This is a genomic window from Rufibacter sediminis (assembly GCF_014269285.1).
In the GTDB taxonomy this organism is placed as follows: Bacteria; Bacteroidota; Bacteroidia; order Cytophagales; family Hymenobacteraceae; genus Nibribacter; species Nibribacter sediminis.
Map to the genome: position 1 here is coordinate 324,428 of NZ_JACOAF010000041.1, position 57,671 is coordinate 382,098.

Consider the following 57,671-nt stretch of genomic DNA (forward strand, 5'->3'; position numbering starts at 1 on the left):
TCTGTCGCCTGCTGTCATCGGGCATCATGTCTACACTAATAATATCCGGTAAACCATCGTTGTTGAAGTCTGCTATGTCCGTGCCCATTGCAAAGTGGCTCGTATGTTTCAGGTAACTGCGGATGCTCTCGGTAAAGGTGCCGTCCTGGTTATTGATGTACAGCAGGTCATCGTAAATAAAATCATTCGTAACATAGATGTCAGGCCAGCCGTCCTGGTTCAGGTCACCAATTCCCACACCCAGTCCATACCCTTCTTTGACAATGCCGGCTTCTTCGGCCACGTTTGTAAAGGTGCCGTTCCCGTTGTTCCGGTATAGCCGGTCTGTGCTTGAGTTTTCGCCCTGGCGAGGCTTTGTGGAAATTACGTTCGGATTAATATCAGAGCGATTTACGGTGGCGATGTATACATCTAGGTGCCCATCGAGGTCATAATCAAAGAAGGTAGCCTGGGTGCTAAACCCTGTGTCGGCAAGTCCATATTTTTCCGCCTCCTCCTCAAACAGCGGCATGTTGTCGGCACGAAGGCCTTTGTTTATATACAGCAGGTTCTTCCGGCGTTGCGGGTCTTTGTATCCGGACATGCAAATGTAAATATCCAGCAGTCCATCGTTGTTAATATCTACCATGGATACTCCTGTGGCCCAGTTGGTAGTTTCCACGCCTGCCTGCTGTGTCACGTCCTCAAACTTTAGGTCGCCTTTGTTCAGGTAAAGCTTGCCAGACACCATATTGCCTGTAAAGAAAATATCCTGCAGTCCATCGTTGTTTACATCGCCAACGGCTACGCCTCCCCCGTTATAGAAGTACTCGAAATTGAGAAGATTAATGGAGTCGTTGGAGGTAAGCTTATTCTGAAAAGTGATACCGGTGTCAGCTGAAGATTTTAACTCAAACATCTTTTCTTCCTGACTACAGCTGGCAAAGCTTAGCGCGGCGAGAGAAAGCAGCAAAGCTTTGAGAAGTGCGGGAATGAAGGGAGTGGTCGAAATCATGTCAGGTGCAACTTGTAAACGGATTGACCTCTTTCAGAAGTTAATGTGCGTGCTGGTACAAATGTATACCGGCAATGAAGGCTATTATGGCTTAAGTGCCTCTCGGTTCAAAAAATTAACAATTCAGGCAGTGCTTAAAAGGTAATATTCTGGATTTTGCCGGCAACCACTGTATAAGTGGTTTCGCCTGAAGCAGACATACTGAATGCGAAATTGCCTGTTACTTTATAGTTAGCGGCATCGAACTGTGTAACCTGCAGTTCTCCATTGGTAATGCCGCCATTGTATTTCTTCTTCGTTTCCTGTAGTGCTGCTGCCGAAAGCCCCCGTACAAAATAAGCCTTTCCGTCGCCAGTGGCATTACTTCTAAATCTGTAAGTGCCCACTCTGTCGGTTCTAAGCTTTACAGAAAGCACAATGGCTGTTGTGTCAGAGCCCTGCACCTGCACCCCCATTACAGTCAGCGTATCACCGGATCCGACAAAGGCACTTGCACCGTTGTTGATGACACGTGTTCCTAACCTGTATGTGCCAGGTGTCGCTTTCCAGTCAGTTCCGTTCACCACGGCAGTTATATCAGATGGGGTATTGTTTACTAAATCAGGTAACTCTTTCTCTTCACAGCCAGCTAGCATCGGGCCAAAAATAGAAGCCAAACCCATTAAAAGATTTCTGCAAAATGTATTTTCCATAAGCTGGTATTCATCAATTACCTAAAAATAAGAATAAGGATCACAACCTGCGATCCTTATTCTTATTTACTATGGCTGAACCTAATGTAAGTTCGCCTAAAAATTCACTTAATTAAAAACCAGGATTCTGATCTCCCTGCAGGGCAGGGTTCCTGTCGATTTCTGCCTGAGGGATAGGCAGCAACTCGTTTATACCTTTCTTAAACGGCCTTCCCATCGGAATCAGCACATCAGCCGCCCGGCAGGTTCTAACAAGGTCGTAAAAACGGTGCCCTTCAAAAGCAAGTTCCTTGCGGCGCTCCTGCATGATAAGCTCGCGAAGCTCGGTCTGGCTTGATGCGGTAAGCGGCTGTGGGCAGGTGGCTCCTACTCTGCTTTCGCGCGCGCGCCTTCTAACTTCATTCAATGGCACTAGTGCCTCTGTTGTTCTGCCTAACTCATTCAGTGCTTCCGCGTTCCACAGCAGCACATCAGCATAGCGGATAAGCGTTATGTCGAGAGGGGAGTTTGCAGTTCCCGTTAACTCAGATTCCGGTATTAGAAACTTCCGGATGCTGTAACCGGAGCGCGCCCAGGTCGCGTCGTATTTCAGGCCGTTAATTACATCTCCCGGCTCTAAGATAGACTGCTTCAAACGAGGATCGCACGGTTCAAAAGCCTGGTAGATGTTGTTCACTCTGATGTTTGGGTTACCGCTGTAGTTATTGGGCGTGTTAGGCCCAATAGGCGTGCTGAAACCCCAACCAGAGGTTTGACTTGTACGAGGTGTAAGCCACTGGTTAAGGGCTAATCCATCGTTTTCGTTGTTCCAGCCACCTGTGCCTCCTATGCCCTGTATGGAGAACACAATTTCTGCACTATTCTCCCCTTCCAGACGAAACAAACTTTCGAAATTTTGTAACAGCCTGTAATTACCTGAATTGATTAGGGCACTGGTCAGGTCGGCCACCTCCTGGTACTTGTCTGCTGTAGCCCAGGGAGTTTCCGTACATCCGCCAGGGGTAGACTGCCAAAGCAGGGATTTAGCCAGAAGTGCCTGCGCAGCACCCTTGGTTGCTCTACCTACGTCAGCTCCTGAGTATGTTGCCGGCAGTACTTCAATGGCCTCTCTTAAATCCCGTTCTATCTGAGCCCAGTTCTCTGTAATAGACTTGGGACGAGGAACGAAAACTTCATCAGGGTTAAGCACATTCGTGATAAGGGGAACACGTCCGAAAGCTTTCACCAGGTCAAAGTAATACTGTGCTCTCAGGAACTTGGCTTCACCCAGGATTCTGGCTTTAAGTGTTTCGTCCATTTGAATAGGTGGCACACGCTCCAGCACTAGGTTAGTTCGGTACACACCGTCATACGACTGGCTCCACCACTCCCCTAATTGCTCGAAGTTTGCTGTGTGCGTAAAGTACTGGAGTTGGCGGATGTAAATTTCATCCCCGTCATCGGTACTTCCTTTGTCCGTATCACCACCTACCACATCACCCATAATCCAATCCATACGGGAGTGTACATCCCATTGAATGGGGTCATAAGCAGCATTTAAGGCAGCCAGTGCGTCTTCAGCTGAGGTATAAAAGTTTGCCGTTGTTAAGTCTGCAAGCGGCTTTCTGTCCAGGAAATCGTCTTTACAGGCCTGCAATGTCAGGCCCCCGGCTATTAACCCACCAGCCATCAGGGACAGGTAGATTGTTCTTCGTATATTTACCATTTTAAATTTGTGTTAATGCAATTAGTTAAAAACCAACGTTTACCCCAAGCATGAATGTTCTAGCCTGCGGATACACCCCGCGGTCAACACCTATTTCAAGTACGCTGTTGTTTTGGCCTGCTAGGTTCCTGGAAGAACCAATTTCCGGATCAAATCCATCATCGTATTTTGTCCACGTGAACAGGTTAGCAGCACTCACATATACTCTCATTCGCTTTATGTAGGCTTTGTTAGAAAAATCTGCTGGCACATTATATCCAAGCTGAAGGTTCTTCAGTCGTACAAAAGAACCATCTCTTATCCATCTGTCTGTGTCTTCCCTGAGGTTGTTATTAGGGTCACTGATTATCAATCTTGGATATTCTGCATTCGGGTTTTGCGGTGTCCAGGTATTGTTGATCATGGAAGAAAACTTATTACCAGCTACTGAACCATAACCGAAGCGTCCAACAGCATTTAATATGTCGTTGCCGAAGCTGCTGTTGAACAGGAAGTTCAGGTCGAAGTTCTTATAGGTGAACTCTCCTGTTAAACCAGCCGTGAAATCCGGAAGCGGGTTACCGATAAAGGTTCTGTCATCACCGTCTATCTGGCCGTCTCCATCACGGTCAACATAGATGATGTCTCCTAACCCGGCATCCGGCTGCACTGCTCTTACGACATCCAGCTGTTCCTGCGTTCTGATAATGCCGGCCGTCTGGAAACCAATGAATTGGGCAATAGGCATACCTTCCTGAGTACGGTTGAAAGGTTGCGTTAGTACTAAGCCGTTAAGATCCAGCACCTCGTTATTGATCTTGGTAAAGTTTACACCAAAACCATAGCCAAAGGCTTTGTCCATGTTACGGTAGCCAAGCGCCAATTCTAAGCCCTTATTCCGAATGGATCCGGCATTAGTAAAGGCAGCGGTGGCGCCGGTACTCTCCGGAATAGGAAGCTGCAGCAGCAGGTCTTTTGTGGTTTTTACAAAGTAATCTGCTGAGAAAGTGAGCTTATTGTTCAGGAAACCGGACTCTATACCAAAGTTCAGCTGCTCAGTTGCTTCCCATCTGATGTCTGAGTTAACCTGGGTACCCTGGAAAAAGCCTGGAACCTGAACACCGCCCAGTGCATACCGGCCACCACCCTGGATTACACCATAGGTTGGGTAATTGCTAAAGATGTTCTGGTTACCTGTCTGTCCCCAGCTGGCTCTTAGCTTCAGATTATTCACAAAACTTATGTTATCCTGAAAGAATGATTCTTCTGACAGTCTCCAGCCAATGGAGGCTGAAGGGAAAACACCATAGCGGTTGTTGGCAAATTTAGAAGATCCGTCTCTTCTGATAGAAGCGGTAACCAGGTACCTGCTTCCAAAGCCATAGTTTACCCTGGCTAACTGAGAGAAGATGGCAAATTCGCTGGCACCACCACTTACAAAGTAGTTAGTGGTGGCCTGGTTTAAGAACTGGATATCTGAATTTTTGAGAAACCCACCACCCCTGGCAAGTGCATTCTGAAAATAGTTGTCCTGCGCTTCTATACCCGCCAGTATGTTCAGGTCGTGCTCCCCGAAGGTTTTGGTATAGGTAAAGAGGTTGGCCCACTGCCATGATCTGTTCGTGTTGTTCTCTACACTCAGTTGGTTGGCAGCACTATTTCTGTTACCAATAGCAAAGGCAGGGTCAAAATTCTGATTTCTGAAGTAATTGAAATCCAAGCTAAAGCTGGATCGGAAAGACAAGCCATCCAGAATTTCTACCTCCCCGTAAACAGAGCCTAGCATACGGTAGTTTCGGTTTGTATTGAAAGACTCTAACGCCAACCATACCGGGTTTTCAGCTTCTCCTTCAAAGTTACCCGAAGGGCCTGCGAAAGAGCCATCCGGGTTACGAACTGGCACTGTAGGCAATTGGCGTACACCACGTGCAAGCACATCGGTGTTCAGGTTCTCGTTGTTAGGGATAAGCGACTCCTGCGTAGAACTTAACTGCAGGGTATTCCCGATCTTTACTCTGCCCCCAATCTTATGGTCTGTATTGAGACGGAAGGTAAATCGCTCAAAATCAGTGCCTATGATGATGCCATCCTGCTGGAAATAGCCGCCTGATACATAAAGGGTCGAATTGTCGCTACCACCTGACCAGGATAACTGATAATTGGAGATAGGAGCTGTTCGGAATATTTCCTTCTGCCAATCAGTTCCTTCTCCTAAAGACTCAGGATTCGCCCAGGCAGGATTTGTTTCAGCTCCTGCAGCCTGCCTGGACAGGTTATCAAGCCGGGCATATTCTGAGGCATTTGTCAGATCCAGCGTGCGCCAGGCCGTTTGTATACCTGTGTAAGCAGAGAGATTAACCTCGGACGTACCCGCTCTTCCTTTCTTGGTGGTTACAACCACCACCCCGTTCGCCGCTCTTGAACCATAAATGGCAGTGGCAGAGGCATCTTTCAATATTTCAATGGAGGCAATGTCATTACTGTTTAGGTAGTTGATATTTCCTTCCACCTGAACACCATCCACCACGTAGAGCGGGTCGTTGTTACCAATGGTGCCGGCACCACGGATGCGTATGCTTGATCCAGCGCCCGGAGAACCAGAGTTAGAAGTTACTTGCACACCTGGTGTCTGTCCCTGCAAAGCCTGGGCTAAAGTTGGCGTAGGAATTCTCTCAAGAGCTTCCCCCTGCACCGAAGAAATGGCGCCTGTTACGTCAGCGCGCTCCTGCGTACCATATCCGACTACAACAATTTCACGTAACGTTTTAGTATCTGTCACGAGAGTAATGTTAATCGTAGATTGGTTATTTATCGGAACTTCCTGTGTGGTATAACCAATAAAAGAAACAACCAGGGTGCCGGTACCGCTTGGCGCATCTAATGTATAGTTGCCACTTTCGTTTGTGGAAGTAGCTACTGAGGTTCCTTTTACCAAAACAGTAGCGCCCGGTATGCCTTCACCATTGTCGCCTACAACCCTTCCGCTTATAGGCACTGTTTGCATAAACACATCATTTGTAGCCAGTGTGTTGCCAAAAATGTTGGACCCGGTAAAATTGCTCTCTGCCAACACAGGGCTTTGTGATAAACAAGCCGCCGCCAGCAGCATAGCTAACACTTTTTTCTGGTATGGCGTTTTCTTATGACTGCTGTTCGTGAGCAGCCACATATTAAAGTAGTTTTTTTTCATATAGTAATTTGTTATTGTTTACAGTTTTGTTTGCATTCTATTGATTTTGCTTAAGCTAATATGAGGTTTCCATATGCAAGAGTTCTAAGAAAATTTTAGAGTCAAAGAATCGTACTATATAAGAATTAGAGCTATTGTTTTATAATGCTCCTAATTCTTAGTTACTCAAATGCATACAAGAAGAAGGATAAATCTTCTTGCATTTTCTGATCAATTTATTAGAGGAATTAGTGCATTACATCCTACTCTTCTGCACGGTAACATGCTGAAGCATTTAAGAGATATGTAGTTTGCAGGAACTATTGACTACATATCTCTTAAATATGCCAACGTTGGCATAATCATTCATGTTTTTTGATCTGCCTACGTTAGCATATTTAGTTATCTTTTTTAAAATTCGCAAATATTCGTTCGATTATTTTTAATTTCACAAATGTTCGTTCATTTTTTCTCTTCTTGCTCTGAATTTAAAATTTTCTTGACCAGAGTTCCTCCAACTTATACACGGCGTTATAATTTATCAGAATCCAAAATTGTATCACTTGTCCCGTCTTGGAATAGGTTGACAGGATTAATTTAAGATTATAACTTTATTTGAAGCCTCCACAGTGCGCACTTTGGAGGCTTTGTTTCTATGTTGCCATTTTCACTTTTCTCTGCTCATGCATTTGCTTGGTGTCAGCAAATTGCAGCTCTGGTGGGGCCTGAGGCTTCCCTAAAACAAGTGAAATCTGCCTCGGTGGCCGGGCGGTTCACGGCATGGCGCTCCACGCGGACGTGATCAGAACGCAGGCGCAGGTGCTCTTCCATCGGCCGCTCCACAATTCTGCTGCGCAGACGGGCCCCGCCAGTCTCTATTTCACGTTTGCCTACTTGCAGGTTTTCCTCTATAATTAGATTAGAGGTAGAGGCGGTGAGGTCGTTGCGGGTAGTGTCTGTGGTGGAACCAGTGTAATCTGACGTTGAATTAGAAAGTATAGTATTGCGGGAGCTTCCTGTATAGGTTTCATCTACGCCGCCAGGGTAGGTGCCGGTGCCTGACGTAGCGTCTGAACCTCCGGTCAAGCCTGTGCCGCTGCCATAAGTAGAGCCTATGCTACCGGTCTTTTGTTGAGTTTTTGCCTTTCCTTATTTCATTTAAACGATCGTATAAATGAAAAATCCGATCGTACCTAGATACCTCCGCGCCCCCCCTCGGTTTTCCCTTTCAGGATTGCCTTTTGTTTAAACAAATTTCATGTCTTGGGACTTTATTGAGTTTCTTGAAAAATGGCAAAGATAGGGTACGCACGCGTCTCCACGGTAGACCAAAAGTTAGACCGGCAGGTAGACGCCCTGGAGAAATACGGCTGTTAGCAGATCTTCCAGGAGAAGGTCACCGGGCGCTAGGCAGACTGGCCCGAGCTGACCCATCTGCTTAAAGTACTCCGGAAGGGGAACCAGCTGGTCATCTACAAACTCAACCGTTTGGGGAGGAACTTCAACCACCTCATCAAGCTGATGGGGGAGCTGGAGGAAAGGGGCATTGACCTGGTCAGTTTGACGGACGCCATCGACACCAGCTCCAGCATGGGACGCTTCATTTTCCGCATGTTCGCCTCCCTGGCCGAGCTGCAGGCCGACTGGATCAAGGAGGACACCTCCCTAGGCCTCGGCCCGGGCCCGGGGGAGAAAAGGGGGGGCGTACCCCCGGCTTGTCAGAGAAGGCCAAAAGGAAAACCTCCAGCGCGTCCAAGCTCTACACTTTCCTTTTAGAGAAGCAGGTAGTTTTCCTCACGAGCCTTCTGTTCCTTGCCCTCAAGCAGGTATTTACCCCCTCTCTATTCTTTGCGTAAGCTTTGCCGACCCTGTGCCTATCTTGCGGTGTCACTTGGGCAAAAGCTTTTCAATGGTCGGTGCAGTATTCCCCAATGTCCACTTCCTCCAGCTTTTTGAGCAGTTCCCCTACCGTTTCGGCGCTCCTGCCGCCGCAACGGTAGGCCAATACTCCATGTGTCTCAGGGCAGTAGGCATACAGCAGCCAATATTCGCCCTTCTTGCGCCTGCCCCCGAAGCTCCACAGCTCATCGATCTGCACCGATCTATAAGCCTTGAGCCCAGGGCTGATCCTGGCCCTGCCCGCCTGTCGGCACAAGTTGTCCAAGACACATTCCCTGCTCACCCCCAGCAGCGCCTCGATGTCGCGCATGCCGTCGTTGCGCTCCGAAAGCCGCGATATCATCTGCTTTGGGCAGGATGAGCACCCTTGTAACTCTAGGAGGCCTGGAACTGCTTTTTTCAGGATCGGCACAGCAGGTTCTGCGAGCCGTTCTTTTTCTTCCCGTTTTTCACAACCTTACTACTCTGGCAGCGGGGACAGTTTACTTTGATGAGGACTTCGAACATTCCATCATTTTAAACACTCCGCTGCCAGCTTTTATCCCATCATACTTTATAAACCACTACCAAATTAATAAATGAGGAATGGTTTTGAGTTAGTGCCTACCCACTGGCAAAAGCGATTTTGTTTTGGAGCAATTTTTATGAAAACGGCCCATAAACGAAAGCCTCCGATTCCTATGTGTGTGAATATGACTGTGTGCGGTGCTTGCCAGAATAGCGCATCAGCACATTAACTCATTAGCACATTAAATAGTTAACCGATACCCTACGCCGCGGACGGTTTCCAGCCAGTCAGTGGTGGCGAAGGAGGAGAGTTTCTTGCGGAGGTTTTTGATGTGCACATCAATGTAGTTGGAGTCATAGTCATCTTCCAGGATGTTGCCCCAGATGTGCTCGGTGAGTTGCAGGCGCGTTAAGATGCGGTTCTTGTGCAGCAGCAGGTAATGCAGAATGTCAAACTCTTTCTTGGTGAGCACAATCTCCTGCGCGCCAAACGTGACCCGGCGCGTGCTGCTGTCTATCTCAAACCCGTGAAAAGCCACGCTAGACGATTTCAGCTTGAATTTGCGGCGCAGCACGGCTTGCATGCGGGCCTGCAATTCCAGTAGAGAGAACGGCTTGGGTAAATAATCATCGGCCCCCAGCCCTAAGCCTTTGATGCGGTCTTCCAGGGCACCGCGCGCGGTCAGGATGATAATGGCCGGATCATGGTCAATGGCTTTGATTTCCTTGAGCAGGTCCAGGCCGTCATAGTCGGGGAGGCCCAGGTCCAGCAGGATGAAGTCATAGCGGTTCACGGCAATTTTCTCGGAAGCTTCGCGTCCGTTGGAAGCCCAGTCGCAGATGTAGTGTTCCTGCGCCAGAAAGTGCATCAGCTCCGTAGCCAGACTGGTTTCGTCCTCTACAATCAGGATGTGCATAGGGTGGGGTGGTTTTGTAGCGGGTTAAAAGGTATAGCCGAGGTTAAGCGACACAAAGGATTGGGCTTTGGACTCATCGCCCTCCAGCCGGTTCACCGGCAGCGAAAAGCGGTAAGCAGGCTCAATGTCCACGTTGTACAGGCTGAACACCAGCGGCACCGTAATGGAATAATTGAGCACTTTGAACCGTCGGTTGATCTCGGTGGTGGTCGTGGTAGTGGTGCCGCCGTTTCCTTTTCCGTTCCCGTTGCCTTTTCCGTTGCCGGGTTTTAAAGGGTCCAACACCGTTCCCAGGCCGTTTTTCTTTTTCTGGGTCTCTACGGTGTAGGTCTCGGCAAACTCCTGGGTACCGGCAATGATGCTGAATTTAGGGTCTATGCCCACCGGGTTCTTGCCTTTCCAGAGGTTTTGCAGCGGAATATAGCGCGAGTTGTCCAGCACGGTGAAAAGGTCGCTGCTGCCCCCGAAGATGTAACTGGCGGTGAGGCCAGTCAGGAGGTATTTCCAGTCCAGGGAGCCCGAGGCGGTGAGCGCATTGGAAGTCACGGATTTCACCATGGGCGTGTTGGGGCCGAAAAAGAACCGCGAATAACTCACCAGGCCGTTGAACCGTTCGCCTACGTTGAAACTGTAGCCTGCCGTGACATCGGTCTCGTCAATGAAGTCTTCGGTGTCAAACAACTGGTAAGACATGGCCGAGATGAATAGCCCCGAGGTGTGGGTATAGGTCAGGGAGGCGGCCACGTACGGGTACTGGGTAGCGGTATTTCGCCCGAAAAAGGAAGCGTTATTGGCCGTTTCCAGCCCTACCGTCCAGAGGCCTTGCCGGGCCGTATCCTGGGCGGCTGCGGGAGAGGGCTCCAGATGGGTGGCGAAGGCAGCCGGAGCAATCCAGATAAGCAGCAGAAAACAGAATCCAAGCGGTTTTTTCATCTGAGTGGAGAGATAACGTAGAGTAGCGAATTTGTTTATCTGGCACTAGGACAGAAAACAAAAATAGGTACTTTCTGGGAAGGCTACGCCATTAGTGCTTGCCTACTTTGATGCGACCGGCGTTCACTTTTACCGGCTTGGCGGCTTTCATGGCTTTGGCAGCATTGCCACTGGCTTTCACGGCACTGCCAGCAGCTCCTCTGACCGGGCGGGCAGCACTCTGCGGCCGGGCGGCGGAAGCCCGGGAGTGGGTCACGTCCAGATCTGCCCGGTCAGCAGACACCTTCCGGGGTTTTTCCTGGCGACGGGCGGTCGCTACTTCTTTTACCTCCTGCTTTCCTTTTTTAGGCTGGGCATCGCTTTCGCCTTTCTTCGCCTTCCGGGGTCTGTCCTGCCCGAAGAGGTCAAGGTTTTCCGGCGCAGCCGTGGTTGATTCTAACGGTTCCACAGACATCGGAACGGCCAGATTCTTTTCTGACGAAGCCGCTGCTGTCAGGTAAAGGCCAGTCTCGCTGCCTGAAACGGTGTTCAGGTTTTGAATTGAAAGCGGTTTGGCGTATGCCGCTGCGGTGAAGAAGGTGGCCGCAATGCTTAAGAGAATTATTTTCATATAAAGTTAGCGCAATCCGGATAAAGATACTTCAAAGCTACTATGCAAAGAGGAAGTGTGGGGTAATAATTCCCGTGCTGTTCCAACTATTGTAGTAGACAGGGATTTCCTTTGATGGTTTAGGAGTGTTTCGCAAAAAAGAGGCCAAAAACAGTACTGCTTTGAAAGCCTCGGGTGTTTTCAGGAAACAAGGTTAGGTTACTGGACCGAACAGGCAAAAGTGCCTCCCTGCGGCTGACGGAGGGCCGTGCCATAGGCGGGGGAAGAGGAAGCCAGTAAACCATTGAAGACAAAGCAAAGGCTGATGAATACTTTCATGGTGATGTGTGTGTTAGGTGAGGAAAAGTTCAGCGGCCGCTGCCTGCACAGCGGCCGCTGAGGTAGAATTGGATTGGAATATTATTTACCTGCTTTCAGGTTGGCTCCGGCGTTCACTTTCACGGGTTTCACTCCTTTGGCGGAAGCTCCGGTGGTGACTTTGGTGTGACGGCGGGCACTGGAGGTACGGGTTTTGGCAGTTACGCTGGTTTCGGTCTCAATTCTGCCGGCGCGCTGGCGTTTCTCAGAGGCGGCTTGTTTGACCAACTGGCCTTTCTCTTGGCCGGTAACCTCGGTTTCCTTCGCCACGGTGCTGACGGTTTCGCCGTGGTTATCATGGTCCGGGCGGGCGGCTTTCAGGTTTGCGTTGGATTTTACTTTCGCTTCTGCCTCGGTCTGCGTCACTTTTTTGCGGGCTTTAGCCTTCTGTTCGGCTCTCTTTTGAGCGGCGGCCTCCAAACCTTCCTGTGTCTGGGATTTCGCTGCGGCTTTGCGGGTTTTGGTTTCCTCTTTCCTGGTGAGGGCGGCCTCCCGCTGCGAGGTTTCCTCGTCTTTCAGCGATTTGGTGGTTTTCTCTTTCTTCTCCTTGGTTTTCTCAACTTTCGCCTTGGCTACTTCGCGTACGGTTTCTCCTTTGCCGGAGGCATCGGCGGTGAGCTCGGTGTGGGCCGTGCTGCTGACGGTGGTGCCGTGGGTGGTTTGGGTTTTAGGTTCCTGAGAGGTAGAAGTGGTCTGGGCGAAAGAAGTGCCGGCTACTAAAAAAGCGGCAACTATGAAGGCTAGTTTTTTCATGTCAGTAGGGCGTTATTAATGGTTACTGCGTCAAAACTATTTTGTCAAGATGAAGAGAAGATGAAGAAATGCCTTCAGAAAAAATTTTTTTCAAATTTTTTCTGAAAAGCCGGTATCCGGCGTTTAGTGGCTGTTTTGGGTAAATCATGCTGAAAACCGAAGTTGTGTCTCTTCTGACTATTGGTGAACTTTAGACGTTTATCTATTTGCTGCTTTCGTCTATATGAAGATAATCCCCCGCTTCCTTTTGCTGTTGATGGCCGTTTGCACCTGGCTTATGTTTGGTTGCGACCAAGAAGAGGACGATCCCGCCTCCGATCTTGCCTTGCTGTATGGCAAATGGAAAGTGGTGCGGCACGAAGGAAAACCTCTCCTGACCGCCGGGCGACCAGCTCCTGTTGGCCCTTTCTATAAGCAGCCGTTTCAGATTGAAGGGGGAGACAGCCTGTTCTGGCAGTTTCACCAAGACAATCTGTTAACTGTCACCGATCCGTACATGCCTCTGATTACCGCACAAATGGGGGTGGGAGAGATCGTGAATAGCGACAGCGTTTCCTTTGACATGCGTGAACGGCCTTTTCAATGGACTTATAACCATGGCCTTCTGGAATTGCAGGAGCGTTCGCCCAGGTCCAGGTTTGTGGTAGGAGGGCAGTATAAAATAGAGCAACTGACCAATGACTCTCTGGTGCTGGAACATTACTCAGCCCTACATAATAACAACGGAACTGTGCTGCCTTACCCCGTCCGGCAAAAGACCTTTACGTACAAAGTGCGGTTGGCGCGCCTCCGCTAGGTGCTACTTTAGACCGGTTTTTCGAAAAACAGGCCCAAAACAGAAAAGCCGCTCTTTGGTAGAAGAGCGGCTTTTCTGTTTGGAGAGTAATCCCTTACAATACCTTCACTTTCAGATAAGAAGGTTGCTGGGCATTGTGGTACACGCGGTGCGTGGCTTTCTGAAAATCCTCGTCTTTGGCTTCGTAGATATTAGGCACAAACTTCTGCGGATTGCGGTCTACGAGCGGGAACCACGTGCTCTGCACCTGCACCATGATGCGGTGGCCTTTCTTGAAGGTATGCAGCACATCCTGCAGGGGCACGTTTACGGTGGTCACCTGGTTGGGGGTGAACGGCTCGGGTTTCTCGTAGCTGTTTCTAAAGCGGCCACGCAACACCTCGCTGCGCACCATCTGCTGGTAACCGCCCATTTTCACGCTGGCCGGGTTGTGCGCATTTTGGCGGGCGGTGTCTGGGTACACGTCAATCAGTTTCACCACCCAGTCAGCGTCTGAGCCGGTGGTGGAGATGTTCAAGGCCGATAGGATTTCGCCCGCCAGGGTGATGTCTTCGGTCAGGACATCGGTTTGGTACACCAGCACATCCGGCCGACGGCTGGCGAACCGCTGGTCATCGGTCATGTACTCGCGGGTCATGCCGGTGGTGGTTTCCTCAGAGAAGGGAACCGGTTTGGCGGGGTCACTGATGAACTCGTCAAAGCCGGAGCCGCCCGCAGCCGGTTTCTCGAAGCTGAGTTTACCGTTCGCCCCGAAGTACAACAGCCGCTCCTGGGTGTTTTTAGGCGGCCAGGCGGCAAACTCCCGCCACTGGTTTGCGCCGGTGTTAAACATGTAAGCCTCTGGTAAAGCCGGTTTGCCTTTGCCATTTTCTTTGAGGTAGTGGCGGAAGAACTTGGCTTCAATGTTAGGCCGATAGAACTCAGACGTGTTCTGCCGGAAAGAAACCTTCCCCAGGTTTTCGCCCGCAGAACGCGACCAGCCACCGTGGAACCAAGGCCCCATCACGAGGGTGTTGTACGCATTGGGGTTGTTTTTCTCAATGGTCTTGTACGTTTCCAGTGCCCCGAACAGGTTTTCGGCGTCAAACCAGCCCCCTACCACCATCACAGCGGGTTTGATGTTCTTGAGGTGCGGCCGGATGTTCATGGCTTGCCAGAAGGCGTCATAGTTGGGGTGCTGCACCATGTCGTTCCAGAACGACACGTTGTTTTTCAGGTACTTCGCGTTGGCGTTGGGCAAGGCTCCCATGCGCAGGAAGAAATCATAGCCGTCTGGGGTGCCGTGGTCAAAGCGCGGGGCTCCCGTGGGCGAGGGCTGCGGCCGAGGTTGCCCGAAAGAGGCCAGGAAGTTGAAGGCGTGCGGCAAAAAGAACGCACCGTGGTGGTGGAAATCGTCCCAGAACCAATCGGTGACCGGAGCCTGGGGCGAGGCGGCTTTCAGGGCCGGGTGATTGCTGAGCAAGCCCACCGTGGTGTAGTAACCGGGATAAGAGATGCCCCACTGGCCCACGCGACCGTTGTTGTTGGGCACGTTCTTCACGAGCCAGGCAATGGCGTCATAGGTATCGGTGCTCTCGTCCACGTCCTTCTTGCCCTTTTTGGCGATGATGGGCTTCATGTTGATGAACTCGCCTTCGCTCATGTACTTACCGCGCACATCCTGGTAGGCGAAAATGTACCCCTCGCGCAGCATGTCTGAAGACGGCCCGATGCTGGTTTTGTACTTGTCCGCCCCGTACGGTCCTACCGAGTAGGGCGTGCGGCTGAGCATGATGGGGTACTTCTGGCTTTTGTCTTTGGGCGCATACACCACGGTAAACAGCTTGGTGCCGTCCCGCATGGCAATCTGGTGTTCCGTTTTGGTGTAGTTTTCCCGAATGTAGGCTGAATCTGAAAGGGTTTGGGCAGCGGCAAGCGAGGGCCAGAGCAGAACCAGCAAGAGCCATTGCCAGAGGTTTGATTTCATAAGTAGTGTGTTTGTATCGTTTGGAGCAAGCAAAATAGAGAATTCAGCGCCAGCAGACAACCTTTGTTTCGGGGCTGCTTTTCAGAAAAGAGCCTTAAAACAGAGATTGTAGGCGCGGCGAGGTCCACGGCAAGATAGAGAGGGAAGCCAGGAAGATCTCTGCGTTTTTAGCCTGCTTTCAGGAAAGGCACACAAAAAAGGCCTGGAAAGCCAGGCCTTTTAGAGTTAGACGAACAGTGTGCTTGTTATTGGCAGGCATACTCCACATTGGAAACGGTGGTGGTGCCGCTTTTCGTTTTGCTGGTGATCTTGGTAGGATATCCGCTGGAGTTGTACTCATACGTATTGGTGTAGGATTCCTCCTGATTCACGGTGCTCCCGGTTTTAGCCTCGGCGGTCAGCACGTTGTTGGTGCTGGGCGGGGCAATAAACAAGCCGGTTAACAGCGACTGAAAGGAAGCCGCCATGTTCTTCTTGTCATCATAAGTGTAGGTAGTGGTGGAAGACGGCGTGGTGGCGTTAGGCAGGAATTCTTTCTCGGAGATCACGTTGCCTTTGCTGTCGTACTCAAACTTGGCGGTACCCATTGGCAGCACCAAAGGCGAACCCTCAGGCTCTTCTGAAGGCATCACCACAAAGCGCTCTGCGGAGATCACTTTCTTGGCAGAGTTATATTCATAGGTGATCAGCATGGCGGCTCCTTCTACGCCGGCTTCTCCGCTGATGTCCTCAGACTGCATGTACATGCCATCTGGTAATTTGCTTGTGTTGCCATCTTCGTACACGTACTCAATGGAGCCTTCCGGGAACTCCAGCGCCGTAGGTTGGCCGTTGGAACCATAGGTGACCGTGATCTGGCCCAGTTCTTCATCCGTGAAGGAGGCGATGCGGTCATTGGCGTACGTGAAGGTAGAAGTGCCCTCCGTGCCGGTAATTTTAGTGATTCTGCAGTCAGAGGCAATGGGGGTTGGATCAGATTCATCGTCCTCAGAGCAGGAGGCGAATACCAGTAAAGAAAGAGCGAAGAAGATAGTGGGTAATTTAATGAATTTCATGATGCGGTAGAATAAGTTGATACTTCGGTTCAAGTGAAAGATGGAATGCAAAGCGCTTTTGTGCATTTTCAAAAGTATAGACACAGGTACCTCGCTTTACCCCTAATCCAACCCCAACTTTTTTTAATGATATTTTTCTGTAGCTACATGTTCTGCTGAGAGGACATCCCGGAAACTGAAAAGGAAAGCACTGATAATCTGCTTGCCAGCATCAGTTTCACCAGGCACCCGCAGTACAGAGGGCTTTCTGGTGAGTTTGGTGTCTCTGTCCGGAAAAGAAGGGGTATTTTTTTAGGTGCTTTTTGAAAAAGCAGGCAGAAAACGTATGGGAACCGTCTTATTCTTTCGGCATTTTTTTTAAACTTTGGAAATCGCTTAACTCCCTTGTTAAGCTTATACAAGCCTATCTTTATGCTGAAAATTTTCTTGAAGCAGGTCGTTCTTTGGGTCCTGCTTTTGGGTGGAATGTCTGTAGGGCACGCCCAAACCACCACTGCCGCTTTGCAGACGCCGGAGCAGTTCCTGGGCTACCGGTTAGGGGAGCAGTTCACGTATCACGGTCGTCTGGTGGACTATGTCCGGTACCTGGCTGGCCAGAACCCCAACAAGATGCAACTGCAGACCTACGGCCACACCTATGAGAAAAGGCCCTTGCTGCTGGCTACCATCTCCTCGCCGGCCAACATGCAGCGCTTGGAGGAAATCAGAACGAACAACCTCAAGAGCACGGGTTTGATGAGCGGTCAGCCTACGGGTGGGAAGCAACCGGCCATTGTGTGGCTCAGCTACAACATCCACGGAAACGAATCTGTGTCTTCCGAGGCGGTGCTGCAGGTGTTGTATGACCTGTTAGACCCCAACAATGCCCAAACCCAGAAATGGCTGGAGAACACGGTGGTGATGATTGACCCCTGCGTAAACCCCGATGGCCGCGAGCGCTACACGCAGTGGTACAACCGGGCCCGCAACCAGGTGCCCAACGCCTCGCCGTACGCCTGGGAGCATAATGAGCCCTGGCCGGGCGGACGCCCCAACCACTATTACTTTGACCTGAACCGTGACTGGGCTTGGCAAACGCAGATAGAATCCAAGCAGCGTGCCGTGGTCTACAACCAATGGATGCCGCAGCTCCACGCCGATTTCCATGAGCAGGCCGTTGACAACCCGTATTACTTTGCACCTTCGGCGAAGCCCTACCACGATGCCATTACCCCTTGGCAGCGCGAGTTCCAGGGCATCATTGGCGATTACAACCGCAAGTACTTTGACAAAAACAACTGGCTGTACTTCACCCGCGAGAGCTTTGACCTGTTCTACCCCAGCTACGGCGATACCTGGCCCACGTACCAGGGTGCCATTGCCATGACTTACGAGCAAGGCGGCTCGGGACGCGCCGGGGTGGTCATCCAGAAATCCGACGGTGATAGCCTGACCTTGAGCCAGCGCATTGCCCACCACCACGCCGCCAGTTTGGCTACCGTAGAAGCCATCTCAGACAAAACCGACCAGGTGGTGAAGGAATTCCGGAAGTTCTACACCGATGCCCAAGCCAAACCCTTCGGGCAGTACCGCAGCTACGTGTTCAAGGTGAAAGGCGAGGAAGGCCGCATCAAGGAACTCACCGAGTACCTGGACCGCCAGCAGATCCGCTACGGGTACGCCAAAGCCGGAGGCAGCAGCAAAGGTTTCAACTACCAATCGGGGAAAACGGAATCCGTGAAGTACGAAAGCGGCGATCTGGTCATCAGTGCCTATCAGCCTAAATCCACCTTGCTGAACGTGTTGCTGGAGCCATCGGCCCGGCTGGAAGACTCGGTGACCTATGACATCACTGCCTGGTCTTTGCCGTACGCCTATGGCTTGCGCGGTGCCGCGTTTACGGGCCGGATTTCCATGAACGAAGCCAAACCAGCTGCTACCGTTACCAACGCTGCCGCTCCGGCCGCTTACGCCTACATCGCCCGCTGGAATGGCGTGCAAGACCTAAAGTTCTTGGCATCCCTGCTTAAGTCCAAGGTGCGCGTGCGCTATTCTGAGGTTCCTTTTGAGCAAAACAAGGAAAAGTACGCGCCCGGTACCCTCATCATCACCCGCACCGGCAATGAGAGCTTAGGCGCGAAATTTGACCAGATTGTGACCCGCGCCGCCGATTCTTTGGGCATCCAACTGGCATCCACCACCACCGGTTTTGTGACGTCTGGCTCAGATTTCGGGTCGCGCAGCGTGCGGTACGTGAAAGCGCCGCGCGTGGCCTTACTGACCGGCGAGGGAGTTTCTCCGTACGGTTTCGGGGAGATCTGGCACTACTTTGAGCAGCAGATTGGCTACCCGGTTACCGTGCTGGGCGGCGACTATTTCGGCAATGTGCCGTTGAACGAGTTTGATGTGCTCATCCTGCCCACCGGCTCGTACGGCCGTATTCTGGACGAGAAAAACCTGACCAAAGTGAAAGACTGGGTCCGCGCCGGGGGTAAACTGATTGCCCTGGAAAGCGCAGTTACCTTCCTAGCTGACAAGCCGGACTTTGCCGTGAAAAAGAAGACTGCAGATACTACCACCTCCAAGAAAGCGCCTTCGGCCGATGATCTGAAGAAGTACGCCAACCGCGAGCGCGAATCCATCTCTGAGGAGGTGCAGGGCAGCGTCTTCCGGATCAACCTGGACAACACGCATCCGCTGGCCTTCGGCTACGGCACTACGTATCCGGCCCTGATCAGAACCAATACGCTGCCCCAATTCATGAAAGACGCCTGGAATGTGGGCGTGGTGAAAGGCGAGGCCCCGGCCACTGGTTTTGTGGGTTCCAAAGCGAAAGCCGATCTGCAAAACGGCATGGTGCTGGGCGTGCAGGACCTGGGCCGCGGCCAAGTGGTGTACCTGGTAGACAATCCGCTGTTCAGAGCGTTCTGGCAAGGCGGGAAGCTGCTGTTCGGGAACGCCGTCTTTTTAGTGGGGCAATAAACGAGCACAACTTCAATAGAAAACAGGAACGCCCGCTGCATGCGGGCGTTCCTGTTTTAGGCAGTTTTTCAGGAAAATAGCCACAAAACGCGTCGCTTCGTATGTGAGTGCAAAGTGATCGTGAATCTGAATAGAAGTATTACTTAACCGGATATCCTCATGCGTTCTGTCCTGATTGTTTCAGCGCTACTGGTGGGCCTCAGCGGCTGTGTGAAATCAAATTCCTCTAACACTACTTCGGCAAGTCTGGCGCAGGTGAGCGAGCAGGCCTTGTCAGCGGCGGAGGTCACCAACGCCCGGGCGAACTACACCAACTATTGCGGCGGCTGCCACGGCCGTGAGCTGGAGACGTTTGTGAACCGCAAATGGCAGCACGGCGATTCGCCCGAAGCCTTGTTCAAGGGCATCAAACACGGCTACCCAGAGCAGGGAATGCCCGCCTACGCTACCACATTCTCAGACCCGGAGATCACCCAACTGGTCAGTTTCATCCGGCAGGGCATTGTAGCGCAGAAAGAGAAACCAAGCACCAAATCCAACGCCACGGTACATCGCTCAGAGAAGCTGAACTTTGAACTGGAGAAGGTCGTGACCGGACTGGATGTGCCCTGGGCGATGGCGTTCCTGCCCAACGGCGACATGCTCATCACTGAGCGCGAAGGCACGCTCTACCGCTTCACCCAGAACAAGGAACTGCAGAAAATTACCGGCGTACCCGAGGTGCTGGCGCAAGGCCAGGGCGGCCTGATGGACGTGAAACTGCACCCTGATTTCTCTAAGAACAATGTACTCTTCCTCTCTTATTCGGCTTTCAAGAAAGAGGGCGGGCAGACACTTTCCACCACCGCCATCATGCGCTCGCGCCTGGAGGGCAACACGCTCACAGACCAGAAGCAGATCTTTGAGGCGCAGCCCTACGCCAGAACCCGCCACCACTACGGCAGCCGTATAGAGTTCGGCCGAGACGGGTACCTGTACTTCTCCATGGGCGACCGGGGCGGCACCCGCGAGAATCCGCAGAACCTGACCGTGCACGCCGGTAAAACCCACCGCATCAAAGAAGATGGGACTATTCCGGCAGATAATCCGTTCGTGAACCGCGCGGGCGCGATGCCCTCCATCTTCACCTTCGGGAACAGAAATCCGCAGGGAATGGCCCTGAACCCCGAAACTGGTCAATTGTGGCTCCATGAGCACGGGCCCAAAGGCGGCGATGAAGTCAACATCATGCAGAAAGGCGCGAACTACGGCTGGGCCGATGTCACCTACGGCATTGACTACAACGGCTCCAAGATCTCGGACCTGAAGCAGAAAGCCGGCATCACGGACCCTATTAAAATCTGGGTGCCGTCCATCGCGCCCTCGGGGATGGCTTTTGTGACCGGCGATAAGTTCAAGAACTGGAAAGGGGATCTGTTGGTGGGTTCGCTCAGCTTTAAATTCCTGAGCCGCTTAGAGGTAGACGGAAACAAGATTGTGAAAGAAGAGCGCCTCTTGCAGGACATTGGTCGGGTGCGGGACGTGCGTGTGAGCCCAGATGGTTACGTGTACGTGGCCGTAGAGAACCCGGGCGTGATTTACCGGCTGGTACCCGTCAATTGAGAGTAACTCGCTGCAAACCCGCTAAACAGCCGTTATCCGTTTCTGGGCCGTTTTACAGAAAAGCGGCCCAAAACGCATCTACCCCAGAGATCGGAATGAATACCTTTTACTCTGGTAACTGCACGTACACGCCATCTTCCCGCACCTCCAGCGCATACCGCACCAGCGGACGGGTGCGGCCCTTGCACTCCTCCCCGGAAATCAGGTGGAAACGGTAACTGTGCCAGGGGCAGATGATCTCGTTCAGGTAATTGGTGGTTCCGCGGCTGAGGGCATCGCCTAAGTGCGGGCACAGGTTTTCTACCGCAAAAAGGCCCGAGGGCGTATGCGCGATGCAGATTTCCTGCCCGGCCGCCACTACGGCTTTGGAGCGGGTGACCGGAATCTGGCTTTTGGCCTGCGCTTCGCTTTCAAAAAGTTTAATCCATGGCATAGGAGTGGGTACGAAGAAAGCGCGAACCTGTTTTAGGCCTGGTTTTCGGAAAACAAGAGGAAAACGGAAGCGGAGGAGATTAGAATGGGCCGGAAATGAAAAAGCCCGGAAAAACCGGGCCCCTTACACCAAACTAACAAACAAAACTTTAAACCTAATTGAAGACCAACCGATCCCTTGAAAAGCAGCCAGCTGAGAGGGATTCAGGGGCTGTGATCTCGGTTAGTGATACAAAGATGCAGTCCTTTAGCCCCCACCACAACCCAAATGAGAGGAAACAGCCTTTTTCCTGTCTGAACCCCGATAAAGCCGGAGTGAAGTGGAATATGGGGGTGTGAACCCGCCTAAACCCGTACTGAACTGGAAAGCCAAAAATCCGGTTGTCCAGCTTATTTGTTGAAAAAAATGGCGGATGTTGCTCCTAAAATGTATTCTCGCTTTTAGCTGAAAGGCATTTTTACGCGATGTTGGCTGAAAAATAGAGAAGTTTTCTGGCAGACTATCATTTTCAATTCCGCGCTTTTTAAGCTACCAGACAGGATATCACGCGGTTGAATCTGCACCAGCGTTGGAGCCAGAAAGTATGCAGAACGGGTTTACAGGGTGCTTTTCTGAAACCAGCCTGAAAACAGAACCGCCAGCTGAAACACGGGGTGTACCTAAAATGAAAAAGCCCGGAAAAACCGGGCCCCTTACACCAAACTAACAAACAAAACCTAAATTCAAATGAAAGGCCGGCCGGAGCCAGCGAAGTACCAACCTCCTCTGGAAAGCTTTGGAATCTGAGACAGATCAGGGTTTCCGGGCTGATTGGTGATACAAAGATGCATCGGGTTTTAGCGGACCGCAACGGAAACTAGAAGAAGCGGGCCTTTTCCTGGGTGAAGCCCGAAAAAGAGGGAGTGAACCTGCCAAGCGTGACCAGAACCGCAGGTGGCGCATACAGATAGTTACATTTACGCGCATAAAAAAAGCCACTCCGGGCAGAATGGCTAAAACCTATTTCCTTTAAAAAAAGTGCTTAAAAGTAGTCTATTACCAGAGCGCAAGCGGATAGAACAAGACTACTTTTAAGCTGAAATAGAGTGTGAATGTATGTTTTTTACGGGGCTAAAACCTTAAGGTTTAAGAGAGTAGAAAGAAATTGTAGATTTTTTTTCTAAAACCTCTCTAGGCTGCTCCAGGAGCAATATTTTAATTGTTTTTTCTCCCGTGTTCCAGTTCTTGAATTGGGTAAGGTCAGTCCACAGGCGGTCGCCGGCTTTAACATTTACAATTTTCTCCTCCCCGTCTGGGGTCACCATCCGGAGGGTTCCGTCAGAACCGGCGTAGGCTTCCTGCTCCGGCGACGCGTGGAAATCAAGGTGTTCACCCGGTTTCAAATCCAGTGACATGATGCGGAGGTGATCGGTTTTCAAGACATGCTTGAAGACTTTGGTGGTGCGGCTGGTTGGTCCGGCAGCGGGAGTAGTTCCGGCGAAGGCGGGAACCAGGCTGAACAGGAAACAAACGGATAAAATGGCGGAGGTAACTTTGGTTTTCATGATGTTTATAGGTTAAATTTTTTAAACTTATGTAGAAGGGTTTGCCTTTTCTGAAGTAGCCCTTTTGATTATATAGATGCAAAGTTGAGTAAAACGTTGCTTGCTTGTATGTTAAAGGTTTGTTAAAAGCCTTAAAATCAGGATGAAGCCGAAGAAAGAGAAGATGAGGCTGATATTTTCGAGGATGAAGATACCGTTGTTTTTTTAGTCTTTTTCCAGAAACAAGCCCAAAACCGATTCTGCCTGTCCAAATCTGTTTTGAACGTGCCAGCAAAGCCGCTTTGATGCGTGGGATTTCTCAGCTAGGGAAACTGCTGCAAGACGATCTGTCTCGCCAGCAAGAGCGTGTCTGCGGACGAGCAAATAAAAAATCCGCTTTGGGGCTGATTTCTGGAAACTAGCTCCAAAGCGGAAGCAATGGTAAAAACAGCGAGGAGGAACTAGGAGGGATCTACGTCAATGACCACCCGAAGCTGTTTGAAGTCTTTGTTTTGCAGCAGCGCCTGCACCGCTTCCTGCACATGGAACTTGGATTCGCGCAGGTTGCCGCTCTCGCGGTCCAGTTTCACGTGAATTTCCTGTAGAAACTGATTCCTGATCTTAAAGATATGCGGTGCCTCTGGGCCCAGCACGCCGGTTCGGCCTAAGCGGTCTACCAGTTCCTTAGCCAGCAAAATGGCAGCGCCTTCGCAGGGCTTGGCTTCAGGGTGTTTCACCGTGAGCCGGATCATGCGCACAAAAGGTGGATACCGGAACTTCTGCCGCTCGGCGATCTCCTGTTCGTACAGGCCCTGGTAATCGTTATTGATCACCCGCTGGAAAATAGGCTGGTTGGGGTTGGCTGTCTGGATCAATACCTTGCCTTTGTTGCCCTTCCGGCCGGCGCGGCCACTCACCTGCACAAACAACTGGTACGCCCGCTCATGCGCCCTGAAATCGGGGAAATGGATGATGCTGTCGGCGCTCAGGATGCCCACCAAGCTTACGTGCTCGAAGTCCAGACCTTTGGTCACCATTTGCGTGCCCACCAGCACATTGGTGCGCTGGTTTTCGAAGTCTTCAATGATCTGTTGGTGGCTGTTCTTGCGTTTGGTGGTGTCCAGGTCCATGCGCTGGATGCGGGCCTCGGGCATGATCAGTTTCAGCTCGTCTTCTATTTTCTCGGTCCCAAAACCCACGGTTTTCAGCATAGTGGAGCCGCAGGCGGGGCAATCGTTGGGTTTGCGTTCGGTGTAGCCGCAGTAATGGCACCGCAGTTCATTGGAGAACTTGTGGTACGAGAGGCTGACGGCGCAGTTACGGCATTTGGGAATCCAGGCGCAGTCGTTGCAGTCAATGAAAGGCGCGTAGCCCCGCCGGTTCTGAAACAAAATCACCTGCTCGTTCCGGAACAGCGCGTCCTGGATGTCGTGCACCAACCGGTTGGAGAAATGGCTCATCATGTTCTTGCGCAGGCTCTCCTGGCGCGTATCCACCAGTTCCACCTGCGGCAACGTGGCTTCTCCGTAGCGCTCGTGCAAATTCACCAGACCCCAGCGGCCGCTCTGGCAGTGGTAATAGGATTCAATGGACGGCGTGGCCGAGCCCAGCAGGGTCTTAGCCCCCTGAAACTGCGCCATCATGAAGGCCACCTCGCGGGCATTGTAGCGCGGAGCGGGTTCGTGCTGCTTGTAGGAGGGTTCGTGCTCTTCATCCACGATGATGAGCGAAAGTGAATGGAACGGCAGAAAAATGGAGGAACGCACGCCCACCACCACCTGGAACCGGCCCGAGAGAATGCCATTCCAGACTTCCACGCGCTCGTTGTCCGAGAACTTGGAGTGGTACACGCCCAGCCGGTCCCCGAACACACGTTTCAGGCGGGTCACAATCTGGGCCGTTAACGCAATTTCAGGCAGCAGATACAGCACCTGTCCGCCCGCTTCCACGGCTTTCTGGATCAGGTCAATGTAGATCTCGGTTTTGCCGCTGCCCGTGATGCCGTGCAGGAGCACGGTGCTTTTCTCCCCGAACATCTCCAGCACCTGGTCGCGGGCGGTGGTTTGGGCCGGGGACAGCTCAGAGGAAAGGTAAGGGCCGCGACCTTCGGCCATCGGGAAGCGGCTCACCACCACGTCAAACTGCTCCAGCACGCCGTGTTTGAGCAAGGTGTTAATCGCTGACAAAGACAGGTGCGGGTTGGAGGTGAGCACGTTTTTCTCCAGGCCTTCCTCGTTCATCCGCAGGTTCTGCAGAATGGGCGTGAGCTGCACGTACTTGAGCAGCACATCCAGTTGCTTGGGTTTGGGAGCCAGTTGGTTGAACAGCTCTTCTAGGGTTTCCTCATCCGTCACGAAAGAGGAGGCCAGGCGCACCTTCTTCACCACCTTGGGCGCGTATTTCTCCGCGATTTCCTCATAGATGATGATGACATCTTTGAGCAAAAGCGATTTAATGATCTTATGAAAACTGGTCAGTTTCAGGAGCTGACCTACCTCCGTGAAGGTGAGGTGCTGCTTCTGGCGCAGCGCGAAAATGATCTTCTCTTCGTGGCCGGTGAGGGGCCACTCGTTGGTTTCTACGTTGAATTGCGGGTGGAGCTGGATCTTGGACTCACTGCTGAGCTTCAACGCCGAAGGCAAGGCTGCGTTGATGACTTCGCCCAGCGTGCAGAGGTAATATTCGGCCATCCAGAGGAACAGGCGCAGCTGCGGTCCCGTCACCACTGGTTTTTCATCAATGACTTCCAGCAGGTACTTGGCCTGGTATTCTTTGGGCGGCTGGTCATGCACGCGCGCTACCACGCAGCTGAGTACTTTCTTTGACCCGAACTGCACCAGTACGCGGGCGCCTACCAGCACCTCATCGCTCATTTGATAAGGAACCCGGTAGGTATAAAGTTTGGGAAGCGGTAAAGGCAAAATGACGTCCGCGAACAGGGTAATCCGTTCAGGGACGTCATCAGCAGGAATATGAAATTCTAATTCTGGTGTCAAAGCGTCCGGTTTGGGCAAAGTTCGGAAAAACAGCCCGGAAACGGAAACTTTCCTTATTTCACCTGATATTCTTCTACGAGTAAGATCACGGGTTTTGCAGCAGAATCTTTGTCTTGCAGCACCGCGGTGTACAACAGAACCGGCTCATCTTCGCGCACTTCTATTTCCATCTGCTCCACCAGGGTAGATTTCACTGGCAGCCACACTTCTTTGTTTGCAGCGGTGAACAGCATTTCCTTACGGTACTCCCGGATGTTGCTTGGTTTAAAGCCGTTCTCTTTCATTAATTGGATATTCTCCATGGTGATGTTGCGGGTTTTGCCTTCATACACCATAGATAAGCGGCAGGCCGGTACCTCAACTTGGCCCGAGGGAGCCTGAGAAACGGCCGGGGCGTGGGTCTGCAGCGCATCAAGGGTAGTTTCTGGGTGAGTTTTCTGTAAACGCTTCCAATATCCGTCTCCGTTCTGGGAAAAGGCAGTAGCGGTACAGGCTAGCCAAAGGCCGCCCAAAATAAATAACTTCTTCACGTAATGACTTGGGTTTAGTTCTTACCCCCGCAACAGCAACATCCCCGGTCAAGTTCTGCGCACGTAGAAAAAAGATGATTTTATCAGCAGAGCTACACCTTTGCCTGTTAAAATACTATTCCGCTTTACTGCAAAAGGGTCCTGTTAGCCGGAAGAGCCTTTTTACTGTAAAGCGAAACAAATTATGTCATATATGGCTGACCTGGTCCAGTGCTTCGGCCACGGAGGTGACGGGCAGTTGGCAGGCATGGTTGTAGCAGACGTAGATGGTGGTTTGCCCGTTGGGCGCGGTACGGTCTTCCAGCAGGGGCAGGGTGGAGGAGTTTTCCTCTTTGGTGCCTACCAGCAAGGCATTGGGCATAAAATGCTGCTGCAACAGGTTTCGGAAGGAATGTGCCTCCGGGCCTACCAGAGCGATCTCCGCGGTAGGTTTAAGCTTGAGAGAATACAGCGAGGCCCAGTTGGCCAGATGCGAGGGTTCCTGCACCACCAAGTCGCGCACTTTGGACAGCATCTTGTCTGAGAGGCTGGAATAGCGCTCTTTTCCTAAAAACAGGCCCAAAAAGTGCAGGTTCATGGCCATCACTGAGTTGGAGGCGGGCACCACGTTGTCAAAGATCTCTTTCTTGCGGGCAATCAGTTGCTCTCCGGCGGTGCTGGTGAAGTAGAACAGGTCTTCTTCGGGATCAAAGAAATGGGTGAGCGTATATTCCGTGAGCTTCCGCGCTTCTTTGAGCCACGTCTCGTCAAAGGTGATCTGGTACATGCCTAGCAGGGCCTGGATCAGGAGCGCGTAATCTTCCAGGAAACCGTCAATGGTGGCTTTGCCTTCTTTGTAGTTGTGGAAGAGTTGGTTTCCCTGTTTTAGGTGCGAGATCAGGAAACGGGCGTTAGAACAGGCCAGTTCCAGGATTTTGGGTTCCCCGAAGGCCCGGTAGGCGTCTACCAGCCCAGTGAGCATGAGCGCGTTCCAGGAGGTGAGGATCTTGTCATCCAAACCGGGCCTGATGCGCTGGGCTCTTGCCTGCAACAGCGTGTCTTTCCAGTGCTGGGCGTGGGCCTGCACTTCTTCCAGCGTCATCCCCTGATCGGCGGCGAAGGCTTCATCAGTCTGATGACGGTGCAGGATGTTCACGCCGTGCTCCCAGTTACCGGCCTCCGTGGTATTGTAGTAGCTGGCAGCCAAAGCCGCTTCCTCGCCCAGGAGTTCCGTCAGTTCTGCCTGCGTGAAGACGTAGAATTTGCCTTCCACGCCCTCGCTGTCGGCATCCAGCGAGGAATAGAAGCCGCCTTCGGGGCTGGTGAGTTCCCGTTCCACGAAGGCAATGGTTTCCATGGCTATCTGCTGGTACAGTTCGTTGCGGGTCACCTGGTAGGCCTCAGCGTACAGGCTGAGGAGTTGCCCGTTGTCATACAGCATCTTCTCGAAGTGCGGCACCAGCCATTCTTCATCGGTGGAGTAGCGGGCAAAGCCGCCGCCTACCTGGTCATAGATCCCCCCGAAAGCCATTTCCTCCAGCGTCAGGTTCACCTGTTCCAGGGCCGCTGGATTCTGGCTGTGGTGGTAGTACCGCAGCAGAAAGCGCCAGATGCTGGGCATGGGGAATTTGGGAGCGCCACCGGTTCCGCCGCGTTTCAGGTCAAAGCGGCGGCTCAGGCTGGCGAACATCTGCTCGAAGCCCTCTGGGGTAAAAGTCGCGTTGGCCTGCTGGAGTCCGTATTTGGCTAGTTCACTCTGTTGCAGGTGCTGCACGAACTGATCGGCGGAGGAATCTAGTTCAGCGCGGCTTTTGGTATAGGCATCGGCGATGCTCTGGAGTAGCTGGACCCAGTTTTGGGGCGGAAAATACGTGCCTCCGTAAAATGGCTTTGCGTCTGAGTTCAGGAAGACGTTGAGCGGCCAACCGCCCTGCACTCCCATCGCGTGCAGCGCATCCATGTACACCTGGTCTACATCGGGGCGCTCCTCGCGGTCTACTTTGATGCAGACGAAGTGCTGGTTCATGATCTGGGCGATGTCCTCTTTCTCAAAGGATTGATGTTCCATGACGTGGCACCAGTGGCAGGCGGCGTACCCAATGCTCACCAGAATAGGCTTCTGCTCGGCTTTGGCTTTCTGCAGCGCCTCCGGTCCCCAGGGAAACCAATCCACGGGGTTATAGGCGTGCTGCAACAAATACGGGCTGGATTCCTGGGCGAGACGATTGGGCTTTTTTTCCATGGTTTTACAGGTAAAGGTGGGGTAGCGTTTTGAGCCTCTTTTCTGAAAATAGGCCCTAAACAGAACTAGTGCATACGCAATTGACGCTGAACCGTGTCAATTTCCGACTGGACATCGGTTTCCAGGGAGAGTTCCTGCAGTTTTTGGAGCAGCTTCTGGAGGAACTGCTGGTGCGCCGGACTCTCGGGGTGGAAAGGTTTGTGCGCCAACTCCCGTTGAAGCTCGGTCCAGCGTTCTATAAAGCTGGTGAAGGCGTTGTCGGCGTACGACTGGATGAATTTTTCCCAAATGTAGTGCTCCGCCATTTCAGAGGGATGCAGCAGATCCGGGGCGTAAAACCGGTAATCGCGCAGGTCATCCAGCAGCAGTTCGTAGGCCGGGAAGTAGGAAATTCTAGGGTGTTGCTCCATGGCCAGGTGGGCAGCTACCCGCAGCAGGCTTTTGCTCACGCTGTTCAGCGGGAGCGTGTCCTTCAGATGCCGCACCGGACTCACCGTGACAATCACCTGCAGGCTGGGGCAGTGAGCGTGCAGGAGGTCCAGCGTTTGCCGGGTATCCTGCACGAGTTCCTCTACGGTGAGCAGGCGCTTGGTGAATTCCTTTTGGGGTACTTTATGGCAATTGGCCACCAAAACGCCCGTTTCTATCCGTTCATAAACGTACGCCGTGCCCCAGGTGAGCATAAGCGCCTGGGCTTGTAGCAGGAAGGTGTGCGCCTCTTCTATTTTCTGCTGTAAGGTCTGCAACAGCACCTCGCGTTGCGGGTGTGAGAACGAAGAGTGGAAATCGTAATGAAACCAGATGCCGCCCTGCTCCACCAGCCCTTCCTCTAACCAGTGGATGTCTTTTTCCAGCACCGCCCGCACCAGTTTGTGAATGGACAAAGGGTTGAAAATTGTTCCAAACGGATTCACCAGCGTATTGGCCTTCACCTGGTGTAATTTCCGGCCCATGACCTCGGCAAAGCAGGACCCGATGGTGAAGATTCCTTTGGTACGGGAGAACCGGGCGGGGGCGGTAGGAACGTTTAATTCAGTACGAAACTGCATAGGCAGGAGAGACGGGAAGCCCCGCATAGTATAAATACTTGTTTTACGCGTCCGGCAGCACAATAGGATACAGTTGCGCCAAAGATTGAATGGTGTGGGTAGGCGCCTGGGCTAAACAGAGTGCCTCGGCCCCGTAGCCGTAAGCGGCCCAGCAGGAGGGAAGGCCGGCATTGTTGGCGAACTGCAAGTCAGCGTGCGTATCGCCCACCATCAGAATCTGGGAAGCGTTCAACTGCGGATAATGTGGTTTAATCTCCTGCTCGTACGCCATGGGGTCTGGCTTCTTTCTGAGCGGCAGCTTGGGGTTGTCGCCGATGACTAGGTCAAAGTAATGGTCCAGCCGGAAACGCTTCAGGGAATCTTCAATCGCCCGCTGGCCCTTGTTGCTGATGACCACGCACGCAATCTCGTGCGCCGTCAACTGCCGCAGCAGTTCGTCTACGCCCGGGAACAGCGTGGTGAGTTTCCCGCCATCAGTGTCATAGATGTGCCGGTAGTGGAGCACCCACTCGGCCAGTTCCTCTTCTTTGTGTTCGCTCTGTAACGGCGGATAGATAAGTGGCAGCATTTCGGCCAGATTGCCCCCGGTTCCAATTCCCTGTTTGATGCGCTCAGGAGAGGGCGGTGTGATGCCTTTCTGCTCAAAAGCCTGCTGGAAGGTATACTGTATGGCGTTTTCTGTGTCGCAGAGGGTGCCGTCGAAATCAAAGATGACTACCGGGTACGGGTTCATGGGAGAAGGTTAAGGAATAAAGATAGCCATCAACTTACTTACTGCCGTTCCGGCTCCTGAAAAAATGCGAATCTTCTGTCTTGCCCATCAATTCGTCTACGGTTTTCTGTTTTAGGGTTGTTTTCTGAAAACGGCCTTAAAACGGTTTCATCGGTTACAATCTGATGGGAGAGAAGCAGTGACATTGCAGGGCGGGATGAATGGAACCGGATAGCCCTAAAAACAAAACATCCTGCCGGAGTGCGGCAGGATGTTTTAAATCTATGAGAAGCTGCTAAAACTAAGCGGCCACTACATTGAAACGGATCTGGTGTTTCACTTCTTTGTGCAGGTTCAAGGTAGCAGTGTACTCGCCCAGTGATTTCACCTCTTGGTCGAAATCAACACGCTTGCGGTCTACCTCGTATCCTAAGGCTTTCAGAGCCTCAGAAACTTGCAACGTAGTGACAGCACCGAAGATTTTGCCGCTCTCGCCTGCTTTGGCAGGGATTTCCAACAAAGTGTCACCAATGCGGTTCGCTAAGTCTTGTGCGTCTTTCTGGATTTTCTCTGCTTTGTGCGCCGCCTGACGGGTGTTCTCCGCTACAACTTTACGGGCAGAAGGGGTAGCCATTTCAGCTAAACCTTGTGGGATCAAATAATTACGGCCGAAACCTGGCTTAACAACAACGATATCGTTTTTATAGCCAACGCCTTTTACGTCATCTTTAAGAATAACTTCCATCTCTTTTTACCTCCTTATTTTAAAGAATCTGTTACGTAAGGCAAAATAGCCAAGTGGCGTGCTCTGGCAACCGCCTGAGATACACGACGCTGGAACTTTAAGCTGGTTCCAGTTAAACGACGAGGTAACAGTTTACCTTGCTCGTTCACGAACTTCAGTAAGAAGTTACCGTCTTTGTAGTCGATGTACTGGATTCCGTTCTTCTTGAAACGGCAGTATTTCTTGCGCGTGTCTTGCTTGTGGATTTTTTCGTTAACTAAACTCATGACGCTTGGGCCTCCTTCTCTTTTTTAGATGATTTGAATTCACCGTTTCTGCGGCGCTCGTTGTAAGCAACAGCGTGCTTATCCAGGGCAGTGGTCAAGAAGCGGATGATTTTCTCATCGCGACGGAAAGCCAGTTCTAATTGATCAACAATTGTTGCTGGACCTTGGAATTCCACGAGGTGATAGAAACCAGTGTTTTTCTTCTGGATCGGGTAAGCCAGTTTTTTTAGGCCCCAGTTCTCCTCATGAATAATGTCGGCGCCATTTTCCTTAAGCACCTGTCTGAACTTCTCGACCGTCTCTGTCATCTGAGCCTCGTTCAACAACGGGGTCATGATGTAGAGTACTTCGTAATTTTTTAAAGTCATTTGAAAAAATGATTTTGGTTCGAAGGGGCAAAGGTACACGAAACTCTGACAGAAACCAAGAATCATAAAAGATAAAGTCCAAAGACTTATGTGGTTCTGAGTGGTTTCCTATTTTAAGGCTGTTTTCCGGAAAGCAGCCTTAAAACAAAGCGAAGGAAAACACAGTGTCTGGATAGGAGGGATGCAGACCAGAAGGAAAGCGCACCTGTTTCTAATTACCCAGGCTAGCAGCACAGAACGCAATTTTACTCTATTATATATAGTGTGCAGAAAAGAGGAGAAAGTGAGTTGTTAAAGCCGATGTTCAAATCCATGTGGGTGAATGGCTGAGGAAAGGGCATGTGGTGCCGGAATCCTGCTAACGAAGAGACTGCTGCGGCTAAACTGAGAAGAAGTTGAATAAAACCTACTGCTTGTCTGGGACACGAGCAATCTGGAGCCAGGCGATAGTAATTTGTAAGTAGTGGATGAAAGGGTGCGTTTTTAGCTTGGTTAAACAAAAAGAGGCTAAAAACAACTTTCCGCTAGTCTGTGAATCTATTCTGAAAGTTGTCAGAAATGAAAAGAAACGCAGAATAGAACGTTGAAAATGCGGCTTTGGAGCTGGTTTATGATTATTCTGAGTAGATTTAAAGTGGATTGATAGAAACATTTCAAGCAGGAAGTCGGCTGAAGATATCTTTATTAAGGATAAAAGGGAGTGTTTTGTTGAAGATGCTTCAAAAAGTTGGGCAGAAGTTCGCTTGGTAGGTTTATATACTAGTAGGAGAAAAGTATTAATACGATGCGCGGCAGAATCTATCGAAATTGGATTGTAACAATAAATGCGTACGCTGAAGGTAAGGAAATTCACTGAGTCAGGCGCTGGCGAGAAGCACCGGGCGGGAAGTGGTCTATATACAGAGGTTAATTTATAAAGCTTCTAAATAATGCCTAAACAGGCTCAAATAAAGGGTTTAAGGCGAAAAAATACGGGTAAAAGAGGGGGTAAACACCCTCTAAAAATAAGGAATATTGTGTTTGATTAATGGTGCTCGGGTAGTAGATTTGTGGCCGTAATGTACTTTCACTATTCTTAACACTACAATTAAGCTATGATTAGCTGTAAAAAGAGAGCAAAATATACTTTCCTACTCCCTTTTCTCTTTATCTTCTTTGTCTTCTCGTCTGCCTTTGCACAGGCGCCGCAAGAAATGGGGGTTGAAGGGAAAGCTGGTGTAACCCCGGCGGCGCCAGCGGCTGGTGCAGGAGACGGTGCTGACGCAGGCGTTATTGACAACGGCATGACTCTTTTCAAAAACAACTGTACCCAGTGTCACTCAGTGGGGGCAGATGTTGTGGTTGGGCCTGGTTTGCAGGATGTGCACAAGAGAAGATCAGAAGCCTGGTTGCTGAAATGGATCAAGAACTCAAGTGCTCTTATCCAAAGTGGAGACAAAGATGCGGTAGCGGTATTTAACCAATACGCAAAGCAGCAGATGCCATCTTTCGCCTTCTCTGACGATGAGCTGAAGTCTATCATCGCTTACATTAAAAAAGAAAGTGAGAGTCCTACCGCAGCAGCTGCGCCGTCAGCTGGTCCAGAAGGTGCTACAGCCGGTGAAAAGGTTGGAGAGAACGCCATCGGGAACGTAGGTGGTACAGTTGACTTGTTGTTGATTGTATTAGTAGTGGTGTTGATAGTGTTGGTAATCACCCTGTTGATTATCGCCTCCGTTCTTAAAAACTACCTGAAAGGCAAAGGTGACTTGACCGGTGCTGAGCAGGAGATGCTGGAGCGCAGAACCAACTTCGCTAATATCTATAAATCTAAAGCGGTTCGAATCATCGTGGGGTTGATCTTCGTGGTGGTGTTGGTGGATATCTCCATTGATAAAGTAATGGGCATTGGTATTCACCAGGGCTACGCGCCAAGACAACCTATCGCTTTCTCGCACAAATTGCACGCCGGTGATCACCAGATCAACTGTAACTATTGCCACACCTCTGTTTATAAGAGCTCCAGTGCCAATATTCCGTCGGCTAACATCTGTATGAACTGCCACAGCCAGATCAAGAAAGAGTCTCCTGAGATTCAGAAAATCTACCGTGCTATTGAAAACAACAAGCCTATTGAGTGGGTGCGGGTGCACAACCTGCCTGACCTGGCTTACTTCAACCACTCTCAGCACACAAAAGTGGGTGGCGTAGAGTGCCAGACCTGCCACGGTCCAATTGAAACTATGGAAGTAGTAGCACAATACTCTCCATTGACCATGGGCTGGTGTATTGATTGCCACAGAAATACCCCTCTTAATACTGAAGGCAATGCTTACTATGACAACTTGGTGAAGTTGCATGAGAAGCAATCTAAAGGCGCGTTCATTGTTGCGTCAAACGGTGGTACTGAGTGTTCTAAGTGCCACTACTAATCAATTCCATATCCTGAATTTGAGTTTTTGAGATATATGCAAGAAACAATTAAATACTGGAGAGGGGTAGAGGAGTTAAACAATACTCCGGAATTCCAGAAGAATGCTCATAACGAGTTTCCTGAGTTCCTGCCAGTAAGTGAAGCTAATGGCGGAGAGGCTTCCTCCCAAGTGGCTCCCAGACGTGATTTCTTAAAGTTATTAGGCTTTGGGGTGGCCGCTGCCACACTAGCCTCCTGCGAGACCCCGGTACGGAAAGCCATTCCTTACCTGAACAAGCCGGAAGAAGTAGAGCCTGGTGTGCCTAACTGGTATGCTTCTACTTACTTCATGGGGGATATCTACAACCCGGTGTTGGTGAAAACCCGTGAAGGTCGTCCTATCAAGATAGAGGGCAACGCGCTTTCTCCTGTCACCTTGGGCGGAACGCACGCGCGGGCGCAGGCCTCTTTGTTGAGCCTGTATGATAACAACCGCTTAAAAGGACCGGTTGCCAAAGGGAAAGAAACTTCCTGGCAAACCATTGACCAGGAAATCCGGACCCGGCTGACAGGCGTGCAGGGAAGAGTGGTGTTAGTGTCTAACACCATCATTAGCCCAAGCACGAAATCAGTTATCCGTGATTTCGGTGCCCAGTTCCCTGCGTTTGAGCACGTAACGTATGATGCAAAATCTGCTTCTGCGTTGCTGAGAGCAAATGGCGGTCTGGTACCTGGTTATGATTTCAGCAAAGCCCGAGTGATTGTCTCTATCGGGGCAGATTTCCTGGGAACCTGGATTTCGCCAGTAGAGTACTCTAAACAATACATCACCAACCGGAAAGTAACGGCTGATAAGCCTACCATGTCTCGTCACTACCAGTTTGAGACATTTATGTCCATGACAGGTGCTAACGCAGACGTACGTGTTCCGGTGAAACCATCTGAGTATGGTGCCGTAGTTGCGGCCTTATATAATAGAGTTGCTGGTGGTACTGGCGGAGCCGCTATTCAAGCGCCTTCTTCCAGAGTAGCCAAGCAAATTGATGCTGCCGCTAAAGAGTTATTAGCGAACAGAGGCGGTGCCTTAGTCGTTTCTGACTCCAATGATCCGGCTGTACAAACGTTGGTGACCGCCATTAACGGTGCCTTAGGTGCTAACGGAACTACCATCAATACCGCTGCTCCTTCTTACGTACGTCAGGGAGATGACGCCCGCATGCTGCGCCTCATCAATGACATGAACAACGGTGCGGTTGGAGCGGTAATTTTCTACGGAGCTAACCCAGCCTACGATCACCCACTTAGCCAGCAGGTTGTGAGTGGTCTGAAGAAAGTTGGCGTTAAGATCTCGTTTGCAGACAGAATAGATGAAACGGCTGCGCTGGTAGACTACGTTTGCCCAGACAACCACTTCCTAGAGTCCTGGAACGATTATGAGCCGAAGAGAGGCTTCCTTAGCTTGGCTCAGCCAACCATCACTACTATCTACAATACAAGACAGGCCCAGGAATCACTGCTGAAATGGACTGGTTCTACTTCTGATTTCTATACCGTAATCCAGCGTACCTGGTCAGGTATAGTAGGAGGCGGTGCCGGTTGGGATAAAGCAGCGCACGATGGTGTTGCCACTGGATCTACTGGTGCCAACGAGCCTACTGCCCCTGCTGCCCCAATGACCTTGGCTGCGGCTGCGGTAAGCATCAATAAAGCCGGTCGTGCCGCTGCAGGAAACAACCTGGAGCTGGAGATCTATGAGAAAGTAGCCATTGGTGCCGGACAACATTCCAACAACCCATGGTTGCAGGAAATGTCTGACCCAACCACCAAAGCTACCTGGGATAACTATGTGGCCATCTCTACTACTACTGCCAAACGCTTAGAGCTTGAGCAGAATGATGTAGTACGCGTTGCCGCTAAAGGAAAATCCATTGAGCTTCCGGTTCTTATCCAACCAGGTCAGGCTGCTGATACCATTGCTATCGCGATTGGTTACGGCCGCACCCACGCTGGTCAGGCTGCCAACAATGTAGGAGCAAATGTGTATCCTCTGGTATCGGTTGCCGGTGATGGTTTACAGTTCGTAAACACCGTAACCCTTGAAAAAGTAGGAGCCGATAAGCCAATTGCCCAAACCCAGACACACCATACCGTAATGGGACGTATCGTGGTGCAGGAGAACACGCTGGCCAACTACCAGAAAGATCCTAAGAGCGTTACTGAGTACGTGCGTATTGCTACGCCAGACGGACCGCAGAAACCACAGAAAGTATCTTTGTGGCAGGATTATGAGTACAAGAACCACCACTGGGGTATGGTCATTGACCTGAACTCTTGTATTGGTTGCGGATCTTGTACCATCAGCTGCCAGGTAGAGAACAACGTACCGGTAGTAGGGAAGCAAGAGGTGTTGAACCGTCGTGAAATGCACTGGTTGCGGATTGACCGCTACTATAGCAGCGATGCCACCCGTGAAGACGGTGGATTTGAGAAGATGGAGAATCCGTCTGAGAATCCTTCGGTGATCTTCCAGCCAATGCTTTGCCAGCACTGTAACCACGCTCCATGTGAAACAGTATGCCCAGTAGCCGCTACCATGCACAGCACCGAAGGTTTGAACCAGATGGTGTACAACCGTTGCGTAGGTACCCGCTATTGCGCCAACAACTGTCCGTACAAAGTGCGTCGTTTCAACTGGTTCAACTATGCCAACAACGAGAAGTTCGACTACCAAATGAACAACGACCTCGGCAAGATGGTGTTGAACCCAGATGTTACCGTTCGTTCACGTGGGGTAATGGAGAAATGCTCTTTCTGCGTACAGCGTATCCAATATGGTAAACTGGAAGCGAAGAAAGACGGCCGCCGTCCGGTAGATGGAGAGATTGTCACTGCGTGTGCCCAGGCTTGCCCTACTAACGCGATCATTTTCGGGGATATGCTGGACCAAAACAGCCAGATTTCACAAATCCTGAAGAGAGAGCAAGGAGAGCGTGCTTTCCACGTACTGGAAGAGTTAAACACTCAGCCAAACGTGACTTACTTAACCAAAATCAGAAACCAAGCTTAATTTAACACGAAAGATATATGCAGCACGTATCTCCGATAAGAGAGCCCTTAGTAACTGGGGGTAAAACTTATGCAGACATCACGGAAGACGTATGTCGGCAGGTGGAAGCCAAGCCGAATGTCCGTTGGATGATGGGCCTGGGAGTTTCTCTGGTTCTTCTAGGCGTCTTTATTTACTCGGTGTACCGTACCTTATGGTTTGGTATTGGAGAGTGGGGACTAAATAAAACAGTAGGTTGGGCATGGGATATCACCAACTTCGTATGGTGGGTAGGTATTGGCCACGCCGGTACGCTTATCTCCGCGATCTTGTTGTTGTTCCGCCAGAAATGGAGAACCTCCATCAACCGTGCCGCCGAGGCGATGACCATTTTCGCGGTAATCTGTGCGGCCATGTTCCCGGTTCTTCACATGGGCCGTCCTTGGTTAGCCTACTGGGTACTTCCCCTGCCTAACACGTTCGGTTCTCTTTGGGTGAACTTTAACTCCCCACTTCTTTGGGACGTGTTCGCGATCAGTACTTATTTCTCCGTGTCACTGGTTTTCTGGTACATCGGTCTGATTCCTGACTTTGCCACTATCCGAGACAGAGCTACCGGACCAATTGCTCGCAGAGCTTACGCCATTCTGAGTATGAACTGGACTGGTTCTGCCAAACACTGGTCACGTTATGAGACCGTTTCCCTGATCTTGGCCGGTTTGGCAACGCCGCTGGTACTTTCGGTACACACCATTGTATCCATGGACTTTGCAACTTCCGTGATCCCAGGATGGCACACCACCATCTTCCCTCCTTATTTCGTGGCAGGTGCGATCTTCTCTGGTTTCGCGATGGTATTGACTTTGATGATCATCACCCGCAAGACCTTCAAACTGGAAGATTACATCACGCTTGAGCACGTAGAATCCATGAACAAAGTAATCACTTTGACAGGTTCTATTGTAGGGGTGGCGTATATCACTGAGTTCTTCATCGCCTGGTATTCAGGAGTAGAGTATGAGCAGTATGCCTTCATCAACCGGGCAACTGGTCCTTACTGGTGGGCTTACTGGTCTATGATGACCTGTAACGTAATCACGCCGCAGCTTTTCTGGTTCCGTTCAATCCGCCGGAGCTTAACGGCTACGTTCATCATCTCCATCTTCGTGAACATTGGTATGTGGTTCGAGCGATTCGTGATCATCGTGACGTCTCTGCACCGTGACTTCTTACCATCTAGCTGGGTAATGTTCTCACCAACCAGCATTGATGTTGGGATCTATGTTGGAACCATCGGTTTGTTCTTCACCTTGTTCCTGCTTTTCGCCAAGTTTTTCCCAGTGGTAAACATGGCCGAAGTAAAATCAATTTTGAAATCGTCTTCTGGGGTAAGCCATACCCTCAACCCAGGCGCATCTTTGCATGGCACAGCACCTAACAACTCTCACAAACATGACTAGTAAGAAATATATACTCGGGGTCTTCAACGACGAGGATGTGCTGCTGAACGCCATTGAAAAGACAAGAGCGGCAGGCACTAAGATCTACGATGTGTTCTCTCCTTATCCAATCCACGGGATTGATGATGTGCTGGGAATCCAACGTTCCAGATTGCCTATCGTGGCTTTCTTCTGCGGTCTTTGCGGTACTTCATTCGCGCTCTGGATGCAGATTTACATGTTAGGATTTGACTGGCCAATGATCATTGGTGGTAAACCGCACATCGCACTGCCCAGCTTTATTCCGGTAACGTTTGAGTTAACCGTATTATTTGCGGCCTTCGGGATGGTGATTACGTTCTTTATCATCAGTGGCCTGCGTCCAACCCTGAAAGTTCCGGTGATGGATGTTCGCTCCACAGACGATAAATATGTAATGGCCATCGAATTGAAAGAGGGCACTGATATTTCAAAGTTGAATGATCTTCTCCGTTCAAACGGGGCTATTGAAGTTAACGAGAAGGAGGTAGTTAAATAATGAACAATTTCTTTAGAACAGGGGCAAAGGCCTCCTTGATTCTTTTCTCTTCTGCTCTCCTTGCTTCTTGTGGTAGAAGTGATCAGGAACAAGCACTGGAATATGCACCAGATATGTATTATCCGGTTGCTTATGAGCCATTGAAGCAGTTAGCGGACAATAAGAACGCCATTAACCCCGGCGGACTGAACATGCGGGTTCCTGCTTCGCACACCATTGCCAGAGGTAAACTTGGGTTTTATACCCATATTTCCAAAGACAGTGCTGAAGTAGCGGGTCGTGAATTAGTGAATCCACTTACCAGAAGTACTGTTAATCTGGAAGAAGGCAAAGTTCTGTACCTGCGTTTCTGCTCTCCTTGCCACGGCGAGACAGGACAGGGAGATGGTCTGGTGGGAGCGAAATTCAAAGGGGTTCCTAACTACACCCAAGGGCGTTATGCTACCTTGCCGGTAGGCCACATCTATCACGTGATTGTCAACGGCCGCGGCCGTATGATGCCCCACGGTACACAGGTGAACCCTCAGGAGCGCTGGAAAATTGCCATGTATGTGCAGCAACTGCAGAAAGGCATCACCGATGCCACCGGTGCTGACGCAGCTGACACCGGCTCTCAATCTACTGATGCCCCAGCAGGCGCAAGTGAAGACCAGAATACAAACCCAGTAACAGGTACTAGTGCAGATCCCACCAAGGTCACGCAGAACTAACCTATAAAAGGTATTTTAGAAATGATAACGGAAGAAAGACTAACTATCCCTGCAAGCGCCACCAAACGGTTCTTCTACATGATAGCTATTGGCCTGGTGCTTTTAGTAGCAGGCCTGATCATCGCTGCCAATTTCAGCGGTGGGCATGGAGAAGCACATGGGGCAGAAGCAGGGCATCATGCAGCTGGCTGGGGACAGCGTTTACTTGCTAACCTCTGGATGAACAATGTGTACTTCAGCGGTATTGCCGTGGTAGGTATCTTGTTTGTCGCTATTCAATATGTAGCGTATGCCGGCTGGTCAGTACTCATCAAGCGTGTGCCTGAAGCTTTGGGAAGCTACTTATTAGTGGGTGGTGTGATCATGTTACTGGTGTTTTTAGTGCCAATTATCTTCACTGGCCACAATACGCTGCTGCACTGGACAGATCATTCCCTACATGAAGTAGGAAGCCCTAACTATGACCCCATCATCGCTGGTAAAAGCGGTTACCTGAACATCACCTTCTACACCATTAGAATGGTGGCTTATTTCACCCTTTGGTTCCTTTTCTTCAAATGGTTGAGAAGAGAGTCATTGGCAGAAGATCTTAACGGAGGTTTGGATCATTATAACAAGAGCATCCGGTTAGGGGCTACTTTCCTGGTGGTATTTGGAGTTACTTCCTCTATGTCTGCTTGGGATTGGGTACTTTCCATTGACACGCACTGGTTCAGTACCATGTTTGGATGGTATGTATTTGCCAGCTGGTGGGTATCTGGGCTTGCTGCCACTACCTTAACCATCATCATCCTGAAGCAAATGGGCTACATGAAGATGGTTACTTCCAACCACTTGCATGATCTTGGCAAGTTCCTGTTCGGATTCAGCATTTTCTGGACCTATATCTGGTTCTCTCAATTCATGCTGTACTGGTATGCCAACATCCCGGAAGAGGTGATCTATTTCCAGGAGCGTTTAGGAGGAAACAACAATCATTACACTTGGATCTTCTTCTTTAACCTTTTCATAAACTTTGCTTTCCCTTTCCTTGTTCTCATGACAAGAGATGCGAAACGTCAAATGATCATGTTGAAGATTGTATGTATTGCAATTCTGATTGGTCACTGGTTTGACTTCTACATGATGATTATGCCGGGTACAATGGGAGGCGAGAGTGGATTTGGACTGATTGAAATTGGTACCGCATTAACTTTCTTGGGAATCTTCCTGCTTAGATTCACGAAAGAATTGAGCAAGGCTTCTTTGGTTCCGGTGAACCATCCGTTCTTGGAAGAAAGTATCCACCACCACGTTTAAGCATAAAATTTAAAGAAACGGATAATGATTACACTTGCAGTAGCACTATCAATCCTCCTCTTACTGGTCGTTCTTTACCTTTTGTTTAGAATCCAGGTACTGGCTTCTATTTTCAAGGGGAGTTACAGACGTGACATTGGAACGAGCAATAAAGTAAACGCCGCTCTGTTGATTGCTTTCTTCTTTGTAATGGGAGCCCTGTTTATCTGGTCTTTCATGGATTCGAAAGAAGAAATGACGCTTCCACTTGCCTCTGAGCACGGCATCGCCATTGACAGCATGTTCTGGCTCACCATGGCGGTAATCGGGTTTGTATTTGTATTGACGCACATCCTGTTGTTCTTCTACTCTTACAAGTACCAGCACCAAGAAGGCAAGCGCGCTTACTACTACCCGCACAACAACAAAATCGAGATTATCTGGACGGTGATTCCGGCTGTGGTAATGGCTTTGTTGGTATTCTCAGGTTGGAAAACCTGGGCAAAGATCACCAGCCCTGCTCCAGACAACGCTGTTGTGGTAGAGGTAATGGGGAAACAGTTTAACTGGCTGATCCGCTACCCTGGCGCTGACAATAAATTAGGCCACGTGAAGCACACCCTGATTGATGCGACTAATGAGTTCGGTATCGATCTGAATGATAAGAACGCTCAGGATGATTTCCCTGGCGAGACAAGCTCTTTTCACGTACCTAAAGGAGTTCCGGTTCTGTTGAAAATCAGATCCAGAGATGTCATCCACAGCGTGTTCCTGCCTCACTTCCGGGTGAAGATGGATGCGGTACCAGGTATGCCTACTTCGTTTTGGTTCATTCCTACCAAAACCACCTCAGAAATGCAAACCGAGACAGGTAACCCAGAATTCCAGTATGAGTTAGCTTGTACGGAAGTGTGTGGCCGTGGTCACTTTGCAATGAAGATGACCATGGTGGTAGATGAACCAGAAGAATACCAGAAATGGTTGGCTACCCAGCAGACAAAAACCTTCGTTACTCAGCTACAAGCTGCTCCGGCAGATAGTGCTGCCGCAGTTGCGGTGAATTCTACGTCAGTTGCTGCAGGTGCTGTTGCTGCTGCCTCTAACTAATAGTTAACTCTTTTAATAGTATTGTATGTCTAGTACGGATATTTCATTACATAAAGATGTGCACCTAGAGCACGATGATCATCATGATGACCATCATGATCAAAGCTTCATTGAGAAGTACATCTTTAGTCAGGACCATAAGACTATTGCGAAGCAGTTCTTGTTCGCTGGTATTTTCTGGGCCATCATAGGAGGTACCCTCTCCAGTTTGTTCCGCTTGCAGTTAGGTTTTCCAGAGGCTACTTTCACTTTCCTGGAGCCTTTGCTCGGGAAATGGGTAGACGGCGGTAAACTTAACCCGGAGTTCTATCTGGCGTTGGTGACCATGCACGGGACCATCATGGTGTTCTTCGTGTTAACGGCCGGTTTGAGTGGTACCTTCAGTAACTTCCTGATTCCGCTTCAGATCGGTGCCCGTGATATGGCATCCGGTTTCATGAATATGCTGTCGTTCTGGTTCTTCTTCCTGGCCAGCGTAATCATGTTCTACTCTATCTTCTTGGAGACAGGTCCTGCTGCCGGTGGTTGGACGGTATATCCTCCACTGAGTGCCTTGCCACAAGCTATTTCTGGTTCTGGTGCAGGTATGACCATGTGGTTGGTGAGTATGGCCTTCTTCATTGTATCTCAGTTATTGGGTGGGGTGAACTACATCACTACCGTAATCAACATGCGGACGCGTGGTCTTTCCATGACGAAGCTTCCTTTGACTATCTGGGCATTCTTCCTGACGGCGGTGTTAGGTCTTTTGGCCTTCCCGGTTCTGTTCTCAGCTGCCTTGTTATTGATCTTTGACCGCTCATTTGGTACCAGCTTCTTCTTGTCTGATATCTACGTAGCTGGTGAGGCGTTAACGCACACTGGCGGTAGCCCGGTATTGTTCCAGCACTTGTTCTGGTTCCTGGGTCACCCTGAGGTATACATCGTGATCTTGCCTACTTTTGGTATTGTTTCTGAAATTATTGCTACAAACTCCCGTAAGCCAATCTTCGGATATCGTGCCATGATTGGTTCTATGTTGGGGATCTCTCTGTTATCCTTCATCGTTTGGGCTCACCACATGTTCGTGTCCGGTATGAACCCTTTCTTAGGATCTGTGTTCATGTTCCTGACTCTGATTATTGCGGTACCTTCTGCGGTGAAAGTGTTTAATTGGATTGCCACTCTGTGGAGAGGTAACATCAATTTCACACCGGCCATGTTATTCTCGGTTGCCTTCGTTTCTCTCTTCATCTCTGGAGGGGTAACGGGTATCATCCTGGGTAACTCGGCATTGGACATTCAATTGCACGACACGTACTTTGTGGTTGCTCACTTCCACTTAGTAATGGGTAGCGCCGCTTTCTTTGGTCTGTTTGCCGGGGTATACCACTGGTTCCCTAAGTTCTTCGGCCGCATGATTGATGAGAAATTAGGATATGTCCATTTCTGGATCACTTTCGCTGGGGTGTACCTGATCTTCATGCCGATGCACTACATTGGTATCGCTGGTTTCCCAAGAAGATATTATACCTGGACTGGTTTTGATACTTTCAACAAGTTCATGGACATGAACACGTTCATCACTGTTGCCGCGATCGTTGCCTTTGCAGCTCAGTTCATCTTCTTGTTCAACTTTTTCTACAGCATTTTCAGAGGAAGAAGAGCCACTGAGAACCCTTGGAAATCTACTACACTTGAGTGGACAACGCCTGTTAACCCAGGTCACGGCAACTGGCCAGGCCCGCTTCCAGTGGTTTACAGATGGCCTTACGACTATAGCAAGCCGGGTGCTCCGCAGGATTTCATCCCGCAGAACGTACCTTACTCTCAGACGCAGTCTTCTAACCTGCCTCACGAGAGAGATACTGAGTAACGAATGAGAGATAAATCTTTTATTGTTAAAAGGTTTAAAAGGATAGCAGTACTTACTATTGCTTCTGTCTATATATTAATCTTAGTAGGGGGGATCGTTCGTAGCACAGGTTCCGGTATGGGATGCCCAGACTGGCCGAAGTGTTTCGGATCGTGGGTCCCCCCCACTAGTTTAGAGCAGTTACCTTCTGATTATCTGGAGGTGTACAAAGAGAAACGGATTCAGAAGAATGAACGCATTGGCCGAGTTCTTCAGGGAATTGGTTTCACAGAAGTGGCCCAGGAGATTTTTGCACATCCGTCTCAGTACATCGAAACGGAATTCAATGTCACCAAAACGTGGATTGAATATGTGAATAGATTGGTAGGAGTGGTGATAGGGCTTTTGATTTTTCTAACGGTTCTTTACGCTTTTCCTTTCTTGAAATCAGACCCAAAGGTTTTCTGGGGGGCAGTTGCTTCTTTGCTATTGGTGCTGTTTCAAGGATGGTTGGGTTCGCTGGTGGTCTCCACCAATCTTCTGCCAGAAATGGTGACGTTGCACATGGCTTTGGCCTTGGTACTGCTGGCTTTCCTGATCTATATTGTTATTAGGGTACAGCGGGAGAAACTGATTGGTGAATTTGCCTTAGCCTCCGGGAAATTGAAGTTTCTGTTAGTGGCGGTGCTCTTGCTGACGTTTTTACAAGTGATTCTAGGAACGCAAGTGAGGGAGCAGGTAGATTTAGTGGCCTTTGACTTAAACAACCAAGGTCGTGAAACTTGGATTGAGCAGCTCGGGACTTCTTTCTATGTGCACCGCTCTCTTTCAATACTGCTGGTGCTACTGAATGTAGGGCTGTATTTCTCCTTGAAGAAGCTTGGGAAAGCCAATCTTTTGAACATTGCCAAAGCTGTACTGGTGGTCATTGCGGCCGAGATCTTCTTAGGAATGATTCTCGCTTACCTGGCCTTGCCTGCGTTTGCGCAGCCGTTGCACTTACTTTTTGGGACCCTCTTGTTTGGGCTTCAGTTTTTGTTGCTCATCATGTATTATTACGCTCAGAAACATCAATATCAACCTTCACCCGAATTGGTGGCATAAACACGTTTATGTACGTACAAGACGTAACATCCAGTGCCCAGACATCATCGGCCATGAGTAAAGCATCCGCTTATTTTCAGTTATTAAAGTTCCGGCTTTCCGCCACGGTCGCTTTCTCCAGTGCAATCGGTTTTCTGCTAGGTAGACCCAACGCGCCTTGGGTTGAAACTGCTCTGGTCATGTTGGGAGGGTTATTGGTGACTGGATCAGCGAATATTATTAACCAGGTTTTAGAAAAAGACCTGGATAAACTGATGAAGCGGACGGCAAAACGGCCGCTCCCTACGGGCACGGTGTCTGTACAGGAAGCGGTTGTTTATTGTATCCTGCTTTGTTTGGCCGGAGTATGCCTCCTGGGATTTTATTTCAACTGGCTGGCGGCTGCTTTGTCGTTCTTGTCTCTGCTTCTCTACGGTTTCTTCTACACGCCTTTGAAGAGACTTTCTCCAATCTGTGTTTTCGTGGGAGCAATCCCCGGCGGCTTACCGCCCCTGATTGGATGGGTAGCCGGAACGGGATACATAGGAGTGGAAGCTTGGGTACTTTTTGGAATACAGTTTATCTGGCAGTTTCCGCATTTCTGGGCAATTGCCTGGGTGTTGGATGATGACTACAAGAAAGCTGGTTTTAAGATGTTGCCGATGGCGGGTGGCAGAAACCTGAAGACAGCCATCCAGATCATGATGTATACGTTACTGTTGATTCCTTTGGGCTTACTGCCCATGCAATTTGGAATGGCAGGGAAGACTTCCGCCTTTATAGCGGTTGTGTGTGGGGTGTTATTTTTAATGCAGACGTTCTATTTAATGCATACCTGCTCTAAAAGGGCAGCCATGAACATCATGTTTGGATCGTTCTTGTACTTGCCTATTGTGCAGATTGCGTTTGTGGTAGATAGCTTATAAGGAGTTAGTAATGATAATGAATCCTGAAATACAAGTGGAACAGCGGCGGGTGAACCCTCTCAAGTTCATGCTTATTTTATTGATTGTAAGCATTGTGATGATGTTTGCCGCCTTCACCAGTGCCTACATCGTGCGCCGGGAAGAAGGTAACTGGTTGGAGTTTGACCTTCCATCCGTATTATTGATCAACACCATCGTGCTGGTGTTGAGTAGTATTTTCATGCAGTGGGCGTATGTGTCGGCTAGGCGTGATAACATGAAGAACCTGAAACTGTCCTTGATTCTTACCATTGTGGCAGGTACCGCGTTTTTGGTAGGGCAGTGGCAAGGCTGGGGCGAACTGGTCCAGAACAATGTCTTCTTCGGGGGCAGTACGGCTAACCCTTCCGGTTCTTTTCTGTATGTTTTAACCGGTGTTCACGCATTTCACCTGATCACGGGGTTAATTTTTCTAATTATTGTAGTAATTTCGGCACTCAAGTACAGAGTACATTCCAGAAACCTGACCCGTATTGAACTGTGCACCATTTATTGGCACTTCTTAGGGGCCCTTTGGATCTACTTATACGTATTCCTAGTTTTGAACCATTAATAATTTCTGTAACACATATGTCGCAAACAACAACCTTTGAGCAGCCTAACACCGGCACCTGGGATGGGGGGAACGAGCCTTTCAAGGTAAGTTATGGTAAACTGATGATGTGGTTTTTCCTCTTATCAGATGCTTTCACCTTTGCTGCTTTCTTAACTACTTACGGATTAGCCCGTCATCGGCACAAAGCCTATGAAGGAACAAGTGAAGCCTTTACTTTCTCCACGGAGTGGTGGCCAATCCCTGATAAAGTTTTCAATGCATTTCCAGGTTTCCATGGGGTAGACTGGCCACTTGCGTTTGTGGCGTTGATGACCATGATTCTGATTCTTTCTTCGGTAACCATGGTGTTGGCCGTGGAAGCAGGACACAGAATGGACAAAAACGATGTGCAGAAATGGTTGTTGTGGACCATCCTTTTCGGATCTATGTTCTTAGGTTGCCAGGCGTGGGAGTGGACTCACTTTATCTCTGGTACTGATGAGGGCATGAAACTAGCCGACGGAAGCGTTATTCATGGGGCCAACCTCATCGTAAACCAATACGGACCGCCCTTGTTCGCGGACTTGTTCTTCTTCATCACCGGTTTCCACGGTACCCACGTATTCAGTGGGGTTGTATTGTTGATCATGATCTTCATTAACACCGTAAACGGAGTATACCACAGAAGAGGACACTACGAAATGGTGGAAAAGGTAGGTCTTTACTGGCACTTTGTAGACTTAGTATGGGTGTTCGTGTTCACCTTCTTCTACCTGGTGTAATTGTTTGACTCGATAAAATAGAAACTGATATGGCATCACACGCGCATCATTCTGACGAATTTGACCCAACGGCCGATATTCCGAAGCCGCAGACCAAGGTCATCTGGAAGACGTTCTTTATTCTTGTTGCGATAACCGCAGTTGAATTTGCCTTCGCTTTCATGATGGACCCAGGTACTTTGCGGAACGCAATTTTCATTGGATTAACCATCCTTAAAGCATTTTACATTGTAGCAGAATTCATGCACTTAAAGCATGAAACCAAAGGCCTGATCTGGGCGGTTTTGGTTCCTACAGTTTTGCTGATTTGGCTATTGGTAGCCCTATTAGTAGAAGGTACTTTCTACGGAGAGTCTGTCTTCAATTACTTTAACTAATGAGTCCAAAAAAGGCACTAGTATTGGGTACCCTGCTGTTGGTACCCGTACTAGTGTTTTTGTTTTTGAAAATGTTCGGAGTGAATAGATTTTCACTCCGAACTTATTTTCCGACCGCTGTAGATTCTACCCTGGTAGATGGGCAGTGGCGGTATGACACCACCTATCAACAGGTTCCTGACTTCCGGCTCATCTCCCAGAGCGGATCTCCGTTCACGCAGAATGATCTGGAAGGCAAGATTTACGTTGCCAACTTCTTCTACACCTCCTGTGCGGCCAACTGCAAGCAGACGAGCACGCAACTCTCCCGGGTGCAGGATGCCTTCAGACTCAAACCTGATGTGAAAATACTCACCATCTCCGTGCGTCCAGAGGAAGACAGTCCTGAGATGCTCCAGCAGTATGCCACCAGCTTCAGGGCCAATCCAGATAAATGGATCTTTCTAACGGGTGCTCCCGCAGAAATTCAGCGTTTGGCACAAGCCTATCAGTTTTCTATACAGGACTCTACAGCTTCTGGAACAAAAAGTGAGCCGAGTAAAAGCTTCTTCCTGGTAGACCAACAACGCCATGTGCGCGGCATATATGACGGTACAAACGCCGCCGATGTGGACCGATTAATCACAGAAATAAACGTACTCCTTTCTGAGTATCAACTTGACAATGGAAAACAAAGCACTAGGTAACCCTAACGACACCCGTTACCTGATTATAATTGCCATTCTTTCAGTAGTAGTACCCCTGTTGGTGGCGTTTCTGCTGTTCATGCCTCAGACCGGTAAATTAGGTGATCTGGATGTCTCGTTCCTGCCTAAGTTACACGCTGTCCTGAATTCCCTAACTGCCATTGCATTAATCATTGGATATTACCAGATCAAGAAGCAGAACCGCCGGTTACATCGTTTTGCCATGACCACGGCATTTGTACTTTCGGCCTTTTTCCTGATTTCCTATGTGACCTATCATTACCAGGCAGCACCTACGCCGTTTGGGGGAGAGGGAACCATCAAACTGATCTACTATTTCATCCTGATCACGCACATTATCCTGGCGGCCGTTATTGTACCATTGGTGCTGCTGTCGGTGTATTTTGCGGTTTCGCAGCAATTTGCCCGGCACCGGAAAGTCTCCCGCTGGACCTTCCCGTTGTGGCTGTATGTGGCCATTACCGGCGTAGTGGTGTACCTGATGATCTCGCCGTACTATAGTTGAAACTTTACTGGAGCCATGGTGTTCCTATAAGAGAGAAAGGACAAGAGAGATGAAGAAGAATGTAATTTTTTGGGTAAGTGCGCTACTGCTGGTCGTGTTCTTCACATTGCAGCCCGAAACGGTGGAGGCGCAATGTGCCATGTGTACCGCTTCGGTGGAGTCATCCAGCAATGAGTCTGGGGACAGCATTGCCAATGGGTTGAACAAAGGTATTCTCTACCTGATGGCGGTTCCGTATGTGATTGCCGGTTGCGTGGGGTTCTTCTGGTACAAGTACAGCCGTAAAAAGTAATGGGCATGTGGGCGCACATCAAAGCCGGGCTGGAGATGAAATGTCCGCGCTGTCACCAAGGCCCTATGTTTACCCATTCTGCGCTGAACCTGCGCAAATTTGACCATATGCCGGAAAAATGTCCGGTGTGTGGTTTCCGGTATGAGATTGAACTCGGCTTTTACTGGGGAGCCATGTATATGAGCTATGGCCTCTCGGTCCTGATTGTTCTGGTAGTAGGAGTGAGTTTGTACTTCTTAGCCAATGATCCGCCTACCTGGGTGTATCTGACCACGGTGGCCACCACCGTCATTGTGTTGACGCCGCTTCTCTTCCGCTATGCCCGAGTCATGATGCTCTATTTCTTTGGGAGTGTCTCCTATGATCCTAAATACCAACGGCAATTATAAGCAACCGCTTCTGAGTGAGTTTTCTTCTTTTGCCTCTCAGATCAAACAGTAGCCTTTCTGTTTTAAGGCTTGTTTTCGTAAAATCGGCTTAAAACAAATGATTTAATCCCGCCTGCGTACTTTTTAGCGTACTGGCGGGATTTTTGTGCGTATTATGGCTAGATTCGTAAAAAAACAGAATTGAAGTACAGGTACACGCTTCCCCTCTTTTTCTTTCTTTTATCCCTGCTCCTGGGAGGAGTGGCTGCTTTTCTGCAGGTGAGTGTCCAACGTGATTTGCTGGAGGCTCCTGAGAAGCAGATGGTGGAGGAAGTGCAGGAGCGGCTCCATGGGTTGCTGAAAAAGTCCCGCCAGGAAATGGAACTGGTGACCGCTGACTTACCCCTGGATTCTGCCTTCTTTTCAGAAAACCTGCCCAAAACGACTACCCCTCTTTTCGTCTATAAACAGAACAAGCTGGTCTTCTGGTCAGAGCATTCTCTGCGCCCGGAGCTTGAGCCCCGCTACCTGACGAAGATGCAGCAGGTGGTGGAGAACCGATTCGGGCGTTTTGTGGTCCTGCGCCATCAGCCTAGCCCTGAGTACTCCGTGCTGGCCGTGGTGCCGCTGGAGGTGAAGTACGGCATCAACAATGCTTATCTGCGCAGCGGGCTTAATCCGGAGATTTTCGAAGACCACGTGGCCACCGTGCAGTTGGAGGGCGGTAACGGAGCTATCCCCATCGCGGATGAGAACGGGAATTACCTTTTCTCGCTTCGGGTACTGGAACCGGGGCAATGGCTGCACGCCGACAAATTCACTTTATCGCTTTACTTGCTTTCCTTTCTGTCCGCAGTGGTGGCGCTGGTGACCTTGTACCAAAGACTGAGACGCAATGGGCGAGTGGCAACTGCCTTGTGGACGGTGCTGCTGGGTTTGTTGTTCGTGAGGGCGGTGATGTTGCTGTCCCGGTTCCCGAGCAACGTGCAGGAACTGGAGCTGTTTAGTCCGCGCGTGTATGCGGCTTCGTGGTGGTCGCCTTCATTGGGAGATTTGCTGCTGAATGAGATCTGCTTTCTGGTGATGGCGTTGCTGGTGTATCGGTTCTCCAGGCCGCTGCGTTTTACGTCTGTTTTCTACAAAACAACCCAAAAGAAGCTATGGAGCTGTATTGTGATTGGCGTCATCATCACGGTGCTGATCATCAGTTGGTACGAAACCTACCGCAGCCTTTTCATTAATTCCCAACCGCACCTGGACATCACCCAGAATATCCAGATAGGGGTGGAGAAACTCTTGCTGTACCTGGTGATGATTCTGCATACGCTGGCCATGAGCTGGATTCTGCGCCTGTTGCTGAATGCGTTGCCTTTCACGGCTCAGGGAAAATTGCCCTTTGCTTATTCCTGGATGACGGTGCTGGTACTGGCTCTGGGCTGGGCTTTCTGGCGCGATGCACCCAGCGGGAACTGGGTAGTGTTGTTTGCCAGCGCCGCCTTAGTGGGTTGGGAACAGCTTCACCGCAACCTGGGGCAGCGGGCGGGCATTTACTCCAGTATTTTCATGCTGAATATCCTGAGCGCCAGCTTGGGGGCCGCCGCGCTGTATGACCTGTACACCGTGCAGCTCAGGAGCGACAAGCAACGTCTGGCTTCCCAGTTGCTCAAAGACCGCGATGACCTCACGGAATACCTGTTGGCCCAGGCCGCCGATGACATCAGCCAGGATTTCTTGATTCAGCAGGTTTTCAACTCTCCGTGGGGCAAACTGAACACCGTGGAGCAGAAAATCCTCCGGCATCATCTGCGCGCCATCACGGAGAACTACGCGGTGACGGTGCGCATCTTTGACTTTACCGGTGAAAGCTTCAATGATTTAGACAGTCTTTCTACCCTGGAAGCTTATGCCCAGCGATGGGGGCCTCGTTCCAAAAGCACCAACCAGCGGGGACAGTTGTTGGTGGCCTCTGAGCCAGACCCCGGCAAATTCATGTACCTGCAGGAGATCAAGATACCGGTGGCGTTTGAGCAGTGGGTGACGGTGGTGCTGGAGGTAAGCCCCAAGCTGACGGCTCCCAACAGCGTGCTACCTGAACTACTCGTAGAACGGAAAACCACTCCGGTCAATACCATTCCGTCTAGTAGCTATGCCCTGCGCAAAGGCAACCGCTGGCTTAAGACCGAAGGCTATTTTGAATACGGCCAGCATTTTTCGCCGCGTCTGTTTGATATTCCGCAGTTGTACACCCAGGGCCTGTCCCTCGCCGATTACCACCACCAGGGAGCGCGCGCCAACAACGGCACGGTAGCCTTGGTCAGTACGCCATCGTACGGAGCGGGGTCCTGGTTATCGAACTTCTCTTTCCTGTTTTTGCTGCATACGTTCTCGCTTTTCTCGTTGCTGCTGCTGGTGATGCTGTACCGGGGCCACCTGATCGAGTCCATTCTCTCCACCTTCGGGACTAAGATTCAGCTTTTCCTGAATTTGGGCGTGTTGGTGCCGCTGGTGTTGGTGAGCATTACCATCGGGAGCTTGGTGACCGATTCGTACCGGCAGGATCTGATCAGGGGCTACACTGACCAGGGCGAGTTCGTGCGGCAAAACATCCTGACCAGCAACTGGGGAGCCAACCTATTCAAAGGCCGCCCAGATTCGCTTTCGCGCCGGATCAACCGTCTGGCGGTGGTGGCCCAGGCCGAGCTCAACATCTATAACGCCGATGGCCAACTGCGGCTCTCCAGCCAACCCGCCTTGTTTGAGGCCGGGGTGCTCTCTACCAGACTCAATCCGCAGGCGTTTGAGGCGCTCAAGGAACAGGGGCTCAACCGAATTCTGCTGGAGGAAAAGGCCGGTACCCTGCCGTACAGTACCATTTACGTTCCCTTGCGTGTGAGCCCAAACACTCCACCTAAAGGGTATTTAGCCATTCCGTTCTTTGATTCAGAGAAAGAGTTGAACAACAAGCTCATCCAGCTGATCACCACCATCCTGAATATCTTTTCGGTGCTTTTCCTGTTGTTCGTCTTGATGAGTTACATGGCCACCCGCGCCTTAACGGTGCCTTTGCAACTCTTAACCGAGCGCCTGAAGAGAACTTCGCTCACGGGCAACAATGAGAAACTGGTGTACCAGTCCCGCGATGAAATTGGCTTGCTGGTGCATGAGTACAACCAGATGCTGCAGAAACTGGAGGAAAGCAAGCAGGAACTGACTCTGCGCGAAAAAGAAGCGGCCTGGAAGGAAATGGCCCGGCAGGTGGCCCACGAGATCAAGAACCCACTTACACCCATGAAGCTTTCTCTGCAGTACCTCCGCAAAGCCATGCAGGACGGGCGTAGTAATCTGGAGGAACTGGTGGAGAAAATCTCCAATACCATGATCACCCAGATTGATGTACTAAGCGATATTGCCACCTCGTTCTCCAATTTCACGGCCATGCCGGAACTGAAACTAGAGATTCTGGAGTTGAACAGCTTGATACGCAGAACCACTGATTTGCACCTCAATCCGCAGCAGCACCGGGTAGACGTCCTTTTGCCAGAGGAAACTGTGTATGTGAAAGCCGATGAAAACCAACTCATCCGGATTTTCAATAACCTGTTGCTAAACGCCCTGCAAGCCGTGCCCTCTGCGCAAACTCCTGAGATAAAAGTGACCCTGCAACTGGACGGTACGCCGTGGGCGCTGGTGAGCATTCAGGACAACGGAACGGGGATTCCCGCGGATGTCCAGCCCAAGATCTTTATTCCCAACTTCAGTACCAAATACTCCGGCTCCGGCATCGGGCTGGCCGTGGTGAAGAAAGGCGTGGAGGCGATTGGCGGTTCCATTTGGTTTGAGACGCAGGAGAATGTAGGAACTACCTTTTTCCTGAAACTGCCGGTAGTGCCCTCATGAGGTACTGGGGCTTCATATTTATTTTTCTAGGGGTTCTTCTTTGGTCAGGGCAGACCCGGGGGCAAGGCTTGTCGAACCGCCGTTGCCAGTGGGTGAAGCTGCAGCCCGGTCCCTTCCAGCTGGATTCCCTCACCATTGCTGAAAATACCATTGAAATCCTGGATCGGCGGCAAATACGCCAGCCGTTGAGCTTTCACTATGATCCGGTGACTAATCTGTTTCAGTTCATTGGTGTGCCGGAGCCCGCACCTGCGCCCACCTTACAGCCTGATAGCCTGGTGCGGGACAGCACCGGCGCGTTTTCGCCCTATTTTCGTAAAAGCACGCCTAAAACAGATTCGGTGCTGGTCTGCTACCGGGTACTGCCGCTCAACGTGGCTTCGCCTAGTTTCAAGCGCGACATTCGTACCTGGGATTCCACCTCGTTTGAACGTTCTTACGTCCTGAACCCGGTGGCTCCGCGCGAGGAGCTTTTCAAAACGCCGGGCCTGAACAAAACCGGCAGCATCTCGCGCGGGGTATCGGTGGGGAATGCCCAGAACGTCTTCGTGAACTCGGCCTTGAACCTACAGCTGGAGGGAAAACTGACCGATGAGATCAACATCACCGCTTCCATCACCGACCAGAACATTCCCTTTCAGCCCGAAGGGAATACCCAGCAGTTGCAGGAGTTTGACCGGGTTTTTATCACCCTGCAACACCGGCTCTGGACAGTCACCGGCGGCGACGTGGTCCTGCGCAACCGGCCGGCGTCGCATTTCCTGAAATTCTATAAAAACGTGCAGGGCGGGGCGCTGGAAGTGAACCGAGGGAAGCCCGGCTGGGAAAGTGCCACCTCCATTGCGGCCTCGGTGGCCAAGGGGAAATTTGCTTCGGAAACCATTTCGCCCCTGGAGAGTGTGCAGGGGCCTTACCGCCTGCGCGGACCCAACGGCGAGCGCTACATCATTGTGCTGGCCAACTCAGAACGTGTTTACCTGGACGGCAAGCTGCTCACGCGTGGCTTTGACTACGACTACGTCATTGACTACAACCAGGCGGAGATCACGTTCACGCCCAAGTGGATTATCACCCGCAACTCCCGCATCAGGGTAGATTTTGAGTACTCAGACCAGAACTACACCCGCAGCGTGGTACATGCCAGCCATTACCAGAAAATGGGCAAATTCAACGTGTACGGCAACTTCTACAACGAGGCAGACAACCCCAACAATCCGCTTACGCTCTCGCTGAGCACCGATGAAAGACGCCTGCTTTCGCAGATCGGGGATGATCCGGCTCTGGCGGTGGCTCCCAGCGGTGACTCGGTGCGCTTTGACCGAAACCAGGTCTTGTACCTCCGGAAAGACACCGTCACCACCAGCGGCAGCACGTTCAGTATTTATGAATATTCCACCGACTCTACGCGGGCCTACTATGCGGTCAGCTTTACCGAGGTAGCCACCGGCGGGAATTACGTTCTGCAGAACACCACCGTGAACGGGCGGGTCTACCAGTGGGTGGAGCCGGTGAACGGCGTGCCCCAGGGCCGCTATGAACCCATCCGGATTCTGCCCACGCCCATCCAGAAACAGATGATGACCCTAGGCGGAAGCTGGACGCTGGACGAGAAAACCAACGTCTTTCTGGAAGTAGCGGGCTCTAAAAACGACCTCAACCGCTATTCCAATGTGGATTCCGGCGATGACCAGGGCAAGGGCATCCGGGTGGGCTACCAGCTGAACGACCGCCCGATTAAATTCCTAGGCGACTACAAGCTGCGGAGCGCCATGACCTATGAGTACACAGATCCCAACTTCTCGCCCATAGACCGCTACCGCGATGTAGAGTTTGACCGGGACTGGAGCAGCCCTACCAACACCACCTCAGCAAGGCAGTCCAGGATTCAGGACCACATTTTCACCTTCGCCGTCGGCGGAACCAAAGATGCCCAACATTTCATCAATTATCGCGTGAGCCGCCGCTACCGCCCCACCGAGGTAGATGGCATCCAGCACTACCTGGAACTGGCGCAGAAAGTTCAGGCCCTGGAGCTGCGCGGAAACTTGTTCCTGCTCAAAAACGAACTCACCGAAAGCACCTCTGATTGGGTGCGCGGCGAAGTGGGCGTGCAGTACCGGACCCGCTTCTTCACGCCCGGCTACGTCTACCGTTTTGACAAGAACCGCATCACCTCTAAGCTGAATGAAACGCTGGTAGGGTCCGCGAATTACTTTGACGACCACCTGTTCTACCTGGAAAGCCGCGATACCGCCCGGGTCAAGTACCGCGCTGAGTATAGCCGCCGGGTGGATTTTACGCCCGAAAACGGAGAAATGGGCAATAAACAGGTGGCCAACACCTTTAACGTCAGTACCAGTGCGCTCATCAGGAAAACGCAGCAGCTCACGGCGGTGATCACGCTGCGCAAGTTGCAGGCCAAAGACAGCCTCACGGAAACTACCGTCCTGTCCAAGATCAACTGGAACGGCGATTTCCTGGACCGGCACCTGCGTTCTGAGATGACGTACGCCATTGGCAACGGCCGCGAGCTGAAACGTGAATACCGGTTCGTGGAAACCGTGCCGGGGCAGGGGACCCACTATTTCGAGGATCTGAACCAGGACGGGCGGCAAGACCTGAACGAGTTTTTTGAGTCGCAGGAATCTGATCCGCCGTACCGGCGCAACTTCATCAAGGTGTTCATCGCCACCGATGAATACGTGCTGGCCTACACCAACACCTTCACGTATCGCCTGAACAGCAGCCTGCCGCGGGCCTGGCAAAACGCCGAGACCAAGTGGAAACGGATTGCTTCCAAGTTTTCGGCTCTCTCCTTCGTGACCATAGACAAGCGCATCACTGAGGATGATCTGGGCAGCCGCCTGAATCCGTTCAGTCTGAATTTCGCCGATTCCACTTTGCTTTCGCTCACGCGGTCTTACCGGAACACGCTGTATTTTAACCGGAGCAATCCCAAATACGGCGTAGAGTGGACGGTGCAGCAGGGGCTACAGAAAACGCTGCTCACCAACGGTACCGATGTCCGGAACAACGCCAGCCAGCAGGTGCTGGTGCGGGTGAATCTTACTGAGGTCTTCTCCAGCCAGTTGAACGTGACCCGCTCCAAACGCGAAAGCGCCTCCAATTACCTCTCCACCAAAAACTTCCTGATCAGGTCCTGGGAAGCCATGCCCGAGCTCTCGTACCAACCCAATCCCACTATCCGGTTCACGGGTACCTACCAGTGGATGAACAAGGAAAATGAGCAGGACGCGCAGGAAAAGGCCCTGTTTCATGAATTGGGCGCCGAAACACGTTTAAGCCAGGTGGGCAAGCGGACGGTGACCGGCATCATGAAATACATCAACATCAAGTACACCGGCCTGGACACCTCTCCGGTGGCCTATGAAATGCTGAACGGCTTCAGGGCCGGCAACAACCTCACCTGGAACCTAGCCCTGCAGCAGCGCCTCAGCAGCGGCCTCAACATCACCGTGGACTATGACGGTCGCAAACCGCAAGGCGTACGCACCATCCACACCGGCCGCATGCAGGTATCGGTGCTGTTTTAGTGAGTGGAGTTCTGGATTGTCCCTCTTGTTTCGGGGCCGTTTTCCAGAAAACAGGGCAGAAACGGGGAAGACACTCGCAGGAGCTGCGCACGCTACGAGGTCAAAAGAAGAGTTCTGAATTCTGAGTCTTGAGTTCTGAGTCTAACTAAATGAAAGCAACTGGCGCGAGACTTCAGTCTCGTGACAAAGGATGATGCGAGTCTCCAGACTCGCCGGGAATCACCAGCAAGATTTTACGATGACGCGGGTTTATATCCGGGGCCGGTAGAATCCCATAAAGCCCGGTTTCGCTGCTACCGCAGCGAGGGAGTCGGAGACTCCCAGCATCAGAAGGCACGAGTCTGGAGACTCGCGCCAGGGTATCGCTTAAGATGCTTTATTTCTTTTGATTTATGTGGTGGTGTAATGCCGCCGGAGCCAGGCACTGATGCCGCTGAGGCCGGGGAAGAGCACCCGCTCGGTGATGTTGGCCTGGTCCAGTTTGTCTCTGATCTCCCATTTCAGTTTAGCCGGAATAATGAGGC

The 57,671-nt window shown here is 50.8% G+C and carries 45 protein-coding genes and 2 pseudogenes (2 of these 47 running past the window's edge); 23 read left to right on the forward strand and 24 right to left on the reverse strand.

Annotation, left to right across the window (positions count from 1 at the left end; translation table 11 throughout):
- The 5 genes from H7U12_RS17430 to H7U12_RS22895 form a co-directional block, all read right to left on the reverse strand.
- Positions 1 to 994: the start of a VCBS repeat-containing protein gene (locus tag H7U12_RS17430; RefSeq protein WP_186640388.1), read on the reverse strand. It extends 2,609 nt beyond the left edge of the window; 994 of the gene's 3,603 nt are visible here — the first part of the coding sequence; the start codon lies at positions 992 to 994; its stop codon lies beyond the left edge, outside the window.
- Positions 995 to 1,128: 134 nt separating this feature from the next.
- Positions 1,129 to 1,686, reverse strand: a complete 558-nt coding sequence (locus H7U12_RS17435; protein WP_186640390.1) for a hypothetical protein — start codon at positions 1,684 to 1,686, stop codon at positions 1,129 to 1,131.
- 112 nt (positions 1,687 to 1,798) lie between these two features.
- On the reverse strand, positions 1,799 to 3,391 hold the full coding sequence (locus H7U12_RS17440) for a RagB/SusD family nutrient uptake outer membrane protein (RefSeq protein ID WP_186640392.1): 1,593 nt from the start codon (positions 3,389 to 3,391) through the stop codon (positions 1,799 to 1,801).
- 25 nt (positions 3,392 to 3,416) lie between these two features.
- Positions 3,417 to 6,560 (reverse strand): SusC/RagA family TonB-linked outer membrane protein, encoded by a 3,144-nt coding sequence (locus H7U12_RS17445; RefSeq protein ID WP_186640394.1) that lies wholly within the window; start codon positions 6,558 to 6,560, stop codon positions 3,417 to 3,419.
- 678 nt (positions 6,561 to 7,238) lie between these two features.
- Positions 7,239 to 7,625: a YsnF/AvaK domain-containing protein gene (locus H7U12_RS22895; protein ID WP_194362560.1), complete on the reverse strand. Its 387-nt coding sequence runs from the start codon at positions 7,623 to 7,625 to the stop codon at positions 7,239 to 7,241.
- Positions 7,626 to 7,829: 204 nt separating this feature from the next.
- On the opposite strand from H7U12_RS22895, the pseudogene H7U12_RS23000 reads away from it, so the two are divergent.
- Positions 7,830 to 8,315: pseudogene (locus H7U12_RS23000) on the forward strand (recombinase family protein).
- Here the strand turns inward: H7U12_RS23000 and H7U12_RS17470 are convergent.
- From H7U12_RS17470 to H7U12_RS17495, 6 genes and pseudogenes are all read right to left on the reverse strand, one after another.
- Positions 8,299 to 8,781: pseudogene (locus tag H7U12_RS17470) on the reverse strand (IS1 family transposase). The pseudogenes H7U12_RS23000 and H7U12_RS17470 sit on opposite strands and share 17 nt — an antisense overlap.
- A 56-nt stretch (positions 8,782 to 8,837) precedes the next feature.
- The gene (locus tag H7U12_RS23005; protein ID WP_186640399.1) at positions 8,838 to 8,945 is read right to left on the reverse strand and encodes a transposase-like zinc-binding domain-containing protein; all 108 of its coding nucleotides are present in this window, start codon (positions 8,943 to 8,945) and stop codon (positions 8,838 to 8,840) included.
- 242 nt (positions 8,946 to 9,187) lie between these two features.
- Positions 9,188 to 9,862 (reverse strand): response regulator transcription factor, encoded by a 675-nt coding sequence (locus tag H7U12_RS17480; protein ID WP_186640401.1) that lies wholly within the window; start codon positions 9,860 to 9,862, stop codon positions 9,188 to 9,190.
- 24 nt (positions 9,863 to 9,886) lie between these two features.
- On the reverse strand, positions 9,887 to 10,795 hold the full coding sequence (locus tag H7U12_RS17485; RefSeq protein ID WP_186640403.1) for a hypothetical protein: 909 nt from the start codon (positions 10,793 to 10,795) through the stop codon (positions 9,887 to 9,889).
- A gap of 91 nt (positions 10,796 to 10,886) precedes the next feature.
- Positions 10,887 to 11,405: a hypothetical protein gene (locus H7U12_RS17490; RefSeq protein WP_186640405.1), complete on the reverse strand. Its 519-nt coding sequence runs from the start codon at positions 11,403 to 11,405 to the stop codon at positions 10,887 to 10,889.
- A gap of 399 nt (positions 11,406 to 11,804) precedes the next feature.
- Entirely contained in the window at positions 11,805 to 12,515 is a 711-nt protein-coding gene (locus H7U12_RS17495) for a hypothetical protein (RefSeq protein ID WP_186640407.1), read from the reverse strand.
- Positions 12,516 to 12,738: 223 nt separating this feature from the next.
- On the opposite strand from H7U12_RS17495, the gene H7U12_RS17500 reads away from it, so the two are divergent.
- Positions 12,739 to 13,311: a hypothetical protein gene (locus H7U12_RS17500; RefSeq protein ID WP_186640410.1), complete on the forward strand. Its 573-nt coding sequence runs from the start codon at positions 12,739 to 12,741 to the stop codon at positions 13,309 to 13,311.
- A 94-nt stretch (positions 13,312 to 13,405) separates the two neighbouring features.
- Here the strand turns inward: H7U12_RS17500 and H7U12_RS17505 are convergent, their stop codons facing one another.
- Positions 13,406 to 15,277 (reverse strand): CocE/NonD family hydrolase, encoded by a 1,872-nt coding sequence (locus H7U12_RS17505; RefSeq protein ID WP_186640412.1) that lies wholly within the window; start codon positions 15,275 to 15,277, stop codon positions 13,406 to 13,408.
- 245 nt (positions 15,278 to 15,522) lie between these two features.
- A complete protein-coding gene (locus H7U12_RS17510) occupies positions 15,523 to 16,332 on the reverse strand; it encodes a hypothetical protein (RefSeq protein WP_186640414.1) in 810 nt (269 codons plus the stop codon).
- A gap of 411 nt (positions 16,333 to 16,743) precedes the next feature.
- Here H7U12_RS17510 and H7U12_RS17515 point away from each other — a divergent pair, with 411 nt between their 5' ends.
- The gene (locus H7U12_RS17515; RefSeq protein ID WP_186640416.1) at positions 16,744 to 19,293 is read left to right on the forward strand and encodes a M14 family metallopeptidase; all 2,550 of its coding nucleotides are present in this window, start codon (positions 16,744 to 16,746) and stop codon (positions 19,291 to 19,293) included.
- Positions 19,294 to 19,452: 159 nt separating this feature from the next.
- Positions 19,453 to 20,895 (forward strand): PQQ-dependent sugar dehydrogenase, encoded by a 1,443-nt coding sequence (locus tag H7U12_RS17520; RefSeq protein WP_186640419.1) that lies wholly within the window; start codon positions 19,453 to 19,455, stop codon positions 20,893 to 20,895.
- A 106-nt stretch (positions 20,896 to 21,001) separates the two neighbouring features.
- Here H7U12_RS17520 and H7U12_RS17525 read toward each other — a convergent pair whose 3' ends face one another.
- The 10 genes from H7U12_RS17525 to rpsF form a co-directional block, all read right to left on the reverse strand.
- Entirely contained in the window at positions 21,002 to 21,328 is a 327-nt protein-coding gene (locus H7U12_RS17525; RefSeq protein ID WP_186640421.1) for a Rieske (2Fe-2S) protein, read from the reverse strand.
- 1,118 nt (positions 21,329 to 22,446) lie between these two features.
- Positions 22,447 to 22,872 carry a hypothetical protein gene (locus H7U12_RS17530; RefSeq protein ID WP_186640424.1) on the reverse strand — a complete coding sequence of 142 codons (426 nt, stop codon included), beginning with the start codon at positions 22,870 to 22,872 and terminating at the stop codon, positions 22,447 to 22,449.
- Positions 22,873 to 23,312: 440 nt separating this feature from the next.
- Positions 23,313 to 25,847, reverse strand: a complete 2,535-nt coding sequence (gene priA / locus H7U12_RS17535) for a replication restart helicase PriA (RefSeq protein WP_186640426.1) — start codon at positions 25,845 to 25,847, stop codon at positions 23,313 to 23,315.
- Between the two features lie 53 nt (positions 25,848 to 25,900).
- The gene (locus H7U12_RS17540) at positions 25,901 to 26,377 is read right to left on the reverse strand and encodes a hypothetical protein (RefSeq protein WP_186640428.1); all 477 of its coding nucleotides are present in this window, start codon (positions 26,375 to 26,377) and stop codon (positions 25,901 to 25,903) included.
- Positions 26,378 to 26,564: 187 nt separating this feature from the next.
- On the reverse strand, positions 26,565 to 28,598 hold the full coding sequence (locus tag H7U12_RS17545; RefSeq protein ID WP_186640430.1) for a thioredoxin domain-containing protein: 2,034 nt from the start codon (positions 28,596 to 28,598) through the stop codon (positions 26,565 to 26,567).
- A 65-nt stretch (positions 28,599 to 28,663) separates the two neighbouring features.
- Positions 28,664 to 29,647 carry a GSCFA domain-containing protein gene (locus H7U12_RS17550; RefSeq protein ID WP_186640432.1) on the reverse strand — a complete coding sequence of 328 codons (984 nt, stop codon included), beginning with the start codon at positions 29,645 to 29,647 and terminating at the stop codon, positions 28,664 to 28,666.
- A 43-nt stretch (positions 29,648 to 29,690) separates the two neighbouring features.
- On the reverse strand, positions 29,691 to 30,380 hold the full coding sequence (locus H7U12_RS17555) for an HAD family hydrolase (RefSeq protein ID WP_186640434.1): 690 nt from the start codon (positions 30,378 to 30,380) through the stop codon (positions 29,691 to 29,693).
- A gap of 280 nt (positions 30,381 to 30,660) precedes the next feature.
- Entirely contained in the window at positions 30,661 to 31,104 is a 444-nt protein-coding gene (gene rplI, locus H7U12_RS17560; protein WP_186640436.1) for a 50S ribosomal protein L9, read from the reverse strand.
- Between the two features lie 14 nt (positions 31,105 to 31,118).
- Positions 31,119 to 31,370 carry a 30S ribosomal protein S18 gene (gene rpsR / locus H7U12_RS17565; RefSeq protein ID WP_048921044.1) on the reverse strand — a complete coding sequence of 84 codons (252 nt, stop codon included), beginning with the start codon at positions 31,368 to 31,370 and terminating at the stop codon, positions 31,119 to 31,121.
- Positions 31,367 to 31,738 (reverse strand): 30S ribosomal protein S6, encoded by a 372-nt coding sequence (gene rpsF / locus H7U12_RS17570; protein WP_123124901.1) that lies wholly within the window; start codon positions 31,736 to 31,738, stop codon positions 31,367 to 31,369. The genes rpsR and rpsF overlap by 4 nt, the downstream gene beginning before the upstream one ends.
- A 1,094-nt stretch (positions 31,739 to 32,832) precedes the next feature.
- Between rpsF and H7U12_RS17575 the strand changes: the two genes are divergently transcribed.
- The 19 genes from H7U12_RS17575 (at position 32,833) to H7U12_RS17665 (ending at position 57,147) form a co-directional block, all read left to right on the forward strand.
- Positions 32,833 to 34,149, forward strand: a complete 1,317-nt coding sequence (locus tag H7U12_RS17575; RefSeq protein ID WP_241749487.1) for a c-type cytochrome — start codon at positions 32,833 to 32,835, stop codon at positions 34,147 to 34,149.
- Between the two features lie 36 nt (positions 34,150 to 34,185).
- The gene (locus H7U12_RS17580; RefSeq protein WP_186640438.1) at positions 34,186 to 37,197 is read left to right on the forward strand and encodes a TAT-variant-translocated molybdopterin oxidoreductase; all 3,012 of its coding nucleotides are present in this window, start codon (positions 34,186 to 34,188) and stop codon (positions 37,195 to 37,197) included.
- A 17-nt stretch (positions 37,198 to 37,214) separates the two neighbouring features.
- On the forward strand, positions 37,215 to 38,636 hold the full coding sequence (gene nrfD / locus H7U12_RS17585; RefSeq protein ID WP_186640441.1) for an NrfD/PsrC family molybdoenzyme membrane anchor subunit: 1,422 nt from the start codon (positions 37,215 to 37,217) through the stop codon (positions 38,634 to 38,636).
- Entirely contained in the window at positions 38,629 to 39,153 is a 525-nt protein-coding gene (locus H7U12_RS17590) for a DUF3341 domain-containing protein (protein ID WP_186640443.1), read from the forward strand. Before nrfD ends, H7U12_RS17590 begins: the two co-directional genes overlap by 8 nt.
- A 140-nt stretch (positions 39,154 to 39,293) precedes the next feature.
- Positions 39,294 to 39,863 carry a c-type cytochrome gene (locus H7U12_RS17595; protein WP_241749489.1) on the forward strand — a complete coding sequence of 190 codons (570 nt, stop codon included), beginning with the start codon at positions 39,294 to 39,296 and terminating at the stop codon, positions 39,861 to 39,863.
- Between the two features lie 21 nt (positions 39,864 to 39,884).
- Complete coding sequence (locus H7U12_RS17600; protein WP_194362561.1) at positions 39,885 to 41,162, forward strand: quinol:cytochrome C oxidoreductase; 1,278 nt, start codon at positions 39,885 to 39,887, stop codon at positions 41,160 to 41,162.
- Between the two features lie 216 nt (positions 41,163 to 41,378).
- Positions 41,379 to 42,248 (forward strand): cytochrome c oxidase subunit II, encoded by an 870-nt coding sequence (locus H7U12_RS17605; protein ID WP_241749491.1) that lies wholly within the window; start codon positions 41,379 to 41,381, stop codon positions 42,246 to 42,248.
- Positions 42,249 to 42,273: 25 nt separating this feature from the next.
- Complete coding sequence (locus tag H7U12_RS17610; RefSeq protein ID WP_186640449.1) at positions 42,274 to 44,103, forward strand: cytochrome c oxidase subunit I; 1,830 nt, start codon at positions 42,274 to 42,276, stop codon at positions 44,101 to 44,103.
- A gap of 3 nt (positions 44,104 to 44,106) precedes the next feature.
- On the forward strand, positions 44,107 to 45,186 hold the full coding sequence (locus H7U12_RS17615) for a COX15/CtaA family protein (RefSeq protein ID WP_186640451.1): 1,080 nt from the start codon (positions 44,107 to 44,109) through the stop codon (positions 45,184 to 45,186).
- 53 nt (positions 45,187 to 45,239) lie between these two features.
- Positions 45,240 to 46,091: a heme o synthase gene (cyoE, locus tag H7U12_RS17620; protein WP_186640453.1), complete on the forward strand. Its 852-nt coding sequence runs from the start codon at positions 45,240 to 45,242 to the stop codon at positions 46,089 to 46,091.
- Positions 46,092 to 46,107: 16 nt separating this feature from the next.
- Positions 46,108 to 46,683, forward strand: a complete 576-nt coding sequence (locus tag H7U12_RS17625; protein ID WP_186640455.1) for a cytochrome c oxidase subunit 3 — start codon at positions 46,108 to 46,110, stop codon at positions 46,681 to 46,683.
- Positions 46,684 to 46,700: 17 nt separating this feature from the next.
- Positions 46,701 to 47,447 carry a cytochrome c oxidase subunit 3 gene (locus tag H7U12_RS17630; protein ID WP_186640457.1) on the forward strand — a complete coding sequence of 249 codons (747 nt, stop codon included), beginning with the start codon at positions 46,701 to 46,703 and terminating at the stop codon, positions 47,445 to 47,447.
- Between the two features lie 29 nt (positions 47,448 to 47,476).
- Positions 47,477 to 47,824 carry a cytochrome C oxidase subunit IV family protein gene (locus H7U12_RS17635; RefSeq protein ID WP_186640459.1) on the forward strand — a complete coding sequence of 116 codons (348 nt, stop codon included), beginning with the start codon at positions 47,477 to 47,479 and terminating at the stop codon, positions 47,822 to 47,824.
- 80 nt (positions 47,825 to 47,904) lie between these two features.
- A complete protein-coding gene (locus H7U12_RS17640) occupies positions 47,905 to 48,510 on the forward strand; it encodes an SCO family protein (protein WP_186640461.1) in 606 nt (201 codons plus the stop codon).
- Complete coding sequence (locus H7U12_RS17645) at positions 48,488 to 49,036, forward strand: DUF420 domain-containing protein (protein ID WP_186640463.1); 549 nt, start codon at positions 48,488 to 48,490, stop codon at positions 49,034 to 49,036. The genes H7U12_RS17640 and H7U12_RS17645 overlap by 23 nt, the downstream gene beginning before the upstream one ends.
- 49 nt (positions 49,037 to 49,085) lie before the next feature.
- A complete protein-coding gene (locus H7U12_RS17650; protein WP_186640465.1) occupies positions 49,086 to 49,328 on the forward strand; it encodes a hypothetical protein in 243 nt (80 codons plus the stop codon).
- Positions 49,329 to 49,333: 5 nt separating this feature from the next.
- Positions 49,334 to 49,717 (forward strand): DUF983 domain-containing protein, encoded by a 384-nt coding sequence (locus H7U12_RS17655; RefSeq protein WP_241749493.1) that lies wholly within the window; start codon positions 49,334 to 49,336, stop codon positions 49,715 to 49,717.
- Positions 49,718 to 49,897: 180 nt separating this feature from the next.
- Positions 49,898 to 53,593 carry a sensor histidine kinase gene (locus H7U12_RS17660; protein ID WP_186640467.1) on the forward strand — a complete coding sequence of 1,232 codons (3,696 nt, stop codon included), beginning with the start codon at positions 49,898 to 49,900 and terminating at the stop codon, positions 53,591 to 53,593.
- A gap of 68 nt (positions 53,594 to 53,661) precedes the next feature.
- Positions 53,662 to 57,147, forward strand: coding sequence for a hypothetical protein (locus H7U12_RS17665; RefSeq protein WP_186640469.1), 3,486 nt, complete (start codon positions 53,662 to 53,664; stop codon positions 57,145 to 57,147).
- A gap of 390 nt (positions 57,148 to 57,537) precedes the next feature.
- Here the strand turns inward: H7U12_RS17665 and H7U12_RS17670 are convergent, their stop codons facing one another.
- Positions 57,538 to 57,671, reverse strand: the final stretch of a protein-coding gene (locus H7U12_RS17670; RefSeq protein WP_241749495.1) for an FRG domain-containing protein. Its footprint extends 697 nt past the window's final position; the window shows 134 of its 831 coding nt (coding positions 698–831); its start codon lies off the right edge, out of view — the gene reads right to left on this strand; it ends in the stop codon at positions 57,538 to 57,540.

Bases quoted from the DNA above. Each gene is read 5' to 3' on its own strand.
- H7U12_RS17530 (WP_186640424.1), bottom strand. From the start codon at position 22,872: ATGAAAACCAAAGTTACCTCCGCCATTTTATCCGTTTGTTTCCTGTTC.
- H7U12_RS23005 (WP_186640399.1), bottom strand. From the start codon at position 8,945: ATGTTCGAAGTCCTCATCAAAGTAAACTGTCCCCGCTGCCAGAGTAGT.
- H7U12_RS17480 (WP_186640401.1), bottom strand. From the start codon at position 9,862: ATGCACATCCTGATTGTAGAGGACGAAACCAGTCTGGCTACGGAGCTG.
- H7U12_RS17485 (WP_186640403.1), bottom strand. From the start codon at position 10,795: ATGAAAAAACCGCTTGGATTCTGTTTTCTGCTGCTTATCTGGATTGCT.
- H7U12_RS17495 (WP_186640407.1), bottom strand. From the start codon at position 12,515: ATGAAAAAACTAGCCTTCATAGTTGCCGCTTTTTTAGTAGCCGGCACT.
- H7U12_RS17545 (WP_186640430.1), bottom strand. From the start codon at position 28,598: ATGGAAAAAAAGCCCAATCGTCTCGCCCAGGAATCCAGCCCGTATTTG.
- H7U12_RS17610 (WP_186640449.1), top strand. From the start codon at position 42,274: ATGTCTAGTACGGATATTTCATTACATAAAGATGTGCACCTAGAGCAC.
- H7U12_RS17580 (WP_186640438.1), top strand. From the start codon at position 34,186: ATGCAAGAAACAATTAAATACTGGAGAGGGGTAGAGGAGTTAAACAAT.
- H7U12_RS17505 (WP_186640412.1), bottom strand. From the start codon at position 15,277: ATGAAATCAAACCTCTGGCAATGGCTCTTGCTGGTTCTGCTCTGGCCC.
- H7U12_RS17435 (WP_186640390.1), bottom strand. From the start codon at position 1,686: ATGGAAAATACATTTTGCAGAAATCTTTTAATGGGTTTGGCTTCTATT.
- H7U12_RS17520 (WP_186640419.1), top strand. From the start codon at position 19,453: ATGCGTTCTGTCCTGATTGTTTCAGCGCTACTGGTGGGCCTCAGCGGC.
- H7U12_RS17625 (WP_186640455.1), top strand. From the start codon at position 46,108: ATGAATCCTGAAATACAAGTGGAACAGCGGCGGGTGAACCCTCTCAAG.
- H7U12_RS17615 (WP_186640451.1), top strand. From the start codon at position 44,107: ATGAGAGATAAATCTTTTATTGTTAAAAGGTTTAAAAGGATAGCAGTA.
- rpsR (WP_048921044.1), bottom strand. From the start codon at position 31,370: ATGAGTTTAGTTAACGAAAAAATCCACAAGCAAGACACGCGCAAGAAA.
- H7U12_RS17590 (WP_186640443.1), top strand. From the start codon at position 38,629: ATGACTAGTAAGAAATATATACTCGGGGTCTTCAACGACGAGGATGTG.
- H7U12_RS17600 (WP_194362561.1), top strand. From the start codon at position 39,885: ATGATAACGGAAGAAAGACTAACTATCCCTGCAAGCGCCACCAAACGG.
- H7U12_RS17605 (WP_241749491.1), top strand. From the start codon at position 41,379: ATGGATTCGAAAGAAGAAATGACGCTTCCACTTGCCTCTGAGCACGGC.
- cyoE (WP_186640453.1), top strand. From the start codon at position 45,240: ATGAGTAAAGCATCCGCTTATTTTCAGTTATTAAAGTTCCGGCTTTCC.
- H7U12_RS17510 (WP_186640414.1), bottom strand. From the start codon at position 16,332: ATGAAATTCATTAAATTACCCACTATCTTCTTCGCTCTTTCTTTACTG.
- H7U12_RS17525 (WP_186640421.1), bottom strand. From the start codon at position 21,328: ATGCCATGGATTAAACTTTTTGAAAGCGAAGCGCAGGCCAAAAGCCAG.
- H7U12_RS17575 (WP_241749487.1), top strand. From the start codon at position 32,833: ATGATTAGCTGTAAAAAGAGAGCAAAATATACTTTCCTACTCCCTTTT.
- rplI (WP_186640436.1), bottom strand. From the start codon at position 31,104: ATGGAAGTTATTCTTAAAGATGACGTAAAAGGCGTTGGCTATAAAAAC.
- H7U12_RS17645 (WP_186640463.1), top strand. From the start codon at position 48,488: ATGGAAAACAAAGCACTAGGTAACCCTAACGACACCCGTTACCTGATT.
- H7U12_RS17490 (WP_186640405.1), bottom strand. From the start codon at position 11,405: ATGAAAATAATTCTCTTAAGCATTGCGGCCACCTTCTTCACCGCAGCG.
- rpsF (WP_123124901.1), bottom strand. From the start codon at position 31,738: ATGACTTTAAAAAATTACGAAGTACTCTACATCATGACCCCGTTGTTG.
- H7U12_RS17550 (WP_186640432.1), bottom strand. From the start codon at position 29,647: ATGCAGTTTCGTACTGAATTAAACGTTCCTACCGCCCCCGCCCGGTTC.
- H7U12_RS17655 (WP_241749493.1), top strand. From the start codon at position 49,334: ATGTGGGCGCACATCAAAGCCGGGCTGGAGATGAAATGTCCGCGCTGT.
- H7U12_RS17630 (WP_186640457.1), top strand. From the start codon at position 46,701: ATGTCGCAAACAACAACCTTTGAGCAGCCTAACACCGGCACCTGGGAT.
- H7U12_RS17500 (WP_186640410.1), top strand. From the start codon at position 12,739: ATGAAGATAATCCCCCGCTTCCTTTTGCTGTTGATGGCCGTTTGCACC.
- H7U12_RS17635 (WP_186640459.1), top strand. From the start codon at position 47,477: ATGGCATCACACGCGCATCATTCTGACGAATTTGACCCAACGGCCGAT.
- H7U12_RS17515 (WP_186640416.1), top strand. From the start codon at position 16,744: ATGCTGAAAATTTTCTTGAAGCAGGTCGTTCTTTGGGTCCTGCTTTTG.
- H7U12_RS17440 (WP_186640392.1), bottom strand. From the start codon at position 3,391: ATGGTAAATATACGAAGAACAATCTACCTGTCCCTGATGGCTGGTGGG.
- nrfD (WP_186640441.1), top strand. From the start codon at position 37,215: ATGCAGCACGTATCTCCGATAAGAGAGCCCTTAGTAACTGGGGGTAAA.
- H7U12_RS17445 (WP_186640394.1), bottom strand. From the start codon at position 6,560: ATGAAAAAAAACTACTTTAATATGTGGCTGCTCACGAACAGCAGTCAT.
- H7U12_RS17650 (WP_186640465.1), top strand. From the start codon at position 49,086: ATGAAGAAGAATGTAATTTTTTGGGTAAGTGCGCTACTGCTGGTCGTG.
- H7U12_RS17555 (WP_186640434.1), bottom strand. From the start codon at position 30,380: ATGAACCCGTACCCGGTAGTCATCTTTGATTTCGACGGCACCCTCTGC.